46 protein-coding genes and 1 pseudogene (2 of these 47 cut by a window edge) are annotated in these 57671 nt (G+C 63.1%); 34 read left to right on the top strand and 13 right to left on the bottom strand.

The annotated features are described in order from the left end of the window. Nucleotides 1-2136, bottom strand: partial view of a molybdopterin-containing oxidoreductase family protein gene (locus OKW29_RS13265; RefSeq protein WP_429291370.1) — the 5' portion only. It extends 12 nt beyond the left edge of the window; 2136 of the gene's 2148 nt are visible here — the first part of the coding sequence; the start codon lies at nt 2134-2136; its stop codon lies beyond the left edge, outside the window. Between the two features lie 676 nt (nt 2137-2812). On the opposite strand from OKW29_RS13265, the gene OKW29_RS13260 reads away from it, so the two are divergent. Together OKW29_RS13260 and dctA are read left to right on the top strand one after the other, a co-directional pair. Then, nucleotides 2813-3781: a LysR family transcriptional regulator gene (locus OKW29_RS13260; protein ID WP_429292502.1), complete on the top strand. Its 969-nt coding sequence runs from the start codon at nt 2813-2815 to the stop codon at nt 3779-3781. Beyond that, nucleotides 3778-5088, top strand: coding sequence for a C4-dicarboxylate transporter DctA (gene dctA, locus OKW29_RS13255; RefSeq protein WP_429291369.1), 1311 nt, complete (start codon nt 3778-3780; stop codon nt 5086-5088). The genes OKW29_RS13260 and dctA overlap by 4 nt, the downstream gene beginning before the upstream one ends. 40 nt (nt 5089-5128) lie before the next feature. On the opposite strand, the gene OKW29_RS13250 is transcribed toward dctA, so the two are convergent. The 5 genes from OKW29_RS13250 to OKW29_RS13230 form a co-directional block, all read right to left on the bottom strand. Beyond that, nucleotides 5129-5911, bottom strand: a complete 783-nt coding sequence (locus OKW29_RS13250) for a substrate-binding domain-containing protein (RefSeq protein WP_429291368.1) — start codon at nt 5909-5911, stop codon at nt 5129-5131. 53 nt (nt 5912-5964) lie between these two features. Then, nucleotides 5965-7263: an MFS transporter gene (locus tag OKW29_RS13245; RefSeq protein ID WP_429291367.1), complete on the bottom strand. Its 1299-nt coding sequence runs from the start codon at nt 7261-7263 to the stop codon at nt 5965-5967. A gap of 201 nt (nt 7264-7464) precedes the next feature. Then, nucleotides 7465-10164 carry a CoA-binding protein gene (locus OKW29_RS13240; protein ID WP_429291366.1) on the bottom strand — a complete coding sequence of 900 codons (2700 nt, stop codon included), beginning with the start codon at nt 10162-10164 and terminating at the stop codon, nt 7465-7467. Between the two features lie 10 nt (nt 10165-10174). Further along, nucleotides 10175-11479: an ATP-grasp domain-containing protein gene (locus OKW29_RS13235; RefSeq protein ID WP_429291365.1), complete on the bottom strand. Its 1305-nt coding sequence runs from the start codon at nt 11477-11479 to the stop codon at nt 10175-10177. 530 nt (nt 11480-12009) lie between these two features. Then, nucleotides 12010-12750 (bottom strand): FadR/GntR family transcriptional regulator, encoded by a 741-nt coding sequence (locus OKW29_RS13230; protein WP_429291364.1) that lies wholly within the window; start codon nt 12748-12750, stop codon nt 12010-12012. 244 nt (nt 12751-12994) lie between these two features. On the opposite strand from OKW29_RS13230, the gene OKW29_RS13225 reads away from it, so the two are divergent. The 8 genes from OKW29_RS13225 (at nt 12995) to OKW29_RS13190 (ending at nt 20500) form a co-directional block, all read left to right on the top strand. After that, nucleotides 12995-14542 carry a sugar ABC transporter ATP-binding protein gene (locus OKW29_RS13225; protein ID WP_429292501.1) on the top strand — a complete coding sequence of 516 codons (1548 nt, stop codon included), beginning with the start codon at nt 12995-12997 and terminating at the stop codon, nt 14540-14542. After that, nucleotides 14535-15563: an ABC transporter permease gene (locus OKW29_RS13220; RefSeq protein ID WP_184031637.1), complete on the top strand. Its 1029-nt coding sequence runs from the start codon at nt 14535-14537 to the stop codon at nt 15561-15563. Before OKW29_RS13225 ends, OKW29_RS13220 begins: the two co-directional genes overlap by 8 nt. Nucleotides 15564-15631: 68 nt before the next feature. Then, on the top strand, nt 15632-16576 hold the full coding sequence (locus tag OKW29_RS13215) for an ABC transporter substrate-binding protein (RefSeq protein WP_429291363.1): 945 nt from the start codon (nt 15632-15634) through the stop codon (nt 16574-16576). Nucleotides 16577-16690: 114 nt separating this feature from the next. Continuing rightward, complete coding sequence (locus tag OKW29_RS13210) at nt 16691-17707, top strand: aldo/keto reductase (RefSeq protein WP_429291362.1); 1017 nt, start codon at nt 16691-16693, stop codon at nt 17705-17707. Continuing rightward, the gene (locus OKW29_RS13205) at nt 17704-17877 is read left to right on the top strand and encodes a hypothetical protein (RefSeq protein ID WP_184062783.1); all 174 of its coding nucleotides are present in this window, start codon (nt 17704-17706) and stop codon (nt 17875-17877) included. Before OKW29_RS13210 ends, OKW29_RS13205 begins: the two co-directional genes overlap by 4 nt. 25 nt (nt 17878-17902) lie before the next feature. After that, on the top strand, nt 17903-18217 hold the full coding sequence (locus OKW29_RS13200) for an L-rhamnose mutarotase (protein WP_090806617.1): 315 nt from the start codon (nt 17903-17905) through the stop codon (nt 18215-18217). A 113-nt stretch (nt 18218-18330) separates the two neighbouring features. Further along, complete coding sequence (locus OKW29_RS13195; RefSeq protein ID WP_429291361.1) at nt 18331-19341, top strand: zinc-binding alcohol dehydrogenase family protein; 1011 nt, start codon at nt 18331-18333, stop codon at nt 19339-19341. Nucleotides 19342-19366: 25 nt separating this feature from the next. Beyond that, entirely contained in the window at nt 19367-20500 is a 1134-nt protein-coding gene (locus tag OKW29_RS13190) for a mannitol dehydrogenase family protein (RefSeq protein WP_429291360.1), read from the top strand. 44 nt (nt 20501-20544) lie between these two features. Here the strand turns inward: OKW29_RS13190 and OKW29_RS13185 are convergent. Then, nucleotides 20545-20961 (bottom strand): annotated as a pseudogene (locus tag OKW29_RS13185) (TonB-dependent receptor domain-containing protein); the annotation flags it as partial. 547 nt (nt 20962-21508) lie between these two features. On the opposite strand from OKW29_RS13185, the gene bcsR reads away from it, so the two are divergent. From bcsR to OKW29_RS13135, 10 genes are all read left to right on the top strand, one after another. After that, nucleotides 21509-21931 carry a BcsR/BcsP family cellulose biosynthesis protein gene (bcsR, locus tag OKW29_RS13180; RefSeq protein ID WP_429291359.1) on the top strand — a complete coding sequence of 141 codons (423 nt, stop codon included), beginning with the start codon at nt 21509-21511 and terminating at the stop codon, nt 21929-21931. A 103-nt stretch (nt 21932-22034) separates the two neighbouring features. Then, complete coding sequence (gene bcsA, locus OKW29_RS13175; protein ID WP_429291358.1) at nt 22035-24290, top strand: UDP-forming cellulose synthase catalytic subunit; 2256 nt, start codon at nt 22035-22037, stop codon at nt 24288-24290. Further along, the gene (gene bcsB / locus OKW29_RS13170) at nt 24287-26674 is read left to right on the top strand and encodes a cellulose biosynthesis cyclic di-GMP-binding regulatory protein BcsB (RefSeq protein WP_429291357.1); all 2388 of its coding nucleotides are present in this window, start codon (nt 24287-24289) and stop codon (nt 26672-26674) included. Before bcsA ends, bcsB (OKW29_RS13170) begins: the two co-directional genes overlap by 4 nt. A gap of 40 nt (nt 26675-26714) precedes the next feature. Beyond that, a complete protein-coding gene (gene bcsB / locus OKW29_RS13165; protein WP_429291356.1) occupies nt 26715-29123 on the top strand; it encodes a cellulose biosynthesis cyclic di-GMP-binding regulatory protein BcsB in 2409 nt (802 codons plus the stop codon). 12 nt (nt 29124-29135) lie between these two features. Then, entirely contained in the window at nt 29136-33200 is a 4065-nt protein-coding gene (locus OKW29_RS13160; RefSeq protein ID WP_429291355.1) for a cellulose synthase subunit BcsC-related outer membrane protein, read from the top strand. 52 nt (nt 33201-33252) lie between these two features. Continuing rightward, complete coding sequence (locus tag OKW29_RS13155) at nt 33253-33903, top strand: SGNH/GDSL hydrolase family protein (protein ID WP_429291354.1); 651 nt, start codon at nt 33253-33255, stop codon at nt 33901-33903. Between the two features lie 50 nt (nt 33904-33953). Beyond that, entirely contained in the window at nt 33954-34649 is a 696-nt protein-coding gene (locus tag OKW29_RS13150) for a cell division protein FtsQ (RefSeq protein ID WP_429291353.1), read from the top strand. A 153-nt stretch (nt 34650-34802) separates the two neighbouring features. Then, the gene (locus tag OKW29_RS13145) at nt 34803-36212 is read left to right on the top strand and encodes an MBOAT family O-acyltransferase (RefSeq protein WP_429291352.1); all 1410 of its coding nucleotides are present in this window, start codon (nt 34803-34805) and stop codon (nt 36210-36212) included. A 4-nt stretch (nt 36213-36216) separates the two neighbouring features. Further along, nucleotides 36217-37392, top strand: a complete 1176-nt coding sequence (locus OKW29_RS13140) for an alginate O-acetyltransferase AlgX-related protein (RefSeq protein ID WP_429291351.1) — start codon at nt 36217-36219, stop codon at nt 37390-37392. Then, nucleotides 37370-39034, top strand: a complete 1665-nt coding sequence (locus OKW29_RS13135; protein WP_429291350.1) for a glycoside hydrolase family 44 protein — start codon at nt 37370-37372, stop codon at nt 39032-39034. Before OKW29_RS13140 ends, OKW29_RS13135 begins: the two co-directional genes overlap by 23 nt. Nucleotides 39035-39272: 238 nt before the next feature. Here OKW29_RS13135 and OKW29_RS13130 read toward each other — a convergent pair whose 3' ends face one another. From OKW29_RS13130 to OKW29_RS13120, 3 genes are all read right to left on the bottom strand, one after another. Continuing rightward, nucleotides 39273-40061: a CDP-diacylglycerol diphosphatase gene (locus tag OKW29_RS13130; protein ID WP_429291349.1), complete on the bottom strand. Its 789-nt coding sequence runs from the start codon at nt 40059-40061 to the stop codon at nt 39273-39275. A 103-nt stretch (nt 40062-40164) separates the two neighbouring features. Beyond that, entirely contained in the window at nt 40165-41619 is a 1455-nt protein-coding gene (gene iaaH / locus OKW29_RS13125; protein ID WP_429291348.1) for an indoleacetamide hydrolase, read from the bottom strand. A 203-nt stretch (nt 41620-41822) separates the two neighbouring features. Beyond that, nucleotides 41823-42038, bottom strand: coding sequence for a transcriptional regulator (locus OKW29_RS13120; RefSeq protein WP_184062756.1), 216 nt, complete (start codon nt 42036-42038; stop codon nt 41823-41825). Between the two features lie 727 nt (nt 42039-42765). Here OKW29_RS13120 and OKW29_RS13115 point away from each other — a divergent pair. Continuing rightward, entirely contained in the window at nt 42766-43479 is a 714-nt protein-coding gene (locus OKW29_RS13115; RefSeq protein ID WP_429291347.1) for a J domain-containing protein, read from the top strand. 283 nt (nt 43480-43762) lie between these two features. After that, nucleotides 43763-44383 (top strand): arsenate reductase ArsC, encoded by a 621-nt coding sequence (locus OKW29_RS13110; RefSeq protein WP_429291346.1) that lies wholly within the window; start codon nt 43763-43765, stop codon nt 44381-44383. On the opposite strand, the gene OKW29_RS13105 is transcribed toward OKW29_RS13110, so the two are convergent. Then, nucleotides 44380-44706, bottom strand: coding sequence for an H-NS family nucleoid-associated regulatory protein (locus OKW29_RS13105; RefSeq protein ID WP_184011295.1), 327 nt, complete (start codon nt 44704-44706; stop codon nt 44380-44382). The genes OKW29_RS13110 and OKW29_RS13105 overlap by 4 nt on opposite strands. Nucleotides 44707-45494: 788 nt before the next feature. On the opposite strand from OKW29_RS13105, the gene OKW29_RS13100 reads away from it, so the two are divergent. Continuing rightward, complete coding sequence (locus OKW29_RS13100; RefSeq protein WP_187616267.1) at nt 45495-45803, top strand: hypothetical protein; 309 nt, start codon at nt 45495-45497, stop codon at nt 45801-45803. Between the two features lie 118 nt (nt 45804-45921). On the opposite strand, the gene OKW29_RS13095 is transcribed toward OKW29_RS13100, so the two are convergent. Next, complete coding sequence (locus OKW29_RS13095; protein WP_184031549.1) at nt 45922-46197, bottom strand: hypothetical protein; 276 nt, start codon at nt 46195-46197, stop codon at nt 45922-45924. 943 nt (nt 46198-47140) lie between these two features. Between OKW29_RS13095 and OKW29_RS13090 the strand changes: the two genes are divergently transcribed. The 5 genes from OKW29_RS13090 (at nt 47141) to OKW29_RS13070 (ending at nt 51169) form a co-directional block, all read left to right on the top strand. Beyond that, complete coding sequence (locus OKW29_RS13090; RefSeq protein WP_429291345.1) at nt 47141-47758, top strand: copper-binding protein; 618 nt, start codon at nt 47141-47143, stop codon at nt 47756-47758. A gap of 144 nt (nt 47759-47902) precedes the next feature. Further along, on the top strand, nt 47903-48136 hold the full coding sequence (locus tag OKW29_RS13085) for a hypothetical protein (protein WP_429291344.1): 234 nt from the start codon (nt 47903-47905) through the stop codon (nt 48134-48136). Between the two features lie 162 nt (nt 48137-48298). Then, nucleotides 48299-49051 (top strand): SDR family NAD(P)-dependent oxidoreductase, encoded by a 753-nt coding sequence (locus tag OKW29_RS13080; protein ID WP_090810144.1) that lies wholly within the window; start codon nt 48299-48301, stop codon nt 49049-49051. A gap of 99 nt (nt 49052-49150) precedes the next feature. Further along, nucleotides 49151-50329, top strand: coding sequence for an L-rhamnonate dehydratase (gene rhmD, locus OKW29_RS13075; RefSeq protein WP_429291343.1), 1179 nt, complete (start codon nt 49151-49153; stop codon nt 50327-50329). A 57-nt stretch (nt 50330-50386) separates the two neighbouring features. Beyond that, entirely contained in the window at nt 50387-51169 is a 783-nt protein-coding gene (locus OKW29_RS13070) for an SDR family NAD(P)-dependent oxidoreductase (protein ID WP_429291342.1), read from the top strand. A 19-nt stretch (nt 51170-51188) separates the two neighbouring features. Here the strand turns inward: OKW29_RS13070 and OKW29_RS13065 are convergent, their stop codons facing one another. Then, a complete protein-coding gene (locus OKW29_RS13065; RefSeq protein ID WP_018425428.1) occupies nt 51189-52184 on the bottom strand; it encodes a LysR family transcriptional regulator in 996 nt (331 codons plus the stop codon). 121 nt (nt 52185-52305) lie between these two features. Between OKW29_RS13065 and rhaM the strand changes: the two genes are divergently transcribed. The 6 genes from rhaM to rhaS form a co-directional block, all read left to right on the top strand. Next, nucleotides 52306-52623, top strand: coding sequence for an L-rhamnose mutarotase (gene rhaM, locus OKW29_RS13060; protein ID WP_429291341.1), 318 nt, complete (start codon nt 52306-52308; stop codon nt 52621-52623). Between the two features lie 63 nt (nt 52624-52686). After that, entirely contained in the window at nt 52687-53580 is an 894-nt protein-coding gene (locus OKW29_RS13055) for an amidohydrolase family protein (protein ID WP_429291340.1), read from the top strand. A 46-nt stretch (nt 53581-53626) separates the two neighbouring features. Further along, the gene (locus tag OKW29_RS13050) at nt 53627-55156 is read left to right on the top strand and encodes a sugar ABC transporter ATP-binding protein (RefSeq protein ID WP_184062735.1); all 1530 of its coding nucleotides are present in this window, start codon (nt 53627-53629) and stop codon (nt 55154-55156) included. Continuing rightward, complete coding sequence (locus OKW29_RS13045; RefSeq protein WP_184031485.1) at nt 55153-56208, top strand: ABC transporter permease; 1056 nt, start codon at nt 55153-55155, stop codon at nt 56206-56208. The genes OKW29_RS13050 and OKW29_RS13045 overlap by 4 nt, the downstream gene beginning before the upstream one ends. Next, nucleotides 56201-57232, top strand: a complete 1032-nt coding sequence (locus OKW29_RS13040; RefSeq protein WP_429291339.1) for an ABC transporter permease — start codon at nt 56201-56203, stop codon at nt 57230-57232. The genes OKW29_RS13045 and OKW29_RS13040 overlap by 8 nt, the downstream gene beginning before the upstream one ends. A gap of 39 nt (nt 57233-57271) precedes the next feature. After that, on the top strand, nt 57272-57671 hold the beginning of the coding sequence (rhaS, locus tag OKW29_RS13035) for a rhamnose ABC transporter substrate-binding protein (RefSeq protein WP_429291338.1). 611 nt of this gene lie beyond the right edge of the window; 400 of the gene's 1011 nt are visible here — the first part of the coding sequence; it begins with the start codon at nt 57272-57274; its stop codon lies off the right edge, out of view.

Genomic DNA, 57671 nt, shown 5'->3' with positions numbered 1-57671 from the left:
TTCGATGCGTACCGGCATCGCGCTCATTACCGGCATGGCGTTGATCGGATCAAGACCAACTGTAGTGCTGAGCAACTGGTTTGGATTGGCGCCGGCGTAGGTCTCGGGCTCCTCGTCGGGCATCGGTCCCCAGCCGTGCGGAATGGACACGACGCCTCGGCGCAGCGCGGCGTCCCCTTTGACGATGGCTCGAATGCGGCCATGCGGCGAAACAATGGCCACGCACTGGCCTTCGGTCAGTCCTTGAGCAGCCAGGTCATCGGGATGCACAAAGGCCGGATTGAACGGCATGCGTCGGCGGACCGCGGGCAGGTGGTGGTACATGGTGTTCTGCACGTCGCGCACGCGCCGCACCGCCAGGCGATGCGTGAACCCCGGCGGCGCCCCCGCTTCGTTCAGTACGCCCGCCAGTTCGCACTCGACGTCGTCCGGCATCACGTCGAAGCGCGCGGCGTTCCCTGGCTCGCCGGGCTGCACGATCATCGGTTCGATCTCGTAGACTTTCCCTTGTGGGTACAGCTTCAGTTCGTCAAATGAGATCGAGCCGTGGCGAACCAGGATCGCAAGCAGCTCTTCGGTGGTCGGAGCTGCACGCATATCGAGCGGAACGTCGTCGAATATGATGGTCTTGCCCAGGCGCCGCGCCAGATCCCAGAATACGAACCAGTCGTCCACGACTTCGGATCCCTCCGGCGGCGTCGCCACGGCGGCCGAGTATTGTGCGTAAGGCTGAAACATGATGTAGGACTCATAGTCGCGCGAATGCAGGTCGGCGCGCTCGAACATCAGCTTCGGTGGAATCACATAGTGCGCGAGCCGCGCAGTGTTAGTCATGAAAGGCTCGATGCATACCAGCAGTTGCAGTTGGCGCAGCGCATCGGCGATGCGGCGCTGGTCGGGTACGGCATCGACTGGATTGCCGCCGTCGACCAACAGCGCGCGGATCTGGCCGGCGCCAGGCGTAGTGATTTCCTGGGCCAGCGTGCCGCTCATCTTCTGGCCGAACAGCATGCCATAGCCGCCGACACGGCTCTTCCAGCCGGATTCCCAGGAACGGCGTGGGGCAATCACTTCGGCCCGGCGCTGGTAGCGTGGGGCGACTACGCCGGGGTTCGGTACAGGGTCGCCGGGGCGAGCGAAGCGGCCACACACGACGTTGAGGCATTCGACCAGATGCTCGGCCAGATTGGAGTGCGGCGCCATGTTGGGCCCGGTTCCCGACGCGGCCGAGCCACGCTTGCGGCGCAGGCCGCCGGCCTCCCGCACGGGTTCCGCGAAGGCCGCAGCGGCGGCTTCGAGCCCTTCGACGCTTACGCCGGCACGCTGGGCGACGTATTCGGGCGTGAACGGCTCGACCGCGCGCGCCAGTCGTCGCAGGTCCTTGACGTAGCGCGCGCAGAATTCAGCATCGTGCCAGCCGCGACACAGAATGATGCGCAGCAGGCCAGCCAGGACGGTCGGGTCCTCGCCCGGCAGCACCTGCAGGAAGACATCGGCATGGCGGGCGGTCTCGGTCTCTCGTGGATCAATCACCACCAGCTTAAGGCCGCGCTCCTTCGCTTCGTGGAGCTGCTTGACCGGATTCTGCAATGCAAAGTTGAACGTGGATAGCGACACCAGCGGATTGGTGCCGACGAACAATAGCGCGTCGGCGAGCGCATACGGATCATTGCCGGCAGCCCAGCCGCCCAGTCGCTCAAATGCCACCCATTTGGCCGACTGGTCGATGGTCATTGTAGAGAAAAACGAATTCGAACCCAGCGCCGCGAGGAAGGCGGGCAACATATGATTGGCGGCGAGGTTAGAGTAGTTCATGGTGCCGCGAAAGGCTGCGACCGCATCGGCGCCGTGGCGCTCGATCAGTGCCAGGAGTTGTGCCGCGATCTCGGCCAGCATCACGTCAAGCGGCATCTGCACGAAACTGCCATCGGGCTGCCGTTTCAGCGGGTGCAGGAGCCGCTCCGCGCTGTTATGCGCCTCATGCAGATACGCGCCCTTGATGCAGGCGTAGCCGCGCGTGAGCGGATTGTCGCGGTCGCCCCGCGCAGCAACGACGCGTCCGGCGTCGTCCAGGGTCAAGCGCAGTGAACAGTTGCCGGCGCAGATGCGGCAGGCGGTGACGGCTTCGCGTGGCACGGCGAGCTCCTCGTGTAGTGTGGCCCACACCTCGTAACCACCCACAACTTTCGGCGTAAAGGTTAAAGCCGAGCCGGATACCTGCGCGATGACAGAGCACCCGCATACGACTAGCGCTAGATCGCCGCCAGATTGCGGCCGTCCATTCGCTATTATAAACGACGTTCATATTTTGGCAAATAGCCCGACGACCTGCTGCGAGCGCGGCTGCCCGCAAGTCCGGCACGCCGCGCCCCGGCAGGGACATCGGGCCTCGCGATGGCCCGTCGCACGAGAAGCACGCCCTCACGAAGATGGGAGGTCGATACGAACGTCAGCCAAAGCGACGCGAGTGGGATAAAAGTGGGCACCAAAGCGACGTTTCACTGCCGAGCAAATGTACGAGCTGCGATCCCCCAGCACTTCGCGCGCCGTGCATGCAATCCGCGCGGCGATCGGCGCCACGCGCCCTGCTGCTGTCTCACACGACTTTGGCGCGCCGTGCTTTCGCCCGTTGTCGGCCAGAGGGCGATGCCCGCGTCTCTCCTATGAATGGAGGCTGAGTCCGTGAAACCGGCCCGTCGCGCCTCACGTCTGCAGTACCGCCGGAGGGCCGAGCGAACGGGCGTAGTTCGCAATGGGCGCTTTGAGCTGCTTCATGCAAAATAGCCGCATCCAGGATGTGGAGGATGACACCGTGGGTATCAACTTCGACTTGAACGACTTGCAGGCGTTTCGAGCAGTAGTGGAACTGGGAAGCTTCCGCAAGGCCGCCGAGGCGGTGAGCATTTCGCAGCCGGCCTTGAGCCGCCGGATCGACAAGCTCGAGGAAGCACTCGGCGTGCGTCTATTCGAGCGCACCACGCGCAGCGTCACGCTCACCACCGTCGGCCGGGTATTCGCGCCGAGCGCCGAGCAACTGCTTGATGATCTCGACGTCGCGTTGCTCGGCATCCGCGACGTTTCTTCGAGCCGACTGGGACATGTCACCATCGCCTGCGTGCCTTCGGTGGCCTACTACTTCCTGCCGAGCGCCGTCGCGAGCTATCATCGCCGCTTCCCGCGCATCAGGGTCAAGATGCTGGATATGAGCGCGAATGAGGTGCTTGGCGCCGTCATCAGCGGAGAGGCGGATTTCGGCGTGAGCTTTCTGGGCAGCCAGGAGTCCGAGGTCGAGTTCAAGGTTCTGCTGCAGGAGTGCTTCGTGGCCGCCTGCCGCCGTGATCACCCGCTCGCGCGCAAAAAACGCGTGACCTGGAACGAGCTTTACGAGCACGAGTACGTTTCGGTGGACAAAACTTCCGGCAACCGACTGCTGCTCGATCAGGCGCTGTCGGCCGTGGCGCCGCGTGCGCCGAGCGTCTGCGAGACGCGTCACGTAACGACCATGCTCGGTTTAATCGAAGCGGGGCTCGGTGTCGCCGCAGTGCCGTCGATGGCCATGCCCGGGCGCGATCACCCCATCCTCACGAGCGTGCCGCTCGTCGAACCGGTGGTGAAGCGGCGCGTGGGAATCGTGAGACGCCGCGGACGTCCACTTACACCGGCTGCGCAGGAGTTTCACAGAACGATTGTCGAGATGAAGCGCGGCGGCGTCGCATGCAGCGATGCCGTGGGCAATAGCACGTCTCCAAAAGAGCGGCCAGGCAGGAAAACCGCATCGTGAGGTTGGCAAGACCGCTTCGTTCGCTCTATCTGCAGGTTTTGCTGGGCATGATGCTCGGCATGGCGCTCGGTCACTTCTTGCCGCAAGCGGGCCCGCTGCTCAAGCCCTTGAGCGACGGGTTCATCGGCCTCGTGAGGATGATGATTGCGCCGATCGTTTTCTGCACGATCGTCTCGGGGATCACGTCGCTTGCGAGCGGGAAGGCCATCGGGCGCACAATTTTTCGGGCGCTGGGACTCTTCTATTTTTTGACAGCCGTGGCGCTTGCGCTCGGACTCGTCACGGCCTTCGTGCTGCGACCCGGCGCGGGCATGCACATCGACGCTAACCATCTGGACGCGAGCATCCTCGCGCAATATGCGAAGCACGCGCAGCCGGGCGGCCTTGTCGCATTTGCGCTGAGCGTCATCCCCGAGACGATGCTTGGCGCCTTCGACAAGGGCGAGGTGCTGCCGGTGCTGCTGCTCTCGCTGCTCTTCGGCTTTGCGCTAAATTCCTGTCCGGAGGCGGGCAGGCCGGTGCTCGCGCTCATCGACGGCATTGCCCAGGCCCTGTTCCGCATCCTCGCGATGATCATGCGACTCGCTCCGCTCGGGGCATTCGGCGCGATGGCTTTCACGGTGGGCCGCTACGGCATCCGCTCGGTCGGATCGCTCGGGATGTTGATGGTGTCCTTCTACGTGGCATGCCTGCTGTTCATTGCGCTGGTGCTCGCTCCGCTCGCGCGGCTGCACGGCTTCGCACTTTGGCGGCTCTTGCGCTACATGCGCGAGGAGTTGCTCATCGTTCTCGCGACATCGTCGACGGAGCCGGTACTGCCGCGCCTGATCGCGAAGCTTGAGGCGCTCGGCTGCGACAAGGGCGTTGTGGGGCTTGTGCTGCCCGCAGGCTACTCGTTCAATCTCGACGGCACCGCGATCTATCTGACGCTCGCCTCGATGTTCATCGCGCAGGCGTGCGACGTGCCGCTTTCCGCGCCGCAAATCGCGATGATGCTCGCCGTTATGTTGCTCACGTCCAAGGGGGCGGCGGGTGTCTCGGGCAGCGGATTAGTGGCGCTCGTCGCGACGCTGACGGTGATTCCCGATCTGCCCGTCGCCGGGGTGGCGCTACTGGTGGGCATCGACCGCTTCATGTCCGAGGCGCGCGCCCTGACGAGCGTGATCAGCAACGCCTGCGCGGTGATCTTCGTTTCGATGTGGGAGGGTGCTTGCGATCGTACGCGTCTTGCGCGAATGCTCGGGGCGGCAGCGCTAGGCGGCGCGGACGGTGCGGGGGATTCCGCGAGAGATACCTCGGGGATGTGACAGGAAGGCCGCCTGAGGCAAGCCTTCATTCAGGTTTGCGTCAATGAGCGGAGACGGTATCCAGCCCTGTCGATTTGACGTCTGCCTGGACGCCAGGTGAAGCGAGGTAGTCGAGCAGGGCTTTCGCTTCCTTCGGATGCTGTGCGTTGACGGGAATGCCGGCGGCGAAACGCGTGACCGACTGCAGGGACTCAGGAATCTTTCCGACGAAGGTCGCCCCCTTGACGGGCAGCAACTCGCTCACCTGCTGGAAGCCGATTTCGTAGTCGCCGTTCGCCACCACCGAGGCTACTGGAATCCGCGGGATCATCTTCGCCTTCGGCCTGACCTGATCCTCGATGCCGAGCTTCCTGAACAACTCCCGCTCAATGTAGACACCGCTTGCGCTGTCCGAGTACGCGATCGACTTCGCATGCAGCAGGGTCTGCCGAAGACCTTCTGGCGAACTGATATCGGGTTTCACCGCTCCTTCGCGCACGACCATGCCGATGCGCGAATCGGCCAGCTCGACCCGCGATCCGGGGATGACCTTGCCTTTCCGGATCAGTTCGTCAAGCGCATATCCGACCATGATAACGGCGTCGGCGGGCTCGCCACGCTCAAGCCGGTTGGGGATCGCTTCGGGCGATTTCCCCATCGACGGACCAAGCGCGGTGTCGAGCGTGTTGCCCGTCCCGGATGCGAACTTCGGGCCGAGCACCTTGTACGCTGCGGTAAAGCCACCCGAGCTCATGACGTGCAGGTCGGCGGCTTGCACGTTTGCCGCAACAGCCGAGGTTGCGACCAGTGCTGCGGCGCATATTGTCAGAAACAGATTTCTCATGATCGGAGTCGTGTCAGATCGTGTGTTTAGCCGCATGCGGAGCGAGACGCGAATCAGTGCGCCGGAGTCAGCGTCGCTGCGCGGCGGCGATAGAGTGCAAACGTCGCCATCAGGCCGCACGCTGCCGCGAAGCTCATCCAGTAGCCGGGTGCGGCCTTGTCGCCAGTCATGTGAATGAGCGCCGTGGAGATCGCCGGTGTGAAACCGCCGAATACGGCGGTCGCAAGGCTATAGGCGAGCGAGAAGCCCGCGACGCGTACCTGCGCCGGCATCACTTCCGTCAGTGCGACGATCATCGCGCCGTTATAGATGCCGTACATGAACGAGAGCCAAAGGAGGGCGAGCAGCATGTTGAGGAAGCTGGGCGCGTGAGCGAGCAGCGACAGGGCCGGGTGCGCGGTCGCGATGGCGAGCACCGTCATGGCGATGAGGAGCGGCCGGCGTCCGATCCTGTCGGAGAGGGCTCCGCCGATCGGCAGCCACACGAAGTTCGACACGGCCACACACAGCGTCACAAGCAAACTATCGGCGGTGCTGAGGTGCAGGACCGTCTTGCCGAAAGTCGGCGCGTAGACCGTGATGAGATAGAAGCTCGCGGTGGTCATCGCCACCAGCATCATGCCTGCAATCACGACGGTCCAGTTCTGGACCAGCGTCGTGAATACCTCCTTCATGCTCGGGCGATGCTGGCGAGCCTTGAACTCCTCGGTTTCCTGCAGATTACGACGCAGGATGAAGACGAACGGCACGATCATGCAGCCGACGAAGAACGGCACGCGCCATCCCCACGCCGCGATGGTAGCGGCGTTCAGCGATTGGTTGAGCGCGAAGCCGAGGCCCGCGGCCACGACGATCGCCACCTGCTGGCTCGCGGACTGCCAGCTCGTGAAGAAGCCCTTGCGGCCGGGCGTGGCCATCTCGGCGAGATACACCGACACGCCGCCCAGCTCCGCACCCGCGGAGAAGCCCTGCAACAGCCGCCCGAGCAGCACAAGCGCGGGCGCCACAAGGCCGATGGTCGCGTAGCCCGGCACGAACGCAATGAGGATGGTGCCGCTCGCCATGATGGAGAGCGTGACGATGAGCCCCTTGCGGCGGCCGACGTCGTCGATGTACGCGCCGAGCACGACCGCGCCGAGCGGGCGCATCAGAAAACCGGCACCGAAGACCGCGAACGTCATCATCAACGAGGCAAATTCGCTCCCGGCCGGAAAGAAGACGTTGGCGATCTGCGTCGCATAGAAGCCAAACAGAAAGAAGTCGAACTGCTCCAGAAAATTTCCGGCCGTCACGCGGAAAACCGCCGCGGCCTTTGAATGTCCCGGCGAAAGGGTAGAGGGCGAGGGGTGCATCAATGTGTCTCCTGAAATCCCGAGATATGCGGTGGTCCCGCTCTTTGTCTGTTCGGGAATTTTGGTTCGTGGCCAATAAAACGATAAGTGCAATCTTCTGAACGATTGATGTCGAATGGTTATCAATCGCCGCCCCTTTTTCGCCGCCGCCGCGCGTTAGCTGTGCACCAGCGCGTGGCGGCGACCATCAGAGGCCAGCGGTCAGGCCACGAAACGACACTGGGAAGCGGCCGTACGCGTGTCCATATTGCGTCCGCGGTTCAAATGATCGTCAATTTCCGCAGCGCAGCCCAGCATGCGCGGATAGAGGAAGATCGTGAACGCGGCCGTTTCAAGGTCCGCCTCGCTGAACTCCCCGCGCTTGAGCGGCTGCCACAGCATCTTCAACAGCAACGCGGCAATCACGGCATCGACATTGACGCAATAGACATTGCGCGAGACGCCTGCGTCGAACAAAGCCTGCACCAGCACACGGTAAAACGCATGAAACGCGTTGTACTCGCCGCGGGCTTCATAAAGGTTGGCGATGAAGATTTCCCGCGGGTCGTGGTTCACCGGCTTGTCTTTGAAGACCGGATGATTAACACCCGGAAGTTTCGCAATATCGAGGCTCCCCAACTGCTTCTGGCGCGCCTTGTACTGCGCGTATCGCTCGACGGAGCGCCGGGCAAGCGCTTCGAGGTCCACGGCATGATGAGCATCGGTCGGATCTTCAAGGCCGCTGCTGCGGAACGCCTCGTTGAGGAACGCAATGCCTTCGTAGCCGTTGCCGCCATGCGTATATCCAGTGTGCGTGAGGAACCCCGCCAGAGCCTTGTTTAGCTGCACCCGCTCGGGACTTTCCGGGCCATCGGCAGATACTGCGCCCTTTGCGCCTTGCGCCGAAATGGCGCCGGGTCCGTTCGTGAGCAGCAAACCGACAAGGGTCTTGAACGCGAAAAGGTCGTCGACAGTCGGTTTCAGGTTTAGCAGCGCTGCGAAGGCGATTTCCGTCAGAGTGCGTTCGCCGAGTAATTCTTCGGTGGCGAAGCCGCAAAATCCGTCCGGGCCGTGCTGCGAGGCGTCCGCTGAGGCGCCGATCATGGTGCCGAAGAGTTTTGTCCACCACGGCAAGCTTTCTGCGGTCAGGCGGGAGATCCGTTTGCGCATGAGCGGGCCCCAGGCGAGTGTCGTCGTGATCGCCGCGAGTACTGCTTCCGGGCGCGGATGGCCCGGGCCACACGACAGCCATCGGATGATTGCGGAACTTACGCCGCGCGAGGCGAGCCCGCCCAGCATTGCTTGCGCTTCTGGATCGGGTTCATCGCAGAACAGCGCTGCAGTGTCCGCGGTGTGGACGGCATTGACATCAAAGGTCTCGTCGAACGCGTCCGTGAGCTTGGCTGTCGCGAAGCGGTCGATCATCAGTGCTGCCGCCTCGCGCGCAGCACGCTGGCGATTCGGCCCGACGATCGCCGCCGCGGCCGCGAGCACGGCATTGGGCGCATTGCCCGCCTCGCGCGAAGCCTGCGCGGCCGCCAGTTCTGGTGTCCCGTGCAGATTCACTGCAGCGCCAACAGCCACGTCGATGAGCTTTGTGTCGTTTGCCCCGCCGAACTCCCGCAACAGCGCGAGGCAGATGTTCTCCTCGAGCGAGTGCGTCGCTGCTTCGAGCATGGATACCCCGTGCAGGCTGCTCACCTGCGTTTTTGCGTCCATCTGCGAGGCGCCCGAAGCGTCCTTCAAGGGTTGGCGCGGCGGGATTGCGCCGATCTGGCTGTTCGCCCGCGTAATCTGTTCGTTGTACGGCGCGACTGCTTCCACGACCGGCAGGGCGAGGTCGTCTGGCAGTTCGATCCCCTGATTCGAGCCAAACCACGGTTTGAGCGAGAGGCTGCCTTCCGGCTCAAAGTCGGGCATCGTCGCGTTCGCGCGCATCACTGCGGTGAGCGCGGCGGGAATGTGCGCGATGTTTGTCACAACGGCGCCCTTCACCGAGCAGCATGGATCGTCCGGCGCAAAAAGACGCTCGACGCCGAACTTCTCCATGAACCAACGCTCCTTTGCAAGAGCATCGTCGGCGCCGCCCGCCATTGCGCCCGCATGCCCCACCGCGCGCGTCAGACGACTCTTCCAGCGGCCTACCACGCAGGCAATGACGGGTTTCGTAAATGTGGCGTCGGCCTCGTAGTAGCCGCCCGGCTCACAGTACAGTACGGCAGCCTTGCTGCGCGCGTCGTTGGCGAGGGCAAAGGCGAACTCCGGCGCCGCATAGTGGATGTAGACGTCCTTGCCGCTGGATACGACGGTCGATGTACCCCAGCCGCTCATGCGCAGATATTGCGCAATGGTGGTGCTAAACCCGCCCGAATTGGAAAAGATCGCGATCGAGCCCCGCCGCAAAGTTGCGCCGGGATCATCGCCGCCGAGCGCACCCCCGATGCGCACCCGCTGCCAGGAGTCCGCGACGCCCAGCCCGTTCGCGCCAAAAATGTCGATGCCTGCTTGCTGGCCCATCGCGCGAATTTCCCGGGCGTCGTGCACGGAGATCTTCTCCGTAATGATAAAAATCTTGCGCAGATCGGGATTGACGCGGATCAGTTCGGCCACCCCATCGCGCGCGGCCGACGGCGGCAGATAGACGACGCCGCAATTGAAACGATGCCCGGCTTCGAGGCCTTCGCGCACGTTGTTATAGACGGGGATGTCGCCGGCAGGCGTCACGAGCACCTGCCCGCGCTTGCCAGGCGCAGTGCCGAATACGATATTCCCACCGGAAAACGCGTGGCTCACCGGCGTCACGTCCGACGACTCGCCTCCCAGAATGTTGAGCACACAAACGCGGTCCTCGCGCGTGACTATTTGTGCAAGCGACTGGATGCCGACGAAATACCTGAAATGATTATTGCCTTGCTTGACCATGTCGATCTCCTTACGCCTTTGCCGTATCCGCCTGCGGTTGCGTCTGACGCGCGCCGATGCGCGCTGCGACCTGCGCGCGTCCTCCCGATTGCATCCACGCATCGGCCTTCCGTGCGTACTGGATCACTTCGCTGATGTCGGAGTCAAAGCCGAACATGCGATAGGGAAGGCCGAGCGAATCACAGGTGTCGCGCAGTGCCGACATGCCACGAACAAGGTTTGGACCGCCGCGCCCAAGGACGACATAAAGCGGGGTGGGACCGTGCTCGCTGAAGTGCTCGCGTAGCGCATCGGCCATCGCGCGCAGTGTTTCGTAGATATCGGTGTTGTTGGACTTGCCGCCAATGATGAACAGTACGTTGGACTGCTTCAGCCAATGCCGGAAGCAGATGCGCGCCACTTCCTTCATTTTTTCGTAGGGAGGATTGCCGCCGAAATCGGAAGAGATGATGGCTGCGTCGCCCAACATCTCCGTGACGAGCGAGTTGGCCCCGCCGCCGAACGTGGGCGCGAGGATCGTTCCCTTGTCATTGATCACATAGACATCGCTTTGACCCTGGTGCGTGCGAAGCTGGTTGATCTCCTGCTCGAAGTCTGAGTAGTCGGCAGCGAACAGGTGAGCAGGCAGGCCGAGGCGCGAGAAGCGCGGGTCGTCACGGTCGAACCCGCACTTGAAGTCGCAGGCCACGGGTGTGAGCCGACCGTTCTTGTCCTCGCGCATGCGGATCGGATTCAGCTCGAGCGTCGTCATGCCGAAGTCGTGAAAGAGCTCCCAGAGCTTCGGCAATTGCTGCACGAGTGGGGAAATGATCTCGCGCGGCGCGCCGATCTCGCTCAACGCATTCGCGACGACGAACGCCTTCAGGCCGGTCAATGCATCAAAGGGCACCATTGCGACGTGCTTTGGATCGACCTCTTCGATATCCATGCCACCCGCGTGCGACAGCGTCATGGTGGGAGCGCGAAAGCGGGTGGAATCGGTGATCGAGAAGTAGACTTCATGTTTGGCCGGCACGCCTGCTTCGAACGTGACGCCGTTCGCCTTGGCCCTCACATGACCCACGACGTGTTCGGCGAAGTACAGCCGCTCTTTCTCGGCGAGCGCCGTCTTGAGATCTGTCGCGCGCCCGAGCAACCCGGCCTTGCCCTTCTTGCCCACGCCGCCCTTGAATACCGGCTTGATAAAGACCTGCCCGTGGCGGTCGATCAGCGACTTTATCTCCTCTTCGCTGGCGCTCGGCCCCAGCACTTCGCTAGCCGGGAATCCGACGAATTGCAATAGGCGCGCGCCGTGCAACATTCCGGTGATCTGCATATGAGTGTCTCCTGAAATTCAAGGCAATGACGAATGAAGCAGGTACTGAGTTCGCTTAGCTCGCTGCGCAAGGCGCGAAATGCTCATCTGCCGTGGACTCGCTTGAAAGCGGCGGCAGGATTCACAACGCGAGGTGGGTCATGCGAGATGGGCATCGGCTACCGTTGGCGGCACCCGTGACCGGGTTGCACTGGAATGCGGCGAAACGCTGTTCTGCGTTTCGCGCCTGTCTCCGATGCGTTCTCTGTCGACGCGTTTATGAACTTCTTGAGCATCGATATTTGCTCAAGACGCCCCGAACGAGAAGTGCAATTTTTTGAAGCATTGATGTTCAACGGTTATCAATATCGTCGAACGCCGTTACGTTGTGGCGACAAGCGCTGCTTTCATGGTGGGCCTCACGGCGATGTTCAGGATTGCGCAGTGAACTGGCCGAGCTGAAGGAACAGGCCGAACCAGTCCTCCATGTGCCACGTGGTGGTCACGCGCTTGAAATTTCGGCGCAAGCTCAAACCGGTCGACTTCGCAACTCAACCCAGTCGCACGCGGCCAGCTTTACCGTCGGCATCGCTGGGTGCAACTTTCTTGATGTCACTTCCGACCCAACGCTCTTCAGAGGATTTCAGATGCGATCGCATCGCCGCTTCTGCAGCAATAGGGTCTCCTGCTTGCAGTGCATGCAGAACATTTTCGTGCTCCTCAACCGCAGCCATCCACGTGGCCGTATTTTCGACGAGTTCGCTAATCCTCGCCCCGATCGGATCGCGCCTCGCGTCAAACAGATCGGCCACATACCGGCTCAACACCGTATTGCCGGCCGTTTCCGCGATGATCAGGTGGAATTGCCGGTCCGGTTCCACAGGAGATTTGCCGGCAGAGGCGAGGCGATGCATCGCATCCACGCTGCGCCGCAACCGGTCCAGAGAGCCGGCCGTAAGCCGCGTGCTGGCGAGCACGACGAGGCTGCCTTCGATTACGGCCCGGGCCTGCATGATTTCCGTCGGACTTTCGCCTAATACAGCCAGTGACTCTTCACGTTCGTTTGCGGTTTCGAGCACATAGACGCCCGAACCCATGCGGGTCTCGACGCTGCCGCCGATTTCCAGTGCGATCAACGCCTCGCGCAGAGACGGGCGCGAAACACCCAGTTGCTGCGACAACTCGCGCTCCGGCGGCAGTCTCGACCCCGGCGGGAAATCCCCTCCGTGGATGAGGCCGCGAATCTGGTCGGCGACTAATTGGTAAAGCCGCTTTGGCTCGGTCTGTTTCATTTTGCTGCCGGAAGGATAAATGGCCCGGGTCGTCTGTCGACCAGCGATCAGAGTCTACCACGCAAGCCTGACAAGGTTTTCAGCGCATTTCGCAGGACCAGTTCGGGTTTGCCCTTGGTAAGGCCAGAAGAAGTATCTTGCAAATTGGCTTGACCAAAATCGCCGTTTATTCTTTAATCTGCATCAGATTGGCCTGACCGACGGCAGCGCCACTACACAAAAGAAGGAGACACGTGTGACAGATCTGAGCACTGACCTGGCCCCGCGCGTGGTAGACGGCTTCGCGTTAAAGGAACCCCCGGAGCTATTGAAACTGAGCGGGCTGGGCAAGCGGTTTCCCGGTGTCGTTGCACTGGAGGACGTGCACTTCCAATTGCGCCGCGGCGAAGTGCACGCGATTTGTGGCGAAAACGGCGCTGGCAAGTCGACCCTGATGAAAATCGTCAGCGGGCAATACCAGCCGGATGCCGGCACGATCGTTTTTCGCGGCATGGAAAGGCGGTTCGCGTCCTCACTCGAGGCACAGGAAGCAGGCATTGCGATCATTCACCAGGAACTGAATCTGGTGCCGCACCTGTCGATTGCGGAAAACATCTACCTGGCACGCGAGCCCAAACGCGGGCCGTTCATCGATCGCGCAAGACTGAATGGGAACGCCCAGCGCGCGCTCGCCCGCATTGGATTGTCGTTGCCGCCCACGAGGCTGGTGGGGACGCTGTCTATCGCCCAGCAACAGATGGTCGAAATCGCCAAGGCGCTCTCGCTCGACGCCCAGGTGCTGATCATGGACGAACCCACTTCGTCGCTCACGGAATCCGAAACCATGCACCTGTTCCGGATCATCAAGGAGTTGCGCGAGAGCGGGGTCGGCATTGTCTACATCTCTCATCGTCTCGACGAAATGAAGCAGATCGTCGACCGCGTGACGGTGCTGCGCGACGGACATCACATTTCAACCGACGATTTCGCGGCGACCAGCATGGATGAAATCGTTGCGCGAATGGTCGGCCGGGCGCTGAACGATGCGTACCCGCCGCGCCGCTCGGTTCCGACGCAGGACGTGCTGCTGCGTGTCGACAATCTGTCGCGCGCACCGGCATTTGGGCCGGTTTCGTTCGAACTGAGGCGAGGCGAGATTCTCGGCTTCGCCGGTTTGATGGGCGCAGGCCGGACCGAAGTGGCACGGGCGATTTTCGGCGCTGACCAACCGGACGGCGGCGAGATTCATATGGGGAGCGAGCGCGTCTCGATCCGCTCGCCTATCGATGCGATTCGCCACGGTATCGCGTATCTGTCGGAAGACCGCAAGAGCGACGGCCTCGCGCTGAAGATGCCGGTCGCGACCAACATCACGCTGGCCAATATCGAGGCGGTGTCGGGTCGCGCCGGCTTCATTCGTTTCGCCGAAGAAGCGGCCATCGCACAGCGTTACGTCGAAACGCTCGCGATCCGCACGCCGACCGTCCATCAACTCACGCGCAACCTGTCCGGCGGCAATCAGCAGAAGGTTGTCATCGGCAAATGGCTGTTTCGCGAATCGAAGATTCTGTTTTTCGACGAGCCCACGCGCGGGATCGATGTGGGCGCGAAATACGCGATCCACACGCTGATGGACCAGCTCGCCGCGCAGGGCATCGGCGTTGTGCTGATCAGTTCGGAATTGCCTGAAATTCTCGGCATGTCCGATCGCGTCGCGGTATTCCACGAAGGCCAGATCGCCACGATCCTGGAGACGCGCCACACCAATCAGGAAGAAATCATGCACTTCGCATCGGGACGAAATCATGCTTGAAATAACATCCGAACAGACCACTACTGTCGACACCAGCGCGAAGCTCCGGCGTCGCGACCTGATTCAGAAATTTGCCGCGCTCGGCAGTCTGATCATGCTGGTGGCCGTCTTTTCATTGACCAGTTCCGCTTTCTTCTCGGTCGACAATGGCATGACAGTGGCCTTGCAGGTGACGTCGATTGCCTATCTCGGCGTGGCGGCAACCTGCGTGATCATTACGGGCGGAATCGACCTGTCCGTGGGTTCCGTACTCGCGCTGTCTGGTGTGGTCGCCGCGTTGCTCGTCAAGGCTGGCGTGCCGATTCCTCTCGGCATGCTCGGCGGCGTCGTGGTGGGCGGCCTGTGCGGATTCGTTAATGGCCTGTGCGTCACGCGTATGGGTCTGCCGCCTTTTATCGCCACGCTCGGCATGATGCTGGTCGCGCGTGGTCTCGCGCTTCAGATCACTGGCGCGCGCCCGGTTTCGGGACTCGGCGACGCGTTCGGCGAACTCGGAAATGGCGCATTGTTCCGCATCTCGCATATCGGGGCAGACGGGTTCCCCGATACGGTATTTCCGGGGATCCCGTATCCCGTGATCATCATGGTCGTGCTGGCGGTGGCCGTGTCGATCATGCTGACGCGCACCTCGCTTGGCCGCCACATCTACGCAGTCGGATCGAATGCCGAAGCTGCGCGGCTCTCCGGCGTCAATGTCCGCCGCGTCACCTTGTTTACCTATGTGCTGTCCGGCGTGCTCGCCGGTCTGACGGGCTGTGTGCTGATGTCGCGCCTCGTCACGGCGCAACCAAACGAAGGCGTCATGTACGAGCTCGATGCGATCGCCAGCGCCGTGATTGGCGGGACGTCCCTGATGGGCGGGGTAGGCACGATCTCCGGTACGGCCATCGGTGCGTTCGTGATCGGGGTGCTGCGCAATGGCCTGAACATGAACGGCGTATCGAGTTTCATCCAGCAAATCATCATCGGACTGGTCATTCTCGGCACGGTCTGGATCGACCAGGTCAGAAACCGTCGATGAAGCACATCGAATGAAGCCATTCGAGAAGTCCAACAAAGCAGTGCAATCACCAACCCAAGGAGTGAGACATGAGGAAGACATATCTGGTATTGGCCGCCGCACTTTTGACCGCAGTGACGGCGCACGCGAATGCGGCGGGCGGAGAGATCGCCGTGATCGTCAAGACGGCCAACTCGAATTTTTGGCAGAACGTGCAAAAGGGTGCAACGGAGGGCATGAAAGGGCTGAACGGCTACACGATGACGTTTCAGGGACCGGCGACCGAGTCAGCCGTGGCGGACGAGGTCAATATGGTCGAGAACGCGGTGAACCGGCATGTCGCGGCGATCGTGCTCGCGCCGTCCGATCCCGACGCGCTGGTCCCGGCAATGAAGAAGGCCTGGGAGGCAAAAATTCCGGTCGTCCTGATCGATTCGCTCGTGTCCGATTCCGGCAAGCAGTATTACCAGTCGTTTCTCTCGACCGATAACGTCAAGGCCGGTGAGTTGTGCGCGAAAGCGATGATCGACCGTGTCGGACAGACGGGGAAAGTCGCTGTGATGTCGTACGTCGCCGGTGCGGGTTCCGAGATTGGCCGCGTGGGTGGGTTCCGGAAGTATCTCGCGCAGCACTCGAAGCTGCAGATTGTCGGACCGTTCTACTCGCAGTCGCAGATGGCAACCGCGCTCAATCAGACGACCGACGTGCTGTCGGCCAATCCGGATCTGAAGGGTATCTTCGGTGCGAATGAACCGACTGCTGTGGGGATGGGGCGCGCGTTGGCGCAGTCCGGGAAAGCCGGCAAGATCGTCGCGATCGGCTTTGACGGCAACCAGGACCTCCAGGGCTTCATCAAGGACGGAACCATCCAGGCCATCGCTGTCCAGGGCTCGTATCAGATGGGCTACAAGGGCGTCAAAACGGCGGTGGATGTCATCGAACACAAGCCGGTTACGAAGCAACTGGATACCGGTGTCGTGATGGTCGAGAAGGACAACATCGATCAGCCCGCCGCGAAGAATGTCTTGTATTGAAGCGCGATGCGGACGACGCCGGACGGCGTTGTCCGCCCTTGAGCCCAGCGCTACTCAAGACGCGCAGTGAAGCGTTGAACATCCAGCAATGAATCCCTGGGAACGGAATTCCTGATGAAAGCAAGTGATCTGCGTGAGGTGTCGCGTGCCGGGGTGCAACTGAGCGCACTGGGTATGGGCTGTTCGCAACTTGGCGGCTTGTATCGCACGATGCCGCCGGAACAGGCGCGCGCGCTGATGGACGAAGCATGGTCGCTCGGTCTGCGCTATTTCGACACTGCGCCGTTCTACGGGTACACGCTTTCGGAACGCCGCGTGGGCAACGCGTTGTCAGCGCGGCCACGCGACGAGTTCGTGCTGAGTACGAAAGTCGGCAGGCTTCTTCGGCCGGATCCGACTGTTCAATGCGGCGACGACGGCTGGGCTGAGCCGCTTCCTTTCCGGCCGCACTACGACTACAGCTTCGACGGCGTCATGCGGTCTTTCGAAGACAGCCAGCAGCGTCTCGGTATTGCGCAGATCGATCTGCTGTATGTGCATGACATCGGTCGAATGACACATGGGGATGCAAACGTCGAATTCTGGAAACAGCTTACAGAAGGGGGCGGTTTCCGCGCGCTCGACACGCTGCGCAACGCGGGGGTGGTCAAAGCCATCGGCCTCGGCGTGAACGAGTGGCAGGTCGCGCATGAAGCCATGCAGGAATTACAACTCGATGTGACGTTACTGGCGGGCCGCTATACCCTCCTCGAGCAGGATTGTCTCGCGCCGTTTCTCGACAATTGCGTACGGTATGGGAATTCGATCGTGGTCGGCGGTGTGTTCAATTCTGGCGTGCTGGCAGGTAACGGCAAGTTCAATTACGGGGACGCCTCCGCCGGTGTCGTGTCGCGCGTCAACCGGCTGGCTGAGGTTTGCCGCGAATTCGAGGTTCCGCTACCCGCGGCGGCACTGCAGTTTCCGCTTGCGCATCCTGCGGTTGTGTCGTGCGTGGTGGGCGCGCGCAGTGTCGAACAACTCCAGCAGAACGTCGCGTGGTTCGAGCAGGCGCTGCCAGCCGGATTGTGGCAGGAGCTGAAGTCGGACGGTCTGATCGCGGACACCGCACCTGTGCCCGAGGTGGTCGAGTGAGCCTGCGTATCGACGCACATCACCATTTCTGGCACCTCGCGACACATTTCGGCGACTACGCCGGTTGGCTTGCCGCCTGTGAAGATTACTGTGAGCGGTATGCGGGCGATGAGGACAAAGACGCTGTCTTCGGCGGCAACGCTTATCGCTTCTACCGGCTCGAAGAATAGGGAGAGTGTAGTGCAACGAATGGGAATGGTCATCGGTATCGATCCGCAGCACATCGACGAATACAAACGCTTGCACGCGCAGGTGTGGCCGACGGTGCTCGATCGCCTGAAACGCTCGAATGTCACCCGCTACTCGATTTTCCTGCGGGAGCCCGAGAACCTGTTGTTTGGTTACTGGGAATACGTCGGAACTGACTATGAAAGCGATATGGCCGAGATTGCGAGCGACCCGGAAACACAACGTTGGTGGAGCCTGTGCAGCCCGTGCCAGAAACCGTTGGTGAGTCGTGCGCCGTCGGAACACTGGGCACAGATGGAAGAGGTCTTTTACCTCGAATAGCGTTGTCTCGACACGGCACTCGTTTGACCTCGCCATGAAGAAACAAATTAACCGGGCTCGCATCGAAACCGCACTATGGCTTCGCGGGCTCTGTAGCTGAAAAAGGAAACCTCATGCTCACTATTATTTGTGAAACTCCCGGCGTACTACGCGCTGAGACGCGCTCACGGCCACCGCGCGATCGCGGCGAAGTGTTGCTGCGCGTGCGACGCGTCGGCGTATGCGGCACCGACCTGCACATCTTTACCGGCAATCAGCCATTTCTCGCCTACCCCCGCGTGATGGGACACGAACTGTCGGGCACGGTCGAAGAAGCCGACACGGATTCCGGCCTGGACGCCGGCGACCCGGTCTACGTGATGCCCTACCTGTCATGCGGTCAGTGCATTGCCTGCAGGAACGGAAAAACGAACTGCTGCGTGAACATTCAGGTATTGGGCGTGCATCGTGATGGCGCATTGACGGAGTATCTAAGTTTGCCGCGTCAGTTCGTTCACAAGGCTGAAGGAATCACGCTCGATCAGGCGGCAATGATCGAGTTTCTCGCCATCGGCGCGCACGCGGTTCGTCGCGCGGACGTTCAGGCGGGACAGCGGGTGCTGGTAGTCGGTGCAGGTCCGATCGGTATGGCCGCAATGATCTTTTCACGTCTGCGCGGGGCCACGGTGACGGCGCTCGATACACGGCTCGATCGTCTCAACTTCTGCGCTGAGAAAATTGAAGTGGCGGCTACTGTGCAAATCGGTGATACCGACGTCGACGAGCTGGCGAAACTCACCGACGGCGAATTCTTCGATGTGGTCTTCGATGCGACGGGTAATCCGGCTGCCATGGAGCGTGGCTTTGAGTTTATTGCGCACGGCGGGAAATACGTGTTGATTTCCGTGGTGAGAGACAAGATCACTTTCTCCGATCCGGAGTTCCACAAGCGCGAAGCCACCTTGATCGGAAGCCGCAATGCGACTGCGGAAGATTTCGAAACTGTGCTCAGGGCCATGCGTGCCGGTCAGGTGCCCGATGCGGCACTCAACACGCACCGGATGAAGCTTGCCGATGTTCCTGCCGAATTTTCGAAACTGCTCGAACCGTCCGCAGGTGTAGTGAAAGCCATCATCGAATGCTGACTCTGACGCATATCGGATATTTGCCATGAGCCAGCCAATTCTCCAGTTCGGCACTAGCCGCTTTCTTCAGGCGCATGTCGACCTGTTTGTTTCGGAAGCCATGACGCGGGGTGCCGCGCTCGGTGGCATTACAGTCGTGCAGACCACCAGCAGCCAGTCCAGTCAGAAGCGTATTGCAGCGCTGGCAGAGGGCGGGCGATATCCGGTACGGGTTCGAGGTATGCGTCACGGAGTGCTGGTGGACGAGATGCTGAGCGGCAACGCGGTGCGCGCAGCATGGCACGCCGAGTCTCATTGGGCACAAGTGCGAGACGCCGTGGCAGAGCACGTCGAAGTGATTGTTTCCAATACGGGAGACAGGGGATTCCGGCTTGATGACCGGGATACCTCGACGCTCGTGAATCATCCGGAGCGCGTGCCACAGAGCTTTCCGGCCAAGCTGCTGGTGTTGCTTCATGCGCGTTGGGAACGAAACCCTGATGCGCCGCTCTCCCTTTTTCCATGCGAACTCGTGGTCAATAACGGCGATACGTTGCGCGAACTTGTCGTGACTCTCGCGGTAAAGTGGCGGCTGCCGGAGCCGTTCACTACCTACCTTCGAACGCGTTGCATATGGGCCAATTCGCTCGTCGACCGCATCGTTTCGCAGGCGATCGAACCGGTGGGCGCCGTTGCCGAACCGTATGCGCTCTGGGCGATTGAGCAGCAGCCGGGGCTGGTTCTACCCTGCACCCATGAAAACATCGTTTTGACTGACGATCTGCAGCACTTCGAGCGCCTGAAGTTGTTCCTGCTCAATCTCGGTCACAGCTATCTGGCGCAGCGGTGGCTAGAGGACCGCCGACCGGTTGACGAGACCGTATGTCAGGCAATGAACGACCCGATACTACGCGCCAGTCTGGAAACTGTCTGGGCGGAAGATGTGCTCCCGACATTTGCGGTCCTCGGTCAGCGCGAGCAGGCTCTCGCCTATCTCGTCGAGTTACGCGAGCGCCTACTCAATCCGTTTCTTGAGCACCGGATAGCGGACATCGCGCAGAATCACACAGAAAAATTGCAGCGGCGTTTTCTGCCGCTCGTGCAACTTGCCGACAAACTCGGCGTGAAGCCTGGACCGCTGCGAATACGAGCGATGCTGGAGCGCGTCGCATCGGTTTAGCTACGTCCCGAATACCTGCCATTGCGAAGCTTGGAAATGCCTTATCACCAATCACATTTCGCAGTAGCCAACACAGTCCGCTCGTTGCCGAATACACAAGCTGGGTACGATTGGCAACCGCTCACGTAGCGAGGATCGAACACGTTCGCCACATTCAGTGGGAGGCGCCAGTTGCGAGTGTCATAGCGCGGCGCGGCGTCTCACAACGTATAGCTTGTGATGGTGAGCGAGTTGTCGGCCGCTCCCGCCAGCGCGCTCTGATAGCGGATGCCCGCGCCGATGCCGAAGCCGGTGAGCGCGCCCGTATGCCATGTCCAGTTGGTCCACAGCGACGCCATCTGGCGCGGGCACGCAACCTCGACCGGCCAGTTGTTCAGCGAAGCGTCGTTTGCCTTGACGTTCTTCACGTCCTGATAGACGTACGACGCGATTATCGACCGGTCCCGCGTTACATTTCCGACGTCGGCCCTCGTATGCCAGTGCTCGAACAGATCCGGGGCGATTTCATGGCAATGACCTCAAGGGCAACACCACGGCGCGCTTTTCAAAACCGATTCCCAGCGCAAATTCGGGAATAATCGGACGCCCAATAAAAAGCAAACGTTTGACTGACCATATTTAACATTTAAAACGCTTAACTTTGCTCTGGAAATGCCGATATATAGATTGGAATTATTTGGGGGCCACGCATTAAATTCCGCTGTACAATACGCGCCGCTCGTCCTGAGCGCAAGGGTATCTCATGAGTTACACGCTCGTACCGCAGCGGCGGGGCCCTCGGTTGCCTTGACTGAAAAATAAGACCTGGGCGCGGCTCTCCTGAAGAGGTCTCTAAAGGGCGAGTGTATCAATGGTGCCGCCTCACGATTTGGGAATTATTATGGCGGACGCAATGATGTAACGAATAATGGTTATCCTTATTCGGCAAGTAAAAATTACAGCAGATTGCCCGATGGTACGCGGTGCAGTCCGCAACAAACAATATGGCCAGTTCGACGGGGATGGCGTATGAGCAGTGCATCAGACATTTCGAATCTCTTCCAGATGTTGGGCGTGAGCCCGTCGCATTATCAAGAAATAGAAAGAATAGAGCAGGGGCAAGGTTCGCGTGGGCGTTGGTCCATGCAGACCACCTCGTCGCCAGGGGACACGACCCGGGACGACTCGGCTCGCGAGGCTGAAGCCGTTCCTCCCACCGATGTGACTGAAGTGGCCCCCGCCGCGCCGCCGCAGCTGATTGCGCCAGCCGTCCGCGCTGCCGTGTCCGGATCTCTTCCGGTATTGCAAGCCGCCCCCGAACAGCCGGTCCTTCAGTTCAATCCCGAACCTGTCACCGCTCCTCAACAGCCGGATTCTCTGAGCGCCGTGTTTGCGCGCCTGCGGGAACGGAGTGAGCCTCAAGAAGGTGGTCCGCAACGCCAGACGTCATGAACTTCGTCACAGTCTTTTCCGTCAATGACGGCCTGGTTAAAACCACGGTGGCCGCGAACCTGCGCGTCGTGCCGAACCGGCGCACGCGCTAGAAGACCTTTCCATGGCACAGATCAAACGTAGGCTGAGCAAGACGGAGCAGCGGCGACAAACGCGCTACACGGACCAGAGTGACGATGCCGGAAGTTGGGACGACAAACTTCTGGAAGCGGGGACACCGCTATGGGCGTCGAACTGGCTGCGGCTGGCAGTGACGCTATTGGCCGCGCTGTTGTTCACTTCTGCCATGACGGTCAATCTGGCCGTGTCGAAGCAATGGACGTTTGGCATCCTTTGCATGGTCGTCGCGGTTCTGCTGAACCGCATTCGCGGCAGGATCATCACGGTGTCCCTGGTGGCATTGTCGGTGTTTATGTCCTTGCGCTACCTGTACTGGCGCGTGACGCAGACGCTGACCTTTACCACCTCGCTCGACATGACCTTTGGCTGCCTTCTGCTGCTGGCCGAAGGGTACGCGGTGCTCATGCTGTTGTGCAGCTACTTTCAGACGCTCTGGCCTCTGCATCGCCGGCCTGCGCGATTGCCGGCCGATAGCTCGGCATGGCCGACGGTGGATGTGTACATTCCCACGTTCAATGAGCCGCTGCAGGTCGTGCGGCAGTCGGTGCTGGCCGCCACGCTGCTCGACTGGCCGGCCGACAAGCTGCGCGTGTATGTGCTGGACGACGGCCGTCGTGACGAATTCCGGCAATTCTGCGAGCAGGCTGGCGTGGATTATCTGACCCGGCCGGACAACGCGCATGCCAAAGCAGGCAATCTCAACGCGGCACTCTCCAGGACGAGCGGCGAGTACATCGCAGTGTTCGACTGCGATCACGTCACCACGCGCTCGTTCCTGCAGGTCTGCATGGGTTGGTTCCTGAAAGATCCGAAGATGGCCATGGTGCAGACGCCGCACGTCTTCTACTCGCCCGATCCGTTCGAGCGCAACCTCGAAACCTTCCGCAAGGTGCCCAACGAGGGTGACCTGTTTCACGGCGTGCTGCAAAACGGCAACGACTTGTGGAATGCCGCTTTTTTCTGCGGTTCCTGCGCGGTGCTGCGGCGTTCGGCGCTGGAGGATGTAGGCGGCGTGGCGACGGAAAGTGTCACGGAAGATGCGCTCACCGCGCTCAAGATGAGCACGAGGGGCTACAACACGGCCTATCTCGCCATCCCTCAGGCAGCGGGTCTCGCCACCGAGAGTCTGGGGCGTCACGTCGGTCAGCGCATACGCTGGGCACGAGGCATGGCGGAAATATTCCGTCGCTTCAACCCGCTGTTGATCGCAGGGCTAACACTGCCACAGCGTCTGTGTTACCTGAGCGCGATGATGCACTTTTTCTTCGGCTTGCCGCGCATCGTGTTTCTGATCACACCGATGGCGTATCTGTTCTTTGGCGCGCACGTCTTTCATGCTTCCGCGCTGATGGTGCTGGCCTATGTCGTGCCGCACCTCGTCATTTCGAGCCTCGGCGCCTCGCGCATTCAAGGGCGTTTCCGACATTCGTTCTGGAGCGAAGTCTACGAAACGGTACTGGCCTGGTACGTGATTCTGCCCGCGTTGCAAGCCGTACTCTTTCCAGGCAGCAAAGGCTTCAACGTGACGTCCAAGGGCGGGGTGATCCGTCAGTCCTTCCTCGACTGGGCGATGGCCCGGCCCTACATCGTTCTGCTGCTCATCAATCTGACCGGATTCATGGTGGGTGTCGCAGGTCTGATCCGCAGTCCGGGCTGGCCCGAAGCGACGAGCATTCTGTTCAACCTGGTATGGGTAACCTACAACATCATGAACCTCAGCGCGGCCGCGGGCGTAGCGAGCGAATCGAGACAGTTGCGTCTCGCTCCGCGGGTCCAGATCGAACTGCCGGCCGCCGTGATTCACGCCGACGGAACTCGCATCGACTGTCAGACCAGCGACTATTCGCACGGTGGTCTGGGGCTGGTGCTGCCTGAGGGCGCACCGTTGCCGGAGCACGGCGATCGCATCACGGTGGCGGTGTTGCGCGACGACTACGAGGACGTTTTCCCGGCCGAAGTGCAGGTGTGCCGCGGACGCACCATCGGCGTGAGTTTTCCGACCCTGACGATCGCTCAGGAGCGCGCCTGGATAGGGGCGACGTTTTCGCGCGCCGACAGCTGGATCGCCTCATGGGGCAGCTATCGTCCCGACAGGCCGCTGCGAAGCCTGTTCGAGGTGCTCGGCATCGGCATGCGCGGCTTCGGGGAGTTGTTCCGGCATCTGTTCCTGGGTGGGCGTGAGCGCCTTGGCCGTTCGTCCGCAGACCCGGCAAGCGACTTGGGAACAAAGCAATCGTGAGTGTCGGCTACCTGTCGCTGTTGCGCTCCTTGACGAGCGCGCGCCGGTTGGGCGCGGTGTTGTGTTCGGTCCTGTTGCTCGGAGCGGGCGACGTGCTGGCCGCGTCGGTGCCCGCTGCGTCGGCAGCGTCGTTCGCATCGCGGGCGTCTACGCCGGCGATGCCCGCGTCGGCTGTCCCGGTCGATGCCGTGCGGCAAGGCCCGCACCCGGAACTCAGCGCGGCGGCGCCGGCCGACGCGTATACCTACCGGATTCCGCTGCTGCGGCAAAACGCGGAGCAGGGATTGACCTTGCTCGGCGAGGATGCCTATGCGGGCATGGACTTCGGTTTGCGCCGCGACGAGCGCGTGGTCAGCGCGCGGCTCGTGCTGGACTACAGTTACTCGTCCACATTGCTGCCTACGCTCTCGCATCTCAAGGTGTTGCTCAACAGCGTTGTGGGGGCGACCGTAGCGTTGCCCGAACCGGCACCGCGGACGCCGGCGCATATCAGTGTGGATCTGCCGGTGTCGCTGCTGTCCGGGTTCAACCAGCTCACCCTCGAGCTGATCGCGCATAGCAAGGCGAGCGATCAGGGCAACAATCCGCTGAGTTCCGACCTGTGGCTGAAGCCCGGGCCGGACAGTGCGCTGGAACTGACCGTGGTTCCGGCGACCCTGTCCAGTGACCTGTCGCAACTGCCCGCGCCGTTCCTCGACGTGCGCGATGTGCGCAGGGTGGACCTGCCCGTCGTGCTGCCGCAAGCGCCTCGCGCGCAGCGCCTCGAATCGGCCGGTATCGTGACCTCGTGGCTGGGTGCGCAGGCGGGCTATCGCGGTGCGCACTTCTCCGCAAGCCTGGGTGCGATACCCGCGCATGGACATGCGGTGGTGCTCGCGCTCCCGGGCGAGGTGCCGGGCTTGACCCTGCCTGCGGTGGAAGGGCCGATGCTGGCCATCGTGCCCAACCCCAATGACGCTAACGGCAAGCTGCTGCTGGTCATGGGCCGCAACGACGCGCAGATCCGCGAGGCCGCGACCGCGCTGGTGCTTGGCGCGAAGACGCTGTCGGGCTCTCGGGTCAAGATCGACGCCCCGGTTTCCGTTGTGCCGCGCAAGCCTTATGACGCACCCAACTGGCTGCCGGGTGACCGCCCGGTGCAGTTGGGCGAGATGCTACCGGCGGACCGCTTGACGGTGCAGGGCTTTCGCCCTGGGGCGATCAATGTGGACCTGCGTCTGCCGCCGGGTCTGTTCGGTTTTGACAACAGCGGCGCGGTGCTGAACCTGCATTACCGTTATACGGCCCGTCCGGAGTCAACGCGCTCGGAGCTCGGTGTGCTGGCCGGCAACACGCCCCTGCAGACCTTGCCGCTGACAGGCGACGCGTCGGACGGTTATGCGGTGATACGCGTTCCGACCTATCTGCTGCCGTCGTTGACGACGCTGCAATTCGACTATCGCTACGAGTCCGTGGCGCCGCAAGACCACGTCGAGGATGTGCCCGGCGGCCCGCTCCTGAGCGCCATCGATCCGACTTCGACGATCGACATTTCCCAACTGCCGCGTTACGCAGCCATGCCGGATCTGCGCGCCTTCGCAGACGCAGGCTTTCCGTTCACGCGGATGGCCGATCTGTCCGGGACGGCGGTGATCCTGCCCGCACAGCCGATCGCTGGCGACTATTCCGCTTACCTGACGCTGATGGGCAGCATGGGTCAAACCACGGGTTATCCGGTGCTGGGCGTGACGGTGGGCGATCCAGCACAGGTTGACGCGCTGCGTCGCAAGGACCTGCTCGTGCTGGCGTCGGGCGATAACCAGCCCTTGCTCAAAGCATGGCGTGATGATCTGCCGCGCGGCTTCTTCGCTCCGGTTGCTTCATCGGACCGCTGGATCGCCGCGTGGTGGGAAAAGCTGACGGGTGGGCATGCGCAGGCTGAACGCGAGGCCGCCATCGCCGCACTGTATAGCAGCGACGACCATGACGGCATGTTGGCGGGACTCGAGTCGCCGCTGGCTCGCGGTCGCAGCGCGGTGGTCGTATCGGGCAATACGCCGGACGGTCTCGACGCTGTCGTGGACGTGCTGCAAGCCAACCGCTACCTCATTAGCAAGCGTCCGGACCACAAGATCAGCGGCAGCCTCGTGGTCGTGCATGACGGCACGCTCACCACGCTGAGCAACGATCAAAGCTATTTCATCGGGTCCTTGCCGCCTGGGCTCGCGCTCGAATGGTTCTTCGCGAGCCACATCCTGCTGCTGCTCGTGGCGACGCTCGCCAGCGTCGCGCTCATAGGTTTGCTCGGCGGCGTGTTTCTGCACCGGCGTGCCCTGAATCGATTAGACCTGGATATTCCCCAGACATCGCAACGTGAAGAAGGACGAAGAGGTTCTCATGTTTAGAAGACGGCCTGACATCTCCCGGGCACGCCTTGCGCGTTGCATGACTGCGCAACCAGTATGGCCGGCACTGTTGCTCGGTTGTGTGTTTGTCACATCGACGGTAACCCAGGCCGCGCAACCAGCGGCGGCTGCCGCCGCTGCGCGGCAGGACGCGCCGGCTTCGGCCGGCGGCGCGGCCAACCCGTCCGCGCGGCCGCCAACGGGAGATAGCAACGCGGCGCCGCTGCAGTCCGCGCCGGACGCCGGAGCCGCTACCGCGGCTTCTTCGACGGTGACCTATTCGCTGCAGCAACTCGGCGCGCAATACGCGCTCAACCTGCGCGGCGTCGACGGCAGCAATACGCTGCCGGTCGGCGTGCGCGACGATCGGGTCGTCACAGGTGCGCGACTGAACCTGCGCTATGCCTATTCGCCGGCGCTGCTGCCCGATCTGTCGCACATCAATGTGCTGGTCAACGATCAGGTGGCGGCATCGATCGACGTGCCCAAAAACACCTCCGGCACCAACCTGCAGCGCACTATCACGCTGCCGCCGTATCTGTTCACCGCGAACAGCAAGCTGCGTCTGCAACTGATCGGCCACTACACCAACCAGTGCGAAGACCCGCTGCATTCGAGCCTGTGGGCCAACATCAGCAACGACAGTACGCTGAGCATCGACACCCAGCCGCTGGCGCAGGCCAGCGACCTGGCTCGCCTGCCGCGACCCTTCTTCGACGAGCACGATATTCGCCGGTTGAACCTGCCGTTCGTGTTCGCCGGCAATCCTGATACGGCCGCGCTGGAAGCGGCCGGCGCCGTGTCGTCGTGGTTCGGCGCATTGGCGACCTATCGCGGCGCGCAATTCCCGGTATCGATCTCTACCGTGCCTGCCAGGGGCAACGCGGTCGTCATCGTCGACAGCGCGGCGCAAGCGAGCCTGGCGGGCTCGCCGCTGCAAGGTCCGACTCTCGCCCTCGTGACCAACCCCAACGATCCCAACGGCAAGCTGTTGCTGGTGATGGGCCGTGACGGCAAGGAACTCAAGCAGGCCGCCGACGCGCTGGTCACGGGCAGCCAGACGCTGTCGGGTTCGAGCGCGCTCGTCACGCGGTTCGCCGACCTCGCGCCGCGCAAGCCGTACGATGCGCCGCGCTGGCTGCGCACCGACCGTCCGATGTCGTTGGGCGAACTCGTCGACGCCAAACAATTGCAGGTGTCGGGCTACAGCCCCGATCTGATCCGCATCAATATGCGCGTGCCGCCCGACCTGTTCGGCTGGCACTCGCCCAACGTGCCGATCGACCTGCATTACCGCTATACGCCGCAGCCTTATATGGTCAATTCGTCGCTGCTGTTCAGCGTCAGTGACCAGTTCATGAAGTCGATTCCGCTGCTCTCGCTCGAACGGCTCGAGGGCGGCAGCAAGCTGCGGGATGAAGTTTTGCCCGACAGCAGCCTGCCGCGCCAGGCGAAACTGGAAGTGCCGCTGGAGGCGCTGTTGCAGCCGAATACCCAGTTGCAGTTCCGCTACATGTACGACTACATCAAGCAGGGCGAGTGCCGGGACATCATCATCGACAACGTGCGCGGCGCGGTCGATCCCGAATCGACGATCGATCTGTCGCAGTATCCGCACTACATCGCCATGCCGAACCTGGCCTCGTTCGCCCAGGCGGGCTTCCCGTTCACGCGCATGGCCGACCTGTCCGGAACGGACGTCGTATTGGGCCCCAACGCGGGAACACCCGAATACAGCACGTATCTGGCGGTGATGGGCCGCATGGGCGATTCGACCGGCTATCCGGCGCGCGGCGTCACCGTGCTGCGCGGTCAGCGCATCGACGCGATGCCGTCCGACAAGGATCTGCTCGTGATCGCCTCGGGTGCGGATCAAGCCTCGCTCAAGGACTGGGCGCGGACCATGCCCGCGGCGTATGACCACAGCGCGCAGTTCGCCGTATCGGATCTGCCGGGTCGCGTGCTGGGCTGGTTCCATGCCAACCCGCGCCTCGACGCCGAACCCCGCCGCCTGTCGCTGGCCTGGTCGGGGCCGGGCGTGAGCGCCGTGCTCGCAGGCTTCGAATCGCCGAAGCAACCGGGCCGCAGCGTGGTCATGCTGGCCAGCAATCAGCCCGACGGCCTGAAGGATGCGGTCTCCGCGTTGCTGGATGCGCCGAACTCCGGCAAGCAGCCCATCCAGGGAAGCCTCGTGTCCATCCGCGGCACGGAAGTCGATTCGCTCGTGAGCGAGCATACCTACTACGTCGGGCATCTCGGCATCTGGCGCGGCCTCGACTGGTGGCTGGCTTCATTCGGCCTGTCGCTCGCGTGGGTGCTGAAGGCGCTGGGCATCATCGCGCTCGTGCTGATCGCGGTTGGTCTGTTTTCGTTCTTGCGGCGCCGCCAGGCCCGGCGCGACGCAGAAGCCCGTGAGCGGCTGCGGGCATCGCGGCAGCAACAATCATAAGCAAGGAAAGTCATGTCAGTCAGACGCAGCCGCAACCGGGCCTGGATTCTCGGACTGATGGTCGCATCGGTCGGCCACCCGGGCTGGGCGCAGGATGCTACGTCCAACATGCTGCTGGAACAGGGCCGCTACTGGCAAACGCATGACAAGCCCGATCTGGCCGCGCAGTCCTGGTCGAAACTGCTGCTGAGCGACCCGAAGCAGCCCGAGGCGCTGTATGGGATGGGCACGATCGCCGTCGGCAAGCAGCAGTTCGCGGCGGCGAACGGGTATCTGGCCAGACTTCGTGCGGCCGCGCCGGGCAGCCGCTTCGTGCCGCTGCTCGAGCAGAGCTTGCGCCTCGCGGTCGAACCGGGTAAGTCCACGTTCGCCAAGGCGCGCCAGATGGCGCAAGACGCCGTCAACCAGAAGGATCAGGCCGCGTTGCTGGCGGCCATCGCCGAATATAACAAGGCCTTGGGCGGTAAAGCGCCGCAGGGCAGTGTGGCGCGAGAGTATTACAGCTATCTCGGCTATACGGATGGCGGTGTGGATCAGGCCATCCAGGGCCTCGAGCGCCTGAATGCCGAGACGCCGAACGATCCGAACACCATGTTGCCGCTGGCCCAGCATATGGTGCGCGACGAACAGGATCGCGCGGCGGGTGTCGCCCTTCTGGAAAAGCTTGCCGCTCGTCCGGACATCGGCGGCGAAGCGGCGGAAGTCTGGCGCTCCGTGCTGACCTGGGTCACGCCCACGCCGAAAAACAGATCGTGGTTTGAAGACTATCTGAAGCTGCATCCGGACGACGACGAAATACGCCATCAGATGCTGGCGCCGCATCCGCTCGCACCGGCCGGTCCGGTCGTGGATGCACGACTGACACGCGGTTTCGCCGCGTTCAAGTCAGGCGACATCACCGCGGCCGAGCAGTCCTTTTCCGCTGTGCTGCGTGACAAACCCGACAGCACGGATGCGCTGGGGGGACTGGGCCTCGTGCGCATGCAGCAAGGCGACCTGGCGCAGGCGCAGACGCTGCTGTCGCGGGCGGTGTCGCGTCCGGGCGCGGGCGCGAACTGGGCCAAGGCCCTCAATTCCGCGCGCTACTGGCTGCTGGTGAACCAGGCCGAGGGCGCGCAAAACGTGGGCGACTTCGCCGCCGCGCGAGGCGAACTCGATCAGGCGCTGCGGCTGGATCCAGCCGAGCCGGGCGGGCGCAATGCGTCGGCCCGGTTATATGCGGCGCAGGGCGATCTGACGCGTGCTGAAAAGGGCTACCGCGACGTGCTGGCGACAAGCCCCGATAACCGCGAGGCGGCGAGCGGCCTCATCGATATCCTGGCGCAGACGGGACGCGCCGATGAGGCCCAGAAGTTGATCGACCGCATGTCACCCGAGCAGAAGGCCGGCATCGGCGGGCTCGATCGGCTGCGCGCCGCCGTCGCCGCCGGCCGGGCCGATGCTGCCGCGCAGCGTGGCGATCTGAGCGCGGCCCGGCACATTCTGGAAGACGCCCAGCGCAGCGCGCCCGACAACCCGTGGATTCGCCTGGAGCTGGCGCGCTACGATCTCAAACAGGGTCATGCCGACGAAGCGAAGCAACTCGTCGACGGCCTGCTCGTCACGAACCCGGACAATCCCGACGCGCTCTATGCGAGCGCGCTGCTGGCCATGCAGATGGGCGACTGGATGCGCGCGCAGGACACGATGACGCGCATCTCCACCGCCTCGCGCACGCCGAACATGATTGCGACGGCGCAGCAGATCGATTTTCTGGTGGTCGTGGCGCAAGCCTCGCAAACGGCGCTCGAAGGCAATCTGGAGGATGCGCGCAGTATGCTGGCGCGGCTCGAACCCGCGGCGGGTCAAGACCCGGCCAAGGTGGGCGCGTTGGCGCAGGCGTATGTCGACGCGGGCAACACGCCGCGCGCCATGAGCCTGATGCACGGACTGATGCCTAACGGTCTGAAGGGCAGCGGCCCGGATGTGCAACTGGCTTATCTGGGCCTGTTGCTCAAGACCGGCCAGAATGTCCAGGCCGGGCTCGCGATGCGCGAGTTGCACGGCCAGACGCTGACCGCGGACCAGCGCCGGCAACTGGACGAACTGAACTACCTCTACACCGTGCGACTGGCTGACCAGCAACGTCAGCAAGGTGACCTCGCGCAGGCCTACGACACGCTGGCGCCGATCCTCGCGAAGCGGCCCAACGACAGCCTCGCCACGGCCGCGCTCGCGCGCATGTACGCCGCCGATGACAAGTATGACCAGGCACTGTCGCTTTACCAGAAGGCGCTCGTCAACGACCCCAACAATCCGGGTTTGCAACTGGGCGTCGCGATGGCGGCAGTGCAGGCCGGCAAGAACAGCGTTGCCGATGCGGCATTGAAAGAGGCCGTTGCGAAGGCGCCCAACGATCCCGACGTGCTGGCCGGCGCCGCGCGCATTTACGTCATGCAGGGCAAGACCCGCGAAGCGCAGTCGCTGCTGGAATCCGCCATTGCCGCCAAGGAAAAGCGGCTCGGCGTGCAGGCGCAAGACGTCCACGTGGCGGGCAATCCCTTCGTCCACGACGACGACGCTCATCGTCGTCAGGTCCGCCACCGTCGCCTGCCCGCTGCCGAAACGTTCGCCCCGCAACCCGCGGCGCCGGATAGCGTGCTGGCGAACCAGAAGCCTGGTTTCGGGCCCGCTGCTGCTCCGGCTGCTCCGGCTGCTCCGGCTGCTACCGCGGCGAGCGCGACTGCCTCGACCGTGACATCCACGGCTGCGCGCGAGCGCTCGTCCTCTGGTCCATCCGCTCTGCCAACCGTGGCGGGCACGCCGGTCGGCGGCCTGGCGCCGCAAGACACGGTCGCGGTGAGCGAGCCTCAGGACGGTTCGCCGTCGCTCGAGGAAATGCGTAATGAACTCAGCGACCTCCGTGCGCAGCGTTCACCGGAAGTCAGGGGTGGGCTGTTCGTCTCGTCGAACAACGCAGCACCCGGTACGGGTCAGTTGACGAGCGTGCAGCAAGCTCTGGAAGGGGTGCTGCCGGTCGACAACGGCAAGCTTTCCATTCGCGTGACGCCGGTTGAACTCGAGGGCGGCACGTTGGGTACCGACGTCTACAGCGCCAGTCAGTTCGGCGGCGGCCCGGCCGCCACCCGGGCGCAGCAGGCCGGCAAGGTCGCCGCACCGGGCAAACAGACCGCCTACGGCGTCGGTCTGGGTCTCGGCTACGAGACCGGGAACTGGGTGGCCGACATCGGCACCACGCCTTTGGGTTTCAAGTACACCAATGTCGTTGGCGGCGTGATGTTCAGGAACTCCATCGATGCCGGGCAGGGCAGTTGGTTCAACGTGGGCGTGTCGCGCCGCGCCGTGACGGACAGCATCACGTCTTTTGCTGGCTCGACCGATTCGCGATCCGGCTTGAGCTGGGGTGGCGTGACTGCCACCGGCGTGCATGGTGCGATCGGCCTCGACAATCAGGACTACGGCGTCTACGGCTACGGTTCCGCGAAATATCTGGACGGTCATAACGTCCAGTCCAACGTCGGTGCCGAGGTCGGCGCCGGGACGTACTGGTACCTGCTGCGCACGGAAAACAGCATGCTGAGCGCGGGCGTGAACCTGAGCGGCATGATCTACGACCACAACGCGAACAACTTCACCTACGGCAACGGCGGCTACTTCAGCCCGCAGCGGTTTTATGCGTTCAACCTGCCGCTCACGTGGGCGCAGCGTTCGGAGCGCTGGACCTACAAGCTGCAAGGGGCCGTCGGTGTGCAGTACTACCACCAGGCCGGCTCGCCGTATTTCCCGACCGACAGCGGGTTGCAGGCCGCAGCAGTCTCAGCGGCTTCGATGATTGGCCTCGCCGACGGCGCGATCCATCCCGACCAGTCCTCGACCGGCTTCGGCTACAACCTGCTGGCTACGGCCGAATACCGTTTCACCAATCATCTGACTGGCGGAGCCTCGGTGGGCGCCAACAACTCGTCCAGCTACCGGCAGTGGGCGGCGGGCCTGTATCTGCGCTATACCCTTGCGCCACAGACGAAGGCGCTGGATATGCCGGTCATCCCTTACCAGTCGCATTACAGCGATCAGTAGCCCGCCATACTGATCGATCGGACATTGTTTATTTTTCAGGAGTCGAAGAGTCATGCTTGCTTCCGTACTTGCTGGTCTCAGCATTCTCATAGTCGGCGATAGCCATCTGAGCGAACCCGGTTATCTCATCGATACGTTGCAGGATCAGTTGATCGCCGCTGGCGCGCAGGTGCATACCTACAGCGTCTGCGGCAGTATTCCTGGCGATTGGGTGAAGTCCGTGCCCGGCACATGCGGTGGCGCCGAGCGTAACGGCAAGGCGTCCCTGGTCATCGACCACAACGCGAAGACCCAACCCGTCGATCAATTGATCGCCGCGAACAAGGCCAAGCTCGTCATCATCGTCCAGGGCGACACGGTCGGCGGATACGGCAAGGACGATTTCCCGAAGGCCTGGGCCTGGCAGCAGGTCACGGCGCTGACGCAAGACCTGGCCGCCAACAAGACGGCTTGCGTCTGGGTAGGGCCGGTCTGGGGCACCGAGGGCGGCAAGTATCAGAAGAGCTTCGCCCGTGTGAAGCAGCTGTCGTCTTTCCTCGCCGCCAATGTCGCGCCGTGTCAGTACATCGACTCGCTCACGTTTTCCAGGCCGGGCGAATGGGCGACGGTGGATGGTCAGCATTTGACGACGACCGGCTATAAGTACTGGGGCACGGACATCATGAAGGCACTGGTCAAGCTGCCTGTCGTTCCGCAGAAATGACGCGCCGGGCTTCGAGCTGCGCCTGCCCAGGTTTCCCGTTCGAGAAAAGAATGAAAAATTTCCTCTCCTCCCTGTTGTTGTCCAGCTTCGCTCTGTCCGGTCTCGGTTTGTCCGTGCAGCCGGCCATGGCCGCAGAAATTCCGCTATACCCGACCGGTCCCGCGGAGGACTCGTCGTTCGTGCGTTTTGTCGATGGCGGTTCGGGTCCGGTCGACGTGAGCGCGGCGGGGTCGAAAGCGCGTCTGACGCTCGACGCCGCGAACCCGGCCACTCACTTCCTTCCGATCGCCGCCGGCAAACCGGTGGCCGGCACACTGAGAGCCGGTAGCGCGCACCAGGACGTATCGGCGACGGTGCAGCCTGGCGAGTTCGTCAGCATCGTTGCGCTCGATGGCGCGGATAAAGCGAGTGGCCTGCATACGGTGACGGTCCGCGAAAAACCCGACGACTTCAATGCGCTCAAAGCTTCGGTGGCTTTCTACAACCTCGACGCTGGCTGCGCGACACCCACGCTGAAAGTGCCGGGTCGCGACATCGTGCTGCTCGACGGCGTGGCTGTGGGACAAGCCAGGCGGCGCCAGGTCAACCCGGTCGCCCTCTCGGTGCAGCTGGTCTGCGGCGGCCAGCCTGTGGGGCAGCCGCTCAGCCTGGGTACGCTCGCGGCGGGGCAGCGTTATACGGTGTTGCTCGTGCCGGGCGGGGCGCATTCGCGCATCTTCATGGCGAACGACGCGGTGAGCCACTGATCGCATTTGCGCCTCCTCCTTGAAAGCGACGCCGCTCATCGCCGATTTCCGGCTGTTCCCCGTTTTTCATCTGGTTACGACGGGCAGAGCGGGGTTCGGCGTGTTTCGCGATGGCGCGTCGGTCCAGATATCTTTTTCGATTGAGAACGATGCATGGTTTTCGCGTCCCTCGAATTCCTGACGCTGTTTCTGCCGGCCTTTCTGGCGATCTACGTCGCGTTGCCCGCGCGTTGGCGCAATGGCGTGCTGCTGTTTTGCAGCTGGCTTTTCTATGGCTGGTGGAGCCCGGTCTTTCTGCTGCTGTTCATCGCGCTGACCTTCTGGGGCTGGTTCGGCGGCATGGTCATAGACAGGGCGCCGAGCCAGCGTGCACGCGGTGGCTGGCTGGCCGTGTTCATCGTCGTCAACGTCCTGATATTGGGCTGGTACAAGTACGCCAACATCGTGGTCGATAGTCTCGACAGTGTGCTGGGGGCAGGCCATGCAGGGTCCATCCCCTGGCGACACGTCGTGCTGCCCATCGGGCTTTCGTTCATCGTGCTGCAATCCATCTCCTATCTGATCGACGTGCAGCGCGGCACGGTGGCGGCCGATCGCAGCATGATCCGTTACGGCGCCTATCAGGGGATGTTCGTGCATCTGATCGCGGGGCCGATCATTCGCTATGCGTGGGTGAGGCGCGAGCTGGTGTCGCGCGAGGTCGACTGGGACGGTTTTGCAGCCGGCGCAAGGCGGCTCATGGTGGGCATGAGCATGAAGGTGCTGGTGGCCGACACACTCTCGCCGCTGGTCGACGCGATCTTCTCGTTGCACGCGCCCACGCTGGCCGACGCCTGGCTGGGCTGCGGTTTCTACACGCTGCAGTTGTTCTTCGATTTCGCGGGCTACAGCGCCATGGCCATCGGGTTGGGGCAGATGCTGGGCTTTCGCTTTCCCGAGAACTTCAACCATCCGTACCTTGCCAGCAGCATTCAGGATTTCTGGCGCCGTTGGCACCTGTCGTTGTCGAGCTGGATACGCGATTACCTGTACATCCCGCTAGGCGGCAACCGCCGCGGTGAGTGGCAAGCCTGCCGCAATCTGTTGCTGACCATGGCGATCGCCGGCCTGTGGCACGGCGGCGATAGCTGGAACTTCCTGCTGTGGGGCCTCGTTCATGGCATCGCCCTGATGGTCGCGCGCCTCTGGCGCCGGTTCGATATGCTGACCATGCCGTCCTGGTTATCGCACGTGCTGACGCTGGTTTTCGTCATGCTCGCGTGGACACTGTTTCGCGCGGCGGGTTTCCCTGCCGCGCTCGCCATGTATCGCGGCCAGTTCGGTTTGAATGGCATCGGCTTGAGCGACGCGACGCTCGTGCTGCTGCGGCCCGTGCACGCTCTGGCTGCCGGGTTGGGCATCGTGTGCGTGCTGCTGCCGCTCTCGCAACAGCGTTGGGATAGCCTTCCCGACACGGCGCTGCGGCAGGTATGGCAGGCGGGGTGGCCGCTAGCGGGTTTTCTGTTGTCGTTCGGTCTGATCGTCGCGCGCGGCGCGGTGCCTTTCCTCTACTTCCAGTTCTGACGCCATGGAAGATCCCAAGCCGCTACCTCAATTACCCGCCTCGCGCGCCAGCAAGATCGCTGCCGTCATCCTGATGGTCTTCCTGTTCGCGGGCCTGCTTTCCAATCTCAGGTTCGCGTCGACGACCGAATCGGTGTTGCCTCATGCCGTGACCCGGGCCGGCATTCTGGACGGTGCGGTATCGAAAGAACTCGCCAATCGCATGGCCGATACGCCGATCGCCGCCGACGCGGCGCGCGCGCAGCGTGCGCTGGGTTGGCTGACGCTGCACGATCTGGGGCCGCGCGTGCGGCAGGGCTGCCCGGGCTGGTTGTTCCTGCGCGACGAACTCAGCGTGTATGCCGATAGCGACAGTCATCTCGCCACGCGCGCGGACACGGTGGCCGCCGTGCAGCGCGAGCTGGCGAGGCACGGTATCGCGTTGCTGGTCGTCGTGGTGCCCGACAAGTCGCGTATCGAGCCGCAGCATCTGTGCAGTCTGTATCGTCCGGTTTCGTTGGGTGCGCGTCTCGCTGAGTGGACCTCGCGTCTGACCGCTGACGGCGTGCAGGTGCTGGATCTAAGTGCGGCGCTGCGTGGCGCGCCGGGCGGCGCTTTTTTTCGGACTGACACGCACTGGACCGAGGACGGCGCGGGTGCCGCGGCGCAGGCCGTGGCGCAGCGCATCCGTGCGATGGGGGTCCCGCTGGGTTCGAGTAAGCCCGACTATCGCGTCACAGACAAGCCTCCCGGCCGGCGGCCCGGTGATCTTGTGCGTCTGGCCGGCCTGGATGATTTGCCGCCGTCCTGGCAGCCGAGGCCTGAGATTGCGGCCAGCCGTGACTACATTCCTCAGGCTCAGGCGGCCGCGTCAGCCGACGATCTGTTCGGCGATGCCGATCTGCCTGGCATCGCCGTGATCGGCACTTCTTATTCGACGACGTCCGATTTCGTGCCTCAGCTCGCTTTGGCACTCGGAACAGGCGTGGGTAATTTCGCACGCGAGGGCGGCAAGTTCGGCGGCTCGGCGCGCGCCTATTTCGCGAGTCCGGCTTATGCTCAGACACCGCCCAGGCTCGTCGTTTGGGAATTGGACGAACGGGATCTGCAGTCGCCGCTCGAAGCGGAAGATACGGTCGTCGTGCCGAAATCCAGCGCCATAGACTCACGGACTCCGCATGTCGAAGCCAGCACACTTTAACTGCCATAGCTTGATGGCGATGATGCTAGGGGCGGGCGCGCTGCTATACGCCGATCTGCCTATGGCTGCGCCGCTGCCGGTGATCATTACGGTGGATGCCGCGGCCAACCGGCATCCAATCAGCCCGCTCATCTATGGCTTGAACTTCGGGACGGCGGAAATCCTGCGGGATCTGCGCGTGCCGATCAACCGCTCGGGCGGCAACACCGCTTCGGCTTACAACTGGCGGGTCGACGCTCACAACACGGGCCAGGACTGGTTTTTCGAAAGCCTGCCGACCGATCCAAAAGACATCTACCAATATAACGACCGTTTCGCGGCGCTTACCCGTGACGGACACGCTTCCCCGATGCTGACCATCCCGATGATCGGCAGGGTAGCGCGACTCGATAAGGACGGTAAGCCGCTCGTCAGTTTTTCGGTCAGCAAGTACGGCAAGCAGCAGAGTGTCGACGCTCACGGTTTGTCTGACGCGGGCAACGGCATCGCACCCGACGGCACCCCTATCAGGAACGACCCGGACGATGCTTCGTTGCTGGACGATCCGCAGAGCCAGCAGGAGCGCGTCAGGCAACTCACGCGTGGATCCGGTAGTGCCGGCTCGGACGGTGTGCATTACTACCTGATGGACAATGAGCCGAGTCTGTGGCAAATCAACCATCGCGACATGCATCCCATCGGCGCTCATGCCAGCGAGGTAGCGAACAAGGTGATCGCCTATTCGCACGCCGTGAAGGCGGCAGACCCGGGCGCGCGGGTCGTGGCACCGGAAGAGTGGGGTTGGACCGGGTATCGCTTTAGCGGCTTCGATCAGCAGTACTTCGCCGCGCACGGTCAGGGCAATCCGCCGGACAGGGAAAACGAAACGCGAGGCATGGACTACGTCCCATGGCTGCTCACGCAATGGAAGCAGGCCGGCCGCCCTGTCGACGTTTTCAGCCTGCACTTTTACCCGCAGGGCGGAGAATTCAAGGAAAACCAGAATGCGGCCACGGCTGAAACGCCTGCCATTGAACTCGCCCGTAACCGCTCCACGCGCGACCTGTGGGATACGAGCTACAAGGATCCGACCTGGATCAATAGCGTGGTGGCCTTGATTCCATTGATGCGGCGGTGGGTCGACAGCTATTACTACGCTGGTACGCCGATCGCGCTGACGGAATACAGTTGGGGCGGCGATACGACCATGAACGGCGCCACGGCCCAGGCCGACGTGCTGGGCATCTTTGGCCGGGAAGGGTTGGACATTGCCACGCGCTGGGGCACATTGAATCGGGACATGCCGGTCTACAAGGCGATCAAGCTCTATCGCAACTACGATGGCCAGGGCTCGGGCTTTGGCACCACCAGCATCGCCGACACGCAGCCCGACCCGGATCGGGTCTCGTCTTTTGCCGCCGTGCGTGATCACGACCGCGTCATGACCATCGTGGTGATCAACAAGCAGCTTGATCAACCGGCTGACGCCACAATTGCGATCAACAACTTTGATGTGACTCAAGGCAAAGCCCAGACCTGGCAACTCATGGACAATGCCATATCCCGTCTGCACGACACCGACTATGCGAGCGGCCAATTGCACCTTACTCTGCCGCCGAAAACCGTAACCTTGCTGGTTTTGCACGGCGCGGGCCGGCAATGACTCCGTTGCTCGCATGCTGGTGCGGGTCAATTCCGGCCCGGTGGATGCCGGCCTTGAGCCGCTCGATCTGATCGTGTATCGCGCGAGCCATGCGGGTACGTCGCGCCAATCGCCGTCGCGACTCGCAGGTTAAGACCGATCGTACGGGGCAACGCTGTGCGCCCGAACCATTTGATTGAGTAATGCATCTGCGCAATCGTGGAAAAGCGGGCGCGAATTCTGCGTGTTCGGCAAACGCTCAATGATCGTCCGCGACGCGGCACGCGTGATCGAGCAGCCCTTCGGCCGTGCCGCTGCCGCCTTCGATGTCGATACCGCTGTTGACGATCAGCCAGCCATCCCGAGCCGCGGACGGTCCCGCACCGGTAACCAGGATGGTTTGGGTGGCCATCGTCGCCGGATCAGGATTGTCGCGGGCGACGATCCGGAACGGGTTGTCGGCGCCGCTCAGCGAGTTCACCCGCATGATCCTGTAGCGCTCGCCATCGAGCGTCTCCCAACGCCACTCGCCAGGCGTGTCGTGAGCGTGATCGGCGAGCGCGGCGCTGACTTCACGCCGCATGCAATCGATGTGGATATGCAGCTGGTTTTGCGAGCGACGAGATTCGGAGTTGATTTCGAGGCCGAGCAGATCGTCGGGCAACTCGCGTTTGACCGCTTGCTGCACGTAATGACGCGAATCCCACGCGTCACGCCAGTAGTCCTTCGCATCGGGCGCGAGGATCAGCGGACTTTCGATGCCGGTGATGCGATCGGTCGGCATCAGCAGAAACTGCGAGGGGCCGAGAATGTCCTTCAGGACGACGTAGCGTTTGTCGAGATCGACGACCGTGCATTGACCCGGTGTGCCCGTGGCCTGCTGCGACGGCACGCAGCGGATGTCGACGATCTTCCACAGCGCGTTGGAATCGACCGTCGCGAGGCGCGCGCAGGCGCTGGCGGCGAAAGCGACCGCGAGCACGGCGCTCAAGTGAACGACGCGGCGTACGAGGCCGCGAAATGAGAGGGCGGTGGCGGGGGTCGTCATCGTCGCTTAAGAGGAGGTTCGGGCGGGCAAAGCGTCGGAATGCGGGCTGCAACGCGCAGGCATTAAAGCACAAACCTGATGGCGCGCACGTGAAACACGGGCTTCAAAGCACCGGCGCGGGCAACGTTCCCAGTACCTGTTCGAACGCGATACCGATGGCCAGCAGGCGCCTGTCCGAGCCGAGCGGTCCATCGAGTTCGAGGCCGACCGGCAGCCCGCTCGCGCTGATACCCGCCGGCAGCGACAGCCCCGGAATGCCGGATGTGCTGGCCGGGTCGGTATTACGCAGGAACGCTTCCATCGTATCGATTGGTGGACCGCCGTCGATCGTGACCGTCGACGAGCCGTTCAGATCGTCGATCGGTACCGCGACGAGCCGCGTCGTCGGAAACAGCAACGCGTCGAGACCGGCATTCGCGAACGTCGCGGCGACGTAGTTCCGCAGCCGCGGTCGCCAGTAGTTGAGCGCCGCCGAGTAGTGCGAGCCGAGCACGTCGGCGAGCACGTCGTCGTAGATCGCGCGCACATCCGGGCTCGCGATGCGCACGGCCAGTGCGGCGACGGTTTGCACCGGCGCCCGATTCGCGACCAACCACGCGAGCACGTCGTCGCGCGCTTCGTGAATGGCGAGCGGACCGCCGACCATCCCGTTCAGATACTCCAACTCATGCATCGCGACCGGCACGAACGTGACGCCCGCCGCTTCGAGCTTTTGCAGTGCGGCGCGCGCGACGTCCTCGACCTGTCGCTCGAGAGCATCCCACAGCGGCGCGGGCAAGCCGATGCGCAAGCCGTCGAGCGCAATCGCAGGCAACGCGCCGTCGCCGGTGATCACGCCGTCGAGCAGCGCCAGGTCGGCGACGCTGCGTGCCATCGGCCCGACGGTATCGCGCGTATGGCTGATCGGCACCACCGCGTTGGGGTCGTGATAGCGCCGCTCGGCACCGCCATTGCCGACCGATGGACGCAAGCCTGCGGTGCCGGTCAGCGCGGCCGGGATGCGGGTCGAGCCGCCGGTGTCGGTGCCGAGTCCGGCGGGCGCGATGCGCGCGGCGATCGCCACGGCGGTGCCACCCGACGAGCCGCCCGGTATCAGCGACGGATCGTACGGATTGCGCACCGGCCCCGCGTGCGCGGACAGGTTGGTACTCGTGATGCCGAACGCGAGTTCGTGCATGTTGGCCTTGCCGAGCACGATCGCGCCCGCGTCGACGAGGCGTTGCACAGATGGGGCGTTGGTGTTCGGCACGAAGCCCGCGAGCGCGGGCGTGCCGGCCGTCGTCGGTAGACCTGCGGTGTTGATGTTGTCCTTGACGACGATCGGCAAACCGGCGAGCGGCAGACGTGCCCGCTCAGCCGGCGGCAATGCGTCGATGCGCTGCGCCGCCGCGAGCGCGCCGTGGAAGTCAAGCGTGGTGAGCGCATTCAGGTGCGTGAGCGCGGCGGCGCGCGCAAGCAGGGTGGCGACGTAGTCGGCGGCTTTGAGGCGGCCCGATTGCAGCGCCTCGACCGCTTGTGTCGCGCTGAGCGCGAGCTGTGCGTCGACGGTCCATGTCATGACCGGCGTCTCCGTATCGATGGGTGCGTCGCGGGCGGCGCGAGTTTCGACTGCATCCGTCGAAGTAGCGGACAGCTCACGCGGGCAGACAGCGAACGCAAGGGTTCAGCTATTCTGGCACATCCGCCTGAAACCCGATGCCGGGCGATGCGCAACGCGTGTCGCGCTCGCTGTCATCGATATCGATGCGCTCCGGGATCGCCTTATTGGTGATTATCGATCCACATACGGCCCCAGTCCGACGCGTAGGCGAGTGCATGCTCTTCGTCGAAGAAGTAGTCGAGCGCGTCGAACGAATAAGCCTTGCGCGTATTCTCGTCGCGCTGCTCGATCGTCAGATTGGCGGCGAATAATCCGTTGGGGAGCGGTTGCGTTGCCGCTTCGACCTCGTAGCCCTTGTAGCGGATGTGTGAGTTCATGATCTTGACTTGTCTGTGTGCCCGCGAATGTCGTGCGGAATACCAATGCGTGTGGCGCGGCCCTGTCGTTGCCATAGGTGAGTGAAGCGGCGGGCAGGTCAAGCGTAGGGCGCGCTGCGCAGCGGTTGAACCAATCTTTCGTCGAAAGCAAATCAGCGCGGGGCCGGAGTGGTAATCAGAAGCCCGGATTGGATCGAAGTCGCTGTGTCCGGTGACTCTATTCGCGTGGAGGCACGGTGTCTGTTATGTGGCGCACGGTCGCTCGGCGCAAAGCGTGGCGCCGCGCGCGATTGCGGCGGCGTCACGGTGCCCGGGGAGTATTCAGACCGCGTGCAGGACGCGCGCGGGACGACCGTCAGCGGCGATGGAGGTGGCGGGGCTCGGTGCGCAGGCCAGGCTCGCAGTCGCATGGCTCGACGCGGCGGGCGCTTTGCAATGCACGTGAGCGCGCGGCCGATAAGCAGATGGCGAACCGTTGGTTGGGCGCGTGCGGGTCTGACGACAAGATGGGCTCGTCTCTCCTCCATGACATCTCCTTAGACATGGGACTCGGTCTCGCTACGCAAGTGGTGGGGCCTTTTTTTCGTGGGCCGTTGGAGGACGATCTGCCGCCGTGCCATCGCGGCAATGCCGGCATGCGCGTGCTTGCGTGGAGGCCGGGTCACGATGACGCCGCTTTTAGCATGCTACGATGCCCGCAGTGATTTTTCGCGAGATCGAGTCCAGCATGGCAACCCTGTATGAGACGCTCGGCGTGCCCGCGCACGCCACCGACGACGAAATCAAGCGGGCCTACCGTAAAGCCGCGATGAAGTGGCATCCGGACCGCAACCACGGTGACGAGGACGTGGCGCGCGCGGCGTTCCAGGAAATCAAGGACGCGTACGCGATCCTGTCCGATGCCGAGCAGCGCAACGTCTACGACGCGGTCTACACCGAGCAGATGCGCGAGTGGGAGGCGCAGCACACGCGTCGGCAACGCGCGCAGGCGAAGCGCGAGGCAGCGGCGCGCGCGGCCGACGAAGCCGCGTATGCCGAGATGGTGTCGATCGCGATCCGCTTCGCCGACCAGGGCCACAATCGCGACGTGCTGTTCGGCGTATTGCTCGGGCGGCAATGCGAACCGCAGCGCGCCGCGCAGATCGCCGACAGCGTCGCGGCGTTGCAGGCCGCGCGCCGCGACGAGGCGGACGCCGCGCAACACGCCCAGCGCGCGGGAAAGACCGCGAAGAGCGCGCAAGCGGCGCAAGCCGAGGCGTCCGAGCCCGAACTGGCGGACCGCGCGCAAGACACCGGCGCGGCCTCGCAAACCGCCCCTCACGACACGCAGCCTTCCAGACGCGAGAACCATGCGAAGCGCGACGAAACCGTCAGCGACATGCATCCGGCCGGCGCGCTCGGCAACCTGTGGTTTCAGTTCCTCAACAGCCTGAAGTTCTGACCCGCCGCCGACGGCGACCGGGCCAAGCCCATCGTGCCGGACCGGCGGGCCGGCGGCAGCGTCGGTTGATCTGGCAAATATTGACAGGGTGCTGAAACAGCGGGCCGGACACTGGTACACTGCCCATCGTTCGCAAAGTTGTGCTCTGTGCCCGTGAGTCGAGATACCTGGTGCGAATCCCGAGGCGCAAATAATAAAGATGCCGTAGTGTCACGGGGGCGCAAGACTGGAGCGGCACAATTCCGCCCAGAGGCCAATAAAAAAACATCGGTACGGGGTAAGCGTGTCCAGAAAATATAAGGTGTTGTTTCTCTGCCGCGATAATTCGATCCGCAGCATCATTGCCGAAGCTTTACTGCGCGAACTGGCGGGGCACCGGTTCGACGCGTTCAGCGCGGGCCCTGAACCGGCCGCGCGCCTTCATCCACTCGCGGTCGCGCAATTGCGGCCCGGCATTTCCGGGCGCGCGGTGCTGAGCCCTAAAAGCTGGCTCGAATTCACCGGCGAATGGGCGCCGCGCATGGATATCGTGATCGCGCTCGACGAATTCGTCGGCGGACTGCACGCGCCGGTGTTTCCCGGCGCATCGGCGTTCGTCTATTGGACTATTACCGATCCGCTCGCGGGCGGCCACGGGTCCGCTGACGAGCAGGCCCGTCTTTTCGACAAGACCTTCTGGCAGATCGTCCGGCAGGTCAGCGCGCTTATCGAACTGCCGCAATATGCGCAGCCTGCCTCGAATCACGCGAATCTCGTCGATGCGGCGAATGCCGTCAATGCGGGGAATACGGTGAATGCCGTAAACGTGGCAAGCGGTGGCGCAAAACCGGTGCGTGGCACGGCGGTTCGTTTCGAAGCCGCAGCCATTGTGCCCGCGCCTTCGAGCGCGGCGGCCTGCACCTAGCGGTTATTCGGGCGCCCGAGCCGCGTGCCGGCGAACGGGTCATTCGACCAGTCCACCTGTTTTTTCGGTTGGGGCGCGGGCGCCGGTTTTGCGGCCAATTCGAAATGCTCAATGCTCTGGCCGGCACTAATAGCCTGCTTCAACCATTGCGGCATTTCGCCATTGCCGTCCCAGCTGTCTCCGGTCGCATTGCGATAGCGCTCAGCCTTTTTGGCCAATGACTCGGTCGCCAGCGCTGCGGCAAGGTCTTCTGGTCTGATACCAAACTCTTCCATACGATGGCGGAGATACGCAATCATGCTATCTCGCTTCCTTTCGTCCATAGGATATTCGTCCTTCTAAAACGTGCAGCGTGCTGTCGAAGACAGATTGCGGGGAAAAAGCTGCGAAGCATCGAGCCCGACTGAATGGGGCCGGCCCGCGGTGGGGTTGTCGATTGACGGAAATGCCATGTGCCGGGTTAAAAACGTTGCTCCCTGAATTGCAATACGGCCTCGGACAAAGACGGCCGCTGGAACAACCGACCCTCGAACCGAGAGTCTCGATCAGCAAATATTTCAGCATGTCGCAACGCGACGAACGAGGCCGGTAAGCCTGACGTTCGCTATGAAAAACTCTGTGTCTCGATGCAATGATTGCGAATGGATGGAGTCATTCCACGCTGTCCGTCTTTCACCGGACTTTCGTCGATGTGCGGGTTCGCTTTTTGTGCGTTGTAGCAACATGATAGCGCAATGCGCGAGCAAAGCACGCTTAGTTCACGTTGAATTTGTCGGTGAACGCGGTTTATCGAACGGTGTGGACGATTGGCGACACTGCTGGAAGCTCCTGGGATTGAATTCCGGGGTGCGCGAACTATAAAAGAAGGACGACAAGCTGCGAATGCAGACTTACAGCCGCCTTGTGCGCGCCGATTCCGCCGACGCTCGGGAACGCGTCGAGTATCGGTTGCAAGCGCGGTAATTCTTCATCTGTTTAGTTCGGTGACCCGTCGCAGCAGTAGCGCATTGGCATCGACCCGTTCCTCGGCCCCGATTGGGCAGGTTGGCTGTTCGCGGATCAATTCTTGTGGAGGACGAACACTGCTGCGCCGGATTCGAGGAGTCCGGAAATGAGAGTACGTATATTGATGATTGCCGCGACCGCCGTTCTGTTTCTCGCGCCGAGAACGGCCATCGCGGAGGAGTTGAGCGGCCAGGCGGACCACGCCGTGTCGGGTCGCGCGATGATGGAGCACGATGCGGACGAATCGGCGCAGGCGACGACCGACATGTCGTTCGGTCAGAACTGGGACCCGCGTGAGCAGGGCATACGCAACGCGTCGTATGGTGGTGTTCCGGCGGGCGAGTCGCAAGCGGGAGGCCGGCGCAGCCAGTCATGCTCGTTCAGCACGGAGTGCAAGACTTATTTCGGTCAATGACCAGAGTTCGCGAGCGGCAGCGGGGCGCCAGGAACGACCCCGGATCGCGAGGCAACGAACAGGTGCCGAGCGCTGCCGCCGCCGCCTTTCACGCGCTTGATCGCAAGCGCATGCCGTTTCACGCGAATGCCAATTCCCGCTGGGCATCAGCGCAGCGCTCGCCGAGGCGAGCGACGATATCGTCGACGCCGCGCGCCGCGTCGTTTTCCGCCGCTTCGTAGTAACCGCGGAACTCCTCGAGCAGAGCGCGCCATGACCCATGCCAGCGCGTTTCTCTTAGACAGGCGCCGGACGAATCGGCAATACGCAACACGCCGTTGTCCGGATAGAACGTCAGCGTGACGAGGAGGCCGTCGATGACGCAGGCGGCGGTGCAGGGGCGAGTCGTGACCATGTGTGGTGTCCTTTCGATAAACCAATGTGTGTGCGTTAGACGGTGACGCGAGCTTTAGCAAACGCTGTGCCTGTGATGCCCACGTGACCGTGGCCATCGGCTCAGGCGTCCTTTTTCGTTGCCTTGACGGCAAAATTCGCTCGATCAATAACCCGTGTTCGCAGTATTCCAATGATTGACGACAATTTTTTGTATTCGTCGCGCAGCGATGCGTAATCGCTTCAGTATCATCCATTAGGGTTTGTGCGGAGTCGTTCGGCGATTGCCAATCTGCCGCGCGCCCACCGCTTTTCAATGCATATCGAATGCGCCGATTCGACTGTTGTCAGGCAACCGGACAGAGTCAGAGCGAGGACGGCGTCGCCGGGCATCTGAGCTCAGCGAATTGCAGCGATCATATTTTTATGGCAAATGAATCGCCCACCGTCATAAAAGATTTGACGCGGCAAACCCGATTAATCGGGAATGGCGATGCGCAGCCACTTTTCTTGCCATTCCTTTGCGCGTTTGCTAGCATCCCCGAAACCGTTTGAAATAGTCATAACGTTCGGCAATTTCCGGACCCGCTCACGTTGGGTCACCCGGTAGTCCATCTCGTTGCGAGGAATATGTTATGGCTAGCTCTCTACCCCTCCGCTGACGCTCGCGGGAACGCATGTGCAAAGCCGCGCGGCCCCTTGCGCAAGCTCATCCGCCACGACTCCGCATACCGATTGCATCGCATGGAGAAGCACGCGCTTTTCGCGATTGGCTCTCCGGGACAAATCGACGCATTAGAAAGGAACCGCCATTGGTTTCAAAAAGGGTAACCCCGTCCGATAAAAGCGATTAATAGTCCGTTTTTCTTTTTATTCAAAGCGACTGCACTTGCCGGTGCCAAGCGTAGTACGCGATCTGCGACAAAAATTTGCCGTAACATCGACGCAATCAAAAGGAGCATTTCATGGCTTGTAATTCAACGGACTCCGGGCTCATGCGGGTGAAGGCGATCGCGGTTGCGCTGGTGGTTTGCGTCGCCGCGGCGGGTCCGGCGCTGGCACAGGACAACGCGGCCGCATCCGCGCCGGAACAGCGGGCAATTGGCGCCGCGGCGCTGCTGCACGTTCAGGCGCGCGTCGTCGCGATCGATCCCGCGACGAACAGCGTGACGCTGCGCGGCCCGCAAGGCGGCGAGGAAACTTTCGACGTGAATCCGCAAGCCGCCGACGTCAGCAAGCTGCATGTCGGCGACGTCGTGACGATTGCGTACAAGAGGGCGGTGCTGGTCGGCGTCGACAAACTCGCGCCGAACGGAATCCGCCAGCGCATCGATACCGAAGTCACACAGCCTGCGGCGAACGGTGTCGTTGCATCGGCGCGGCGCGTCGAGGTCGTCGCGACGGTGCGCAAGATCGATCGCAAGAAGCGCACGATCACGCTGCGCGGGCCGTCGCGCACGGAAACGCTCGACGTGGCGCCGGACATTGCGCTCGAGAAACTGAAGGTCGGCGATTCGGTGCGCGCGGTATTCGTCTCGGCCATCGCGGCGTCGGTGTCGCGCAATGGCGCGGACGTCAAATAACGGCGATCGAGAAGGCTTAAATAAACTACGCTGAAGCGTATCGAGGTGCACGGCGTCGAACCGCAACCGGCGGTTCGACGTCGCGCCGGCCATTGCGGCTCGGGTTTCACGATGGTCATCGCGTCGCGCGCGAAGGAGCGGGGAATGGAACAGAGCGAAACGGAAACCACTGCCGAATCGGAGCGCAAACGGCTGGTCCGCAGCAAGATACACGTGGGCCTCGCGGCGCTCGGCACGTTGTCGTCGGTGTTCGGGATCGGCATAGCGATCATCGGCGGGATCAACTTCGACCAGACCAAGGTGCTGGTCGGCGTCGGCATCATCGCCGTGTCGACCATTCTGTACGTCTCAATGCTTTTCATCGCTGCCGATGATTAGCCGCTTCGCTTCCCTTTAGCGCTCGCTCCCGCTGCCGATCCACTTTTGCTATCGCCCCCGCGAATTGTCGAATTGTTGGCGCATCGCACCGCCCGTATATTGACTGCAGCGATATACAACAACTCGATGGCACGCCGCACGGCGGCCTACAGGAGCGCATCAATGAATCGGATCGATCTGGAGGGGCGCACGGTCGTCATCACCGGCGGCGCGCGTGGCATCGGCTACGCGGTCGCGCAGCGGGCGTTGCGCTCGGGCGCGTCGGTCGCGTTGTGGGACGTCGATAGCGAACGGCTCGCGCGCAGCCAGCGCGAGCTGAGCGAACTCGGCAAGGTCAGCGCCATCACGGTCGAGCTGACCGACGACGCCGCGGTTCAGCAGGCCACCGCGCAAACGGTCGCCGGGCACGGCTCGATCGACGTGCTGATCAACTGCGCGGGCATCACCGGCGGCAACGGCACGACCTGGGAGCTTGCACCCGACATGTGGCGCCGCGTGATCGACGTGAATCTGATCGGTCCGTACCTGACCTGCCGCGCGGTCGTGCCGCAGATGCTGAAGCAGGGCTACGGCCGCATCGTCAATATCGCGTCGGTGGCGGGCAAGGAGGGCAATCCGAATGCTTCGCACTACAGCGCATCGAAAGCGGGGTTGATCGGGCTCACCAAGTCGCTCGGCAAGGAACTCGCGACCAGAAACATCCTCGTCAATGCGGTCACGCCGGCCGCGGCCAAGACCGAAATCTTCGATTCGATGTCGCAGCAGCACATCGACTACATGCTGTCGAAGATTCCGATGAACCGTTTCCTGCTGCCGGAAGAAGCGGCGTCGCTGATCCTGTGGCTGTCTTCCGAAGACTGCGCGTTCAGCACCGGCTCGGTATTCGACCTGTCGGGCGGCCGCGCCACCTATTGAGCGCGCTGCTCGCGCATTGCTCACGTCCCGCAGCGTATTGCACACGCCTCGAACGCGCGTTGTCGAGCCGCTTCGACGCCTCTCTCACGGAGCCCTTTCATGGCCATGCCTACCATCCGGCACGTGCGTGCCTTCATCGTTCGCGGCGGCGGCGCGGACTATCACGACCAGGCCGGCGGACACTGGATCGACGATCACATCGCGACGCCGATGGCGCGTTATCCCGAGTACCGCCAGAGCCGCCAGTCGTTCGGCATCAATGTGCTCGGCACGCTGGTCGTCGAGATCGAAGCGAGCGACGGCACCGTGGGCTTCGCGGTGACGACCGGCGGCGAGATCGGCGCGTTCATCGTCGAAAAACATCTCGCGCGTTTTCTCGAAGGACAACTGGTGACCGACATCGAGAAGATGTGGGATCAGATGTACTTCGCGACGCTGTACTACGGGCGCAAGGGCGTCGTGCTGAACACGATTTCCGGTGTCGATCTCGCGCTGTGGGATCTGCTCGCGAAGGTTCGCAAGGAGCCCGTGTATCAGCTATTGGGCGGTCCGGTGCGCGACGAGCTGGTGTTCTATGCGACCGGCGCGCGGCCCGATCTCGCGAAGGAGATGGGCTTCATCGGCGGCAAGCTGCCGTTGCAGCATGGTCCCGCGGAAGGCGAAGACGGACTCAGGCAAAACCTCGACAAGCTCGCCGACATGCGCTCGCGCGTCGGCGACGACTTCTGGCTGATGTACGACTGCTGGATGAGCCTCGACGTGCGCTACGCGACGCGGCTCGCGCAAGGCGCGCACGAATACGGCCTCAAATGGCTCGAGGAATGTCTTCCTCCCGACGATTACTGGGGTTACGCCGAACTGCGCCGCAACGTGCCACGCGGCATGATGGTGTCGACCGGCGAGCACGAGGCGACGCGCTGGGGCTTCCGGATGCTGCTGGAGATGCAGTGCTGCGATCTGATCCAGCCCGACGTCGGCTGGTGCGGCGGCATCACCGAGCTGATCAAGATTTCCGCGCTCGCCGATGCGCACAACGTGATGGTGGTGCCGCATGGCTCGTCGGTGTACAGCTATCACTTCGTCGTCACGCGCCATAACTCGCCGTTCTCCGAGTTTCTGATGATGGCGCCGAAAGCCGACGAAGTCGTGCCGATGTTCAACCCGCTGCTGCTCGACGAGCCGGTGCCGGTGAACGGGCGCATGAAGGTGCCGGACACGCCGGGCTTTGGCGTGCGGCTCAATCCGGAATGCGCGCTGGTGCGGCCTTATCAGCATTGAACGTGTCGAACGTTTTGAACCTGTGCCGAACGGCGAACCGCCGCAAAGGAGACTAAGGTGCTGCTCAAGGACAAAGTCGTGATCGTCACCGGCGGCTCGCGCGGCATCGGACGCGCGATCGCGGTGACCTGCGCGCGCGAAGGCGCGGACGTGGCGATCAACTACTGGGGCGACAACGACGCATCGTATGGCCGGCGCTCGGCGGTCGAGGAAGTCGTCGGCGAAATCGAGGCGTTGGGGCGGCGCGTGATCGCGGTGGAAGGCAACGTCGCGGCGCGCGACACCGGCCAGGAGCTGGTGCGACGGACGGTCGACGCGTTCGGCAAGCTCGACGTGCTCGCGAGCAATGCCGGCATCTGCCCGTTTCACGCTTTTCTCGACATGCCGGCGGACGTGCTCGAATCGACGGTCGCGGTCAATCTGAACGGCGCGTTCTTCGTCACGCAGGCTGCCGCGCAGCAGATGAAAAAGCAGGGCACCGGCGGCGCGATCGTCGCGACGAGTTCGATCAGCGCGTTGGTGGGCGGCGGCATGCAAACGCATTACACGCCGACCAAGGCCGGCGTGCATTCGCTGATGCAGTCGTGCGCGATCGCGTTGGGGCCGTTCGGCATCCGCTGCAACTCTGTCATGCCGGGCACGATCGCGACCGATCTGAACGCCGAAGATCTCGCCGACGAAGCGAAGAAGGCCTACTTCGAAAAGCGCATTCCGCTCGGCCGCCTCGGGCGTCCCGACGACGTCGCCGATTGCGTCGTGTTTCTCGCGTCGGACCGCGCGCGCTATGTGACGGGCGCCGCGCTGCTCGTCGACGGCGGCCTGTTCGTGAACCTGCAATAAGCGACGCGCGATGCGGGCGTCAATTGACCGTGACGGGCGTAGTCGGCGTGCCGGGTGCGGCGGCCGGATTGTCGCGCGCGAGGTCGCGCGAGAAGCCGCGCAGCAGTTCGATGAAGCGCAGCGCCGGCTCGGCGAGCTGCTCTTCCTTGCGCGTGAGAATGCCGAAACCCGCGAGACTCTTGCCGATTTCGAGTGGCAGCGCGACCAGCAGCCCGCCGCGCACATGATCGCGCACGACCGACTCCGGCAGCATCGCGACCGCATCGTAATTCTCGAGCAATTGCAGCGTCGCGAAGATCGACGCGCATTCGGTCAGATTGACTGGCGTGGCGAGCCCGGCACGCGCGAGTTCTTCCTCGAACAGCACGCGCGCCGGACTCGTGACGGGTTGCGCAACCCACGGCCACGCGACCAGTTCGCGCAACGTGATGCGCGTGCGCCGCGCGAGCGGATGCACGGCGCGCACGACGAGCAGCAGCGTTTCGCGCGCGAGCGGCTCGAAGCTGAAGTCGTTGTGCTGCAGAGGGTTGGTCAGGCGCCCCAGCGCGAGATCGACCTCGCGCCGATGCAGCAATTGCACGACCTGATCGCTTGTTTCACCGAGGATGCGCACGCTGAGCAGCGGGCTTTCGGTCTTCAGCGCGGCGACCGACATCGCCAGCAGATCGGGCGCGGCGCCCATGATCGCGCCGACGGTCAACTGGCCGTGACCACCGCGGCGTTTGACATCGAGGTCTTCGGCGAAGCGTGTGAGCTCGGCAAGCGCACGGCGCGCGTAAGCGAGCGTGACGACGCCGAGCGGCGTCGGCGTCATGCCGCGCGCGTTGCGCTCGAACAGCAGGAAGCCGAACGCTTCCTCGATGTCGCCGAGCATGCGGCTCGCGCTCGGTTGCGCGACGTTGACGGCCTCGGCGGCCTGATGCAGGTTGCGGGTGTCGTCGAGTGCGACGAGCAGGGCGAGATGCTTGAACTTGAGACGATTGACGAGTGCGACGGCGGCTGAATGTTGGCTCATGGTGCCAGTAGGAGTGCCCGTGCGATTCGGTTTGTGGATCGACCAATCCCAACAACGGATTGAGAGGCTATCGATGCAGGAATTATAGTCGGTCGAAGAGGTCGACAGGAGACAGGCCGCAATGGAGACAATCGCTTTCCGGATGGTGCTGAACCCCGGCATGCGCGAAGAATACGAACGGCGTCATACGCAGATCTGGCCCGAGCTCGTTGACGCGCTGCACAACGCCGGCGTGCGCGACTACCGGATTTTCTTCGATCCCGACACGCATCATCTTTTCGCGGTGCTCTCGCGCACCAGCGATCACACGATGGACCAGTTGCCGCAACTCGACGTGATGCGCAAATGGTGGGATTACATGGCCGACATCATGCAGACCGCGCCCGATCATACGCCGCTGTCGCAGACGCTCGAACCGGTCTTTCATCTCAGTCGTTGAGTCGAGCTGAACCCGCAACGACGCACGAACCTCGAAACGCTTTTCACCGGACGAAGGTGCCGCATGCAGGTTGTCGATTCGCATATCCATCTGTGGGATCTGAAGACGCATCGCTATCCGTGGCTGGAGAACCCGGGCGTGTCGTTCGTCGGCGATGCGCGCGATCTGAAGCACGACTATCTGCTCGACGATCTGCTCGGTGAAGCGGGCGACGTCGACGTGCTGAAGCTCGTGCACATCGAAGCGAATCACGATCCGGCCGATCCCGTCGAGGAAACGCGCTGGTTGCAGTCGATTGCGGATCGCGACGCCTCGCGCGGCATGCCGAATGCGATCGTCGCCGCCGTGGACCTGTCCGCGCAAAATGCGCCCGCGTTGCTCGAAGCGCATGCGTCGTTCGCGAATACGCGCGGCATCCGGCAGATTCTCAACGTGCACGACAACAAACTGTTCGATTACGTCGGCCGTCATTACCTGCGCGAGCCGCGGTGGCGCGAGCATTTCGCGTTGCTGCGCCGTTACGACCTGTCGTTCGATCTGCAGCTGTATCCGTCGCAAATGGAAGAGGCGGCCGCCTTGGCGCGTGCGCATGCGGACACGCTTCTGGTCGTCAATCATGCGGGCATGTTCGTCGATCGTAATAGCGTGGCCGGTTACCGCGCGTGGCGCGAAGGCATGCGCCTGCTCGCGGCGTGTCCGAACGTCGCGGTGAAGATCAGCGGGCTCGCGATGTTCGATCATCACTGGACCGTCGAAAGCCTGCGGCCTTATGTGCTCGAAACGATCGATACGTTCGGCGTCGAACGCGCGATGTTCGCGTCGAATTTTCCGGTCGACCGGCTGTTTGGTTCGTATACGGATTTGTGGCGCGCGTACGCGGCGATCGTTGGCGATGCGAGCGAGGCTGAGAAGGACGCGGTGTTTCGGCGCAACGCGGAACGGTACTACCGGATTTGACGCGCGGCGCGTCGAAGAGAAGCAGCCGCAAAAAAGGAGACACGTAGTGCAGCCATCCCCTTCCACGGTACCGCGACTCGAGTTGCGGCACGCGAGCAAATCCTTCGGCCGGGTGCGCGCGCTGTCCGACGGCGACCTCGTGCTGTGGCCCGGCGAGGTGCATGCGCTGCTCGGCGAGAACGGCGCGGGCAAATCGACGCTCGTGAAAATTCTCGCCGGGGTGCATCAGCCCGACGCCGGCGAGCTCCTGGTGAACGGCGAGCCACGTCGCTTCGCGACGCCGGCCGAAGCGCGCGACGCCGGGCTCGCGGTCATCTATCAGGAGCCGACGTTGTTCTTCGATCTGTCGATCGCGGAAAACATCTTCATGGGCCGGCAGCCGGTCGACCGCTTCGGCCGCATCCAGTACGACGCGATGCATCGCGAAGTGGACGGACTGCTCGCGTCGCTCGGCGTCGAGTTGCGCGCGGATCAACTGGTGCGTGGTCTGTCGATCGCGGATCAGCAGGTGATCGAAATCGCGAAGGCGTTGTCGCTGAACGCGAGCGTGCTGATCATGGATGAACCGACGGCCGCATTGTCGCTGCCCGAAGTCGAGCGGCTCTTCGCGATCGTGCGCAAGCTGCGCGAACGCGACGTCGCGATTCTGTTCATCACGCACCGGCTCGACGAAGTGTTCGCGCTGACGCAGCGCGTGACGATCATGCGCGATGGCGCGAAAGTCTTCGACGCGCTGACCGCCGATCTGAGCACCGACGCGATCGTCGCCAGGATGGTCGGCCGCGATCTGCAAACGTTCTATCCGAAGGCCGATTGCACACCGGGCGACGTGCGTCTGTCCGTGCGGGGCTTGACGCGCATCGGCGTCTTCAAGGATGTCTCGTTCGACGTGCGCGCCGGCGAGATCGTCGCGCTCGCGGGCCTCGTCGGCGCGGGACGCAGCGAGGTCGCGCGGGCGATCTTCGGTATCGATCCGCTCGATTCGGGCGAAGTGTGGCTGACCGGCAAGCGGCTCGACACCGGCAAGCCCGCGGCCGCGGTGCGCGCGGGGCTCGCGCTGGTGCCGGAGGATCGCCGCCAGCAAGGGCTCGCGCTCGAACTGAGCATCGCGCGCAATGCGTCGATGACGGTGCTCGGACGGCTCGTTCGGCATGGGCTCATTTCGACGCGCAGCGAAACGCAGCTCGCCAACAAGTGGGGCACGCGTCTGCGCCTGAAGGCGAGCGACCCGGGGGCGCCGGTCGGTACGCTGTCGGGCGGCAACCAGCAGAAGGTGGTGCTCGGCAAGTGGCTCGCGACCGGCCCGAAAGTGCTGATCATCGACGAACCGACGCGCGGCATCGACGTTGGCGCGAAAGCCGAGGTGTATGGCGCGCTCGCCGAACTCGTGCGCGATGGCATGGCCGTGCTGATGATTTCGAGCGAGTTGCCCGAGGTGCTCGGTATGGCCGATCGCGTGCTCGTGATGCACGAAGGCCGCATCAGCGCGGAGCTCGCGCGCGCCGACGCGAACGAGGAGCGCATCATGGGCGCCGCGCTCGGTCAGGGACTTTCACCATTGGGACGTGCAGCATGATGCGCCATTCGACCCATCCCGCGCCGGTGCGGCAGTCGCTGCCGAAGCGTTCCGCCGCTTCATCGGGCGGCCTCGTCGCGAGCGTCGCGAAGAGCCGCGAAACCACGTTGTTCGTCGTGCTGATCCTGCTGATCGCGGGGACCGGGCTCGCGAAGCCGCAGTTCCTGAATCTGCAGAATTTGCGCGACGTGCTGCTGAACGTATCGATCATCGGTCTGCTCACGGCCGGCATGACCGTCGTGATCCTGATGCGGCATATCGATCTGTCGGTCGGCTCGACGGTGGGTATCAGCGCGTACGCGGTGGGCAGCCTGTACGTTGGGTTCCCGCATATGCCCGTGCTCGTCGCGCTGGCCGCGGGGCTCGCGATCGGGCTCGTCGCGGGCGGCATCAATGCGCTGCTCGTCGCGGTGGGGCGCGTGCCTTCGCTCGTGGCGACGCTGTCGACGCTGTACATCTTTCGCGGCGCCGATTACGCATGGGTGCACGGTGGCCAGATCAACGCGACCAGTCTGCCCGACGCGTACTCGCGGCTCGCGACCGGCACGCTGCTCGGCATCCCGACGCTCGCGCTGATCGCGATCGTCGTACTCGCCGGCCTGTCGGTGTATCTGAAGCAGTTTCGCGGCGGTCGCGAGCACTATGCGATCGGCTCGAATCCGGAAGCCGCGCGGCTCGCGGGCGTGAACGTCGAGCGTCGCGTGATGTCGGGCTTTTTGTTGTCCGGGGCGATTGCGGGCTTTGCGGGCGCGTTGTGGCTCGCGCGCTTCGGCACCGTCGATGCCAGCACCGCGAAGGGCATCGAATTGCAGGTCGTCGCGGCGGCGGTGGTCGGCAGTGTCGCGATTACGGGCGGCGTCGGCACGATCCTCGGCGCGACGCTCGGTGCGCTCGTGCTCGGCGTGATCAGCATCGCGCTCGTCGTGCTGCACGTGTCGCCATTCTGGGAGCAGGCGATCCAGGGCGCGCTGATCGTCGCCGCGATCGCCGCCGATACGCTGCTGGCCCGCTCCGTCGCCAAACGCATGATGAGGAAACGCGATCATGGCTAAACCCGATTCCGCGCTGCTCACGCGCAAGCGCGAAACGCCGCTGCAATGGGAAGCGTTGCTGGTGATCGTGCTGATCGTGTCGCTGGTGTTGGGCCGCTGGCTGTCGCCGGTGTTTCTGACCGGCGCGAACCTGAGCAACGTATTCGCCGATCTGACCGAGATCGCGCTAATGGCGCTGCCGATGACGCTGATCATCGTCGCCGCCGAAATCGATCTGTCGGTCGCGTCGGTGCTGGGCGCGTCGAGCGCGCTGATGGGCGTGCTGTGGCACATGGGTCTGCCGATGCCGGTCGTGATCGTCGTGGTGCTGATCGCCGGCGCGCTGGCGGGCCTGCTGAACGGCCTCGTGATCGTCAAGCTGAACCTGCCGTCGCTCGCGGTCACGATCGGTACGCTCGCGCTGTTTCGCGGTCTCGCGTATGTGCTGCTCGGCGATCAGGCGGTCGCGGATTTTCCGGCCGCCTATACGGCGTTCGGCATGAACACGCTTGGCCCCACGTTCATTCCGTTGCCGTTCGTGATCGTGATCGTCGCCGCCGTGCTGTTCACGGTTCTGCTGCAAGCCACCGCGTTCGGCCGCAGTCTCTATGCGATCGGCGCGAATCCGACCGCCGCCGCGTTCTCCGGCATCGAGGTCGTGAAGATCCGCTTGCGCCTGTTCGTGCTGTCGGGTCTCGTCAGCGCGCTCGCGGGCATCGTCTATACGCTGCGCTTCACGAGCGCGCGCGGCGATAACGGCGAGGGCTTCGAGCTGTCGGTGATCGCCGCGGTGCTGTTCGGTGGCGTCAGCATTTTCGGCGGACGCGGCTCGATGGTCGGCGTGCTGCTGTCGCTGCTGATCATCGGCGTGCTCAAGAACGCGCTGACGCTCGACGACGTATCGAGCGAAACGCTGACCATCGTGACCGGCGTGCTGCTGCTCGCGTCGGTGCTGATTCCGAACCTCGTCGCGCGCTGGCGGGCGGCACGCGACCGGCGTTTCATCGCGAAGTCCGCCGCCACGTCTTCTTCATCCGCAACCTAGCTTCCCCTCTCTGTCCAACAACAACGCAGGAGACACTTCATGTTCAAACCTCTACGTCACACCGGCATGGCCGCGCTCTGCGCCGCGTTGCTCGCGATCAGCTGCGGCGGCGCGTTCGCCGCGGAACTGAAAAGCGGGCTGAAGATCGCGTTCGTGCCGAAGCAGATCAACAACCCGTACGAGGTGATCGCCGACGACGGCGGCCTCGCCGCGATCAAGGAATTCGGCGGCGTGGGCAAGGCGGTCGGGCCGTCGGATGCGGGCGCGTCGTCGCAGGTGTCGTACATCAACACGCTGATCACGCAGCACCAGGATGCGATCGTGATTGCCGCCAACGATGCGAACGCGGTCGTGCCGTATCTGAAGAAGGCGATGGGTCAGGGCATCAAGGTCGTCACGTTCGACTCCGACACCGCGCCCGAGGGCCGCCAGCTGTTCG

The organism is Paraburkholderia sp. CI3, assembly GCF_050436505.1.
GTDB lineage: Bacteria > Pseudomonadota > Gammaproteobacteria > Burkholderiales > Burkholderiaceae > Paraburkholderia > Paraburkholderia tuberum.
Note: the sequence above shows the minus strand (reverse complement) of the source record. Positions and strands in the feature narration are given on the sequence as shown.

Excerpts from the sequence above, each read along its gene's own strand:
- OKW29_RS13250 (WP_429291368.1), bottom strand. The coding sequence starts at position 5,911 with ATGAGAAATCTGTTTCTGACAATATGCGCCGCAGCACTGGTCGCAACC.
- OKW29_RS13245 (WP_429291367.1), bottom strand. The coding sequence starts at position 7,263 with ATGCACCCCTCGCCCTCTACCCTTTCGCCGGGACATTCAAAGGCCGCG.
- OKW29_RS13240 (WP_429291366.1), bottom strand. The coding sequence starts at position 10,164 with ATGGTCAAGCAAGGCAATAATCATTTCAGGTATTTCGTCGGCATCCAG.
- OKW29_RS13235 (WP_429291365.1), bottom strand. The coding sequence starts at position 11,479 with ATGCAGATCACCGGAATGTTGCACGGCGCGCGCCTATTGCAATTCGTC.
- OKW29_RS13230 (WP_429291364.1), bottom strand. The coding sequence starts at position 12,750 with ATGAAACAGACCGAGCCAAAGCGGCTTTACCAATTAGTCGCCGACCAG.
- OKW29_RS13220 (WP_184031637.1), top strand. The coding sequence starts at position 14,535 with ATGCTTGAAATAACATCCGAACAGACCACTACTGTCGACACCAGCGCG.
- OKW29_RS13215 (WP_429291363.1), top strand. The coding sequence starts at position 15,632 with ATGAGGAAGACATATCTGGTATTGGCCGCCGCACTTTTGACCGCAGTG.
- OKW29_RS13210 (WP_429291362.1), top strand. The coding sequence starts at position 16,691 with ATGAAAGCAAGTGATCTGCGTGAGGTGTCGCGTGCCGGGGTGCAACTG.
- OKW29_RS13200 (WP_090806617.1), top strand. The coding sequence starts at position 17,903 with ATGGTCATCGGTATCGATCCGCAGCACATCGACGAATACAAACGCTTG.
- OKW29_RS13195 (WP_429291361.1), top strand. The coding sequence starts at position 18,331 with ATGCTCACTATTATTTGTGAAACTCCCGGCGTACTACGCGCTGAGACG.
- OKW29_RS13190 (WP_429291360.1), top strand. The coding sequence starts at position 19,367 with ATGAGCCAGCCAATTCTCCAGTTCGGCACTAGCCGCTTTCTTCAGGCG.
- bcsR (WP_429291359.1), top strand. The coding sequence starts at position 21,509 with ATGAGCAGTGCATCAGACATTTCGAATCTCTTCCAGATGTTGGGCGTG.
- bcsA (WP_429291358.1), top strand. The coding sequence starts at position 22,035 with ATGGCACAGATCAAACGTAGGCTGAGCAAGACGGAGCAGCGGCGACAA.
- bcsB (WP_429291356.1), top strand. The coding sequence starts at position 26,715 with ATGACTGCGCAACCAGTATGGCCGGCACTGTTGCTCGGTTGTGTGTTT.
- OKW29_RS13160 (WP_429291355.1), top strand. The coding sequence starts at position 29,136 with ATGTCAGTCAGACGCAGCCGCAACCGGGCCTGGATTCTCGGACTGATG.
- OKW29_RS13155 (WP_429291354.1), top strand. The coding sequence starts at position 33,253 with ATGCTTGCTTCCGTACTTGCTGGTCTCAGCATTCTCATAGTCGGCGAT.
- OKW29_RS13150 (WP_429291353.1), top strand. The coding sequence starts at position 33,954 with ATGAAAAATTTCCTCTCCTCCCTGTTGTTGTCCAGCTTCGCTCTGTCC.
- OKW29_RS13145 (WP_429291352.1), top strand. The coding sequence starts at position 34,803 with ATGGTTTTCGCGTCCCTCGAATTCCTGACGCTGTTTCTGCCGGCCTTT.
- OKW29_RS13140 (WP_429291351.1), top strand. The coding sequence starts at position 36,217 with ATGGAAGATCCCAAGCCGCTACCTCAATTACCCGCCTCGCGCGCCAGC.
- OKW29_RS13135 (WP_429291350.1), top strand. The coding sequence starts at position 37,370 with ATGTCGAAGCCAGCACACTTTAACTGCCATAGCTTGATGGCGATGATG.
- OKW29_RS13130 (WP_429291349.1), bottom strand. The coding sequence starts at position 40,061 with ATGACGACCCCCGCCACCGCCCTCTCATTTCGCGGCCTCGTACGCCGC.
- iaaH (WP_429291348.1), bottom strand. The coding sequence starts at position 41,619 with ATGACATGGACCGTCGACGCACAGCTCGCGCTCAGCGCGACACAAGCG.
- OKW29_RS13120 (WP_184062756.1), bottom strand. The coding sequence starts at position 42,038 with ATGAACTCACACATCCGCTACAAGGGCTACGAGGTCGAAGCGGCAACG.
- OKW29_RS13115 (WP_429291347.1), top strand. The coding sequence starts at position 42,766 with ATGGCAACCCTGTATGAGACGCTCGGCGTGCCCGCGCACGCCACCGAC.
- OKW29_RS13105 (WP_184011295.1), bottom strand. The coding sequence starts at position 44,706 with ATGGACGAAAGGAAGCGAGATAGCATGATTGCGTATCTCCGCCATCGT.
- OKW29_RS13100 (WP_187616267.1), top strand. The coding sequence starts at position 45,495 with ATGAGAGTACGTATATTGATGATTGCCGCGACCGCCGTTCTGTTTCTC.
- OKW29_RS13095 (WP_184031549.1), bottom strand. The coding sequence starts at position 46,197 with ATGGTCACGACTCGCCCCTGCACCGCCGCCTGCGTCATCGACGGCCTC.
- OKW29_RS13090 (WP_429291345.1), top strand. The coding sequence starts at position 47,141 with ATGGCTTGTAATTCAACGGACTCCGGGCTCATGCGGGTGAAGGCGATC.
- OKW29_RS13085 (WP_429291344.1), top strand. The coding sequence starts at position 47,903 with ATGGAACAGAGCGAAACGGAAACCACTGCCGAATCGGAGCGCAAACGG.
- OKW29_RS13080 (WP_090810144.1), top strand. The coding sequence starts at position 48,299 with ATGAATCGGATCGATCTGGAGGGGCGCACGGTCGTCATCACCGGCGGC.
- rhmD (WP_429291343.1), top strand. The coding sequence starts at position 49,151 with ATGGCCATGCCTACCATCCGGCACGTGCGTGCCTTCATCGTTCGCGGC.
- OKW29_RS13065 (WP_018425428.1), bottom strand. The coding sequence starts at position 52,184 with ATGAGCCAACATTCAGCCGCCGTCGCACTCGTCAATCGTCTCAAGTTC.
- rhaM (WP_429291341.1), top strand. The coding sequence starts at position 52,306 with ATGGAGACAATCGCTTTCCGGATGGTGCTGAACCCCGGCATGCGCGAA.
- OKW29_RS13055 (WP_429291340.1), top strand. The coding sequence starts at position 52,687 with ATGCAGGTTGTCGATTCGCATATCCATCTGTGGGATCTGAAGACGCAT.
- OKW29_RS13045 (WP_184031485.1), top strand. The coding sequence starts at position 55,153 with ATGATGCGCCATTCGACCCATCCCGCGCCGGTGCGGCAGTCGCTGCCG.
- OKW29_RS13040 (WP_429291339.1), top strand. The coding sequence starts at position 56,201 with ATGGCTAAACCCGATTCCGCGCTGCTCACGCGCAAGCGCGAAACGCCG.